Below are 56,900 nucleotides of genomic sequence, written 5' to 3' on the forward strand. Positions count from 1 at the left end.
ATCGGCGTGTTTCCTCTGTTGGAACTTTGTTTCTCTAGCGGTCCCATTGGGCCCCAGCGGGGACAGCACGTCAAGCAGTGCGACGCGGATTCTTTCGCACCTATCCGGTCCCTCGAGAGCATGCTGAAGCCCCGTCACGCGGAGTGTGGTGACGGGGGCGAAGTGCCTGTGCTCGCTGGTCAGCCCGCGGTGCCTGCGGGCCGGAATCCGGCGAGAACAGGGTGGACGAGCCGCTCGATTGCGATGCGGCGGGCGGCCCCGTCTCCCCGCGGCGGCGCGACGGGGCCGGCCACGGCCGGAAAGAACGGTGCGAGGGCGATGTGCGGAAGCAGCAGGAGCAACAGGGAGAGCAGGGCATCGACGTCGGCGTCGGTTCGCAGGTCTCCGGCCGTGACCGCTTCTTGGACGAGCGGGCGCAGTCCGGCGAGGTAGAGGTGCTGGACGGGTTCGAGTACCGCCTGGCGCACGACGGGGTCGATCTCCATGTTGGTGGCAGCGGTCACACCGCGCTCCAGGGGGTGGGTCTCGAAGTAGGAGACCCAGGCGTCCATCGCGTCGATGAGGTAGGCGGTGAAGTCCGGGGTACTGCCGTGCCGGTCGGGGCGGTAACCGTCCAGCCAGGGCCGCATCGCCGCGAAGATGCGCAGGGAGGTCTGCTCGGCGATGTAGGTGAACAGGTCGAGCTTCCCGGCGAAGTACTGGAAGAGGGATCCCTTGGCGACACCGGCCTGGCGGGCTATGACGTTGAGGCTGCCGGTCGAATAGCCGTGGGTGCCGAACTCGTCCATCGCGGCGACCAGGATCCGCTCACGCCGTTCGGGCGGGAGGTGGGTCCAGGTGGTGGTGGGCATGCGGGCTCCCTGACGATGACCGGCGGCCAGGTGACCGCCCGGTCATCGTCGGGTCCGCGCGGACACCGTGTCAACGCGAGGAGTCGCCTCGGGGTGCCTTCAGCGGGCGAGGTAGCGGCCGGCGGGGGCAGCGGTGACGACTCCGTCGCGGTAGGCGATGCGGCCGCCGACGATGGTGACCGTGGGCCATCCGCGGAGTTCCTGCCCTTCGAAGGGGCAGTGGTCCTGTCCGGACAGGAGGAGGTCGGTCGTGACCGTGCGGACCGAGTCCAGGTCGGCGACGACCAGGTCGGCGTCCGATCCCACCATCAAGGAGCCCTTGCCGGTGAGGCCGTAGGCGGCGGCCGGGTTCGCGGAGAGCAGTTCGGCGACGCGGCGCAAGGGCAGTCCGCGCTTGTGGTGGCCTTCGGAGAGCAGGATCGGGTAGAGGAGCGCGGTGCCTCCGAAGCCGGGCAGGGCGGGCCACAGGGCGTCGCCTTTGGATTCCTCCATGCAGCAGGCGTGGTCGGAGGCGATCCAGTCCACGGTTCCGTCGAGGACGCCGTCCCACAGTGCCTCGTTGTCGGCACGGGTGCGGAGGGGCGGGTTCACTTTGGCGCCGAGGCCGCGGCCGGCGGCGTCGAGGCTGTCGTGGTCCAGGCACAGGTGGTGCAGGGTCACCTCGGTGCGCAGGTCCAGGCCGGGTGAGGCGGCGCGGGCGGCGCGGGCTCCGCTGAGGGCCGCGGCACTTGAGAGGTGCAGCAGGTTCACCGGGCAGCCGGTGGCGCGGGCCAGAGCGGCGGCCTCACCGATCGCCACCTCCTCGGTCAGGGGCGGCCGGCCCTCGTGGTAGGCGCGCAGGGTCTGGGGGTCCCCGGAGCGGCGGACCCGGTCGATGAACAGTCGCATGAGCTCCGACTGCTCGCAGTGCAGCGAGAGGGAAACCCGGCCGCGGGGGCGGGCGGCTGCTGCCGCGGCGACCTCCTCCATGAGCTGGTAAAGGTGGCCGAGGTCGTACTCCTCGCCCTCCCCCGTCATCCGGAACCCCTTGGCGTCCCTGGAGTCCGCGGACAGGTTGAACCCCTTGTAGAACATGTAGTACTTGAACGAGCTGACCCCGTGCTTCGCGACGAGCTCGGGTATCTCGCGCACCTGGGCGGTGTCCATGGGGGCGAGGTGGAAGCCGTAGTCGGTGTGGCTGCGGCCTTCGACCGCGGCGAGGACCTGCGGGAAGATCTCGTCGTAGGAGCCCGTCCGGTTGAGGTAGTGCTCTCCCGTGCGGAAGTAGGAGAGGACGCTCGTCGCACCGCCCACCAGGGAGGAACGGGTCTCCTCCTCGGCGTCCTGCTCCAGGGAGCGATAGATGCCCAGATGGAAATGGGCGTCGACGGCGCCGGGGAAGACCATCCGGCCGGAGGCGTCGACGACTTCGGTCGCCTCCGAGGCGTCGATGCGGTCCGCGAGGGCCGCTATCTTGCCGTCGCGCACCGCCAGATCTGCGGTGATCTCGCCGAGGTGGGGCTGGACGAGGGTTCCGTTCTTGATGATCAGGTCGTAACGGGACATGACAGGCCGGGTAGCCGCAGACGGCACCACCCGTACCTCCCTTCCGCATCCGTGGGGTCCAGGGAAACACCGTTTCCCTTTTGCGTGACGGGCGGTCATGCTAGCTTTCCGAAACGGCGTTCCACAAGGAGAAACAGTGACCCATGAAGGTGCGTGAGCCCCGATGGAACCTCCCCTCCCCCGTGCCGCCCCCTCCCCCGCTCCGGGGCCTCTGCACGGAGTGACCGTCCTGGACTGCGCCACCCTGTTCGCGGGGCCGTTGGCCGCGACGGTCCTGGGTGACTACGGCGCGGACGTCATCAAGATCGAGCACCCGGTGCGGCCCGACCCGGCCCGCACCCACGGCCCGTCCAAGGACGGTGAGGGGCTGTGGTGGAAGATGCTCGGCCGCAACAAGCAGGCGGTCACCCTGGATCTGAGCCGGCCCGACGGAGCCGCCCTGATGCTCCGCCTGGTCTCCCAGGCCGATGTCCTGATCGAGAACTTCCGGCCCGGAACCCTCGAACGGTGGGGACTCGGACCGGAGGACCTGCACCGGGTCAACCCCCGACTGGTCGTCGCCCGTGTGACCGGCTTCGGCCAGTACGGGCCCTACGCCCGCAGGCCCGGCTTCGGCACCCTCGCGGAGTCCATGAGCGGCTTCGCGGCCCTGACGGGCGAGCCCGACGGCCCTCCCACGCTGCCGCCCTTCGGACTGGCCGACGGGGTGGCCGCGCTGGTCGCCGCCTCCGCCGTGCAGACCGCGCTCTACCACCGGGACGTGCACGGCGGGCCCGGGCAAGTCGTCGACCTCGCGATCATCGAACCGCTGCTGACGCTCCTGGGCCCGCAGCCCATCGCGTACGACCAGCTCGGCACCGTCCCCGCGCGTACGGGCAACCGGTCGGTGAACAACGCTCCTCGCAACATCTACCCCACTCGGGACGGCGCCTGGGTGGCCGTCAGCACGTCGGCTCAGTCCGTCGCCGAGCGGGTCATGAAGCTCGTCGGACATCCAGAGGTGACCGCCGAACCCTGGTTCTCCGGCGGAGCCGGTCGCGCCGCACACGCCGATCTGCTCGACGCCCAAGTCGGAGCATGGATCTCGGCCCGCGACCGGGACACCGTGATCGCCGCCTTCGAAGAGGCCGAGGCAGCGATCTCCCCCGTGTACGGCATCGCCGACATCTTCGAGGACCCGCAGTACCAAGCCCTGGACTCCCTCACGACGGTGGACGACCCGGTACTCGGCCCGCTCCGCATGCAGAACGTCCTGTTCCGGCTGTCCGCCACACCGGGCGCCATCCGCTGGACCGGCCGCGCACACGGCAGCGATACCCGGGCCGTGTTCGGCGCCAGACTCGGACTGTCGCCGGCGCGGCTCGACGAGCTCGCCACAGAGCACACGATCTGACCCGACCCTCTTGTGGAGACAGCATTGAACAGCGTCCACGGATTCCCCGGACGTCCGGTCTCGCTCGCCGGCGCTCCCGTGATCGACCTGGCCCAGCCGATGCGTCGGGGCATGCCCCAGTCGCCCAACCATCCGCCCTTCCGCATGCTCCTGGAGCGCCGGCACGGCGATCACGTACGCGATGACGGAGGCTCCGCGGCGAACGAGCTCATCGTCACCGGCGGCCACGTCGGCACCCATGTCGATGCCCTCGCCCACGTATCGCAGGCCGGACTGCTGCACGGAAACGTCCCGGCCGACTCGGTCCAGAGCCACGAGGGCTTCTCACGGCACGGCATCGAGGAGTTCCCCCCGTACGTGGGCCGCGCGGTCTTCCTGGACATCGCCGCCGTGCACGGCGTCCCGGCCCTGGCCGCCGGTTACGAGATCACCGTCGACGACCTGGAAAGGGCGCGGGATGCCGCCGGGGTCGACATCGAAGCGGGCGGGGCCGTACTGCTGGGCAGCGGCTGGTCCCGGCACTGGGACGATCCGCGCGTCTTCACGGGACAGGAGGGCGGGGCACCGGGGCCCGGCCCCGCGGCCGGGGCATGGATCGCGGACCACCACGTCCGGGTCGCCGGCGCGGAGACCATCGCCTTCGAACACATCCCACCGGGACGCGGCCACGCCGAACTCCCCGTCCACCGGCTGCTGCTGGTCGAAGCCGGCATCCACATCGTCGAGACGATGCGCCTCACCGAGCTCGCCACCACTCGGCGGCCGGAGTTCCTGCTGGTGCTCGCGCCCCTGCCGCTGGTGGGCGCCACCGGCTCGCCCGTGCGCCCGCTCGCCGTTCTGCCCGACCAGGACGGGACGGTCCCGGCATGAGCCAGAGGTATGCGGCCCGCCTCGCCCGATTCGCGGCGGCGTGCAGGGAGAACGGGATACCACCGGAGATCACGGCGGACGCGACCGCACGGACCCTGGACTGCCTGGGCAACGCCCTGGGGGCGCTCGGTGCGCACACGGGCGAGGTTTCGGGCTCCTCACCCCAGGCAGCGGCGCTGGCCTTGGCCCGTGCTGCCGGCGGCGCCGGCGAGGCGACCGCAGTGGGCAGCGGTCTGCGGATGCCGGCCGACCGGGCCGCTCTTGTCAACGGCACGCTCGCGCACGCTCTCGACTTCGACGACACGCACCTTCCGTCCGTTCTGCACCCCACCGCCGCCGTACTGCCCGCCGCGCTCGCGGCCGCCGAGGCGACGGGGGCCACGGGGGCCTCGCTGCTGACCGCGCTCGCGGTGGGCGGTGAGGTCTGCGTCCGCCTCGGCATGGCCTCCTACGACCCGGCCCTTCGGAACTCCGTGTTCTTCGAGAAGGGTCTGCACGCCACATCCATCTGCGGGACCGTCGGCGCTGCCGTCGCCGCGGGCCTGCTGTACGGACTGAGCACGGCCGAACTGGCGCACGCCATCGGCATAGCCTGCTCCATGGGTGCCGGGGTGCTGGAGGCGAACCGGACCGGTGGCAGCGTCAAGCGTCTGCATTGCGGGTGGGCCGCGCACTCGGGTGTGTGCGCCGCTCAGTTCGCGGCGGGCGGCGTCACCGGACCGCCGACCGTGCTCGAAGGACGCTTCGGTTTCCTGACCGCGTTCCTGGACGATCGATGGACGCCGGGGCCGCTGCTGGCCGGTCTGGAGGAGATGGACGCGGCCTCGAACTGGGAATACGCGCGAACCGTGTTCAAGCCGTACCCCTCCAACCACTTCACCCATCCGGGGATCGACTGCGCGCTGGCCCTGCGCCGGGCCGGGCTCCGGGCCGAGGACGTGGTGAGTGCGCAGCTCGGGGTGGCTGCACCGCCGAGGCGCACCATCGGTGAGCCGTACGCCGACAAGGTGCACCCCCGCACGCCGTACCACGCCAAATTCTCCGGCCCGTACACGGTCGCGGCGGCGCTGCTGTCTGACGTGGAGGGCGACGGTCCGGGCCTGCGGCACGCCGACTTCTCCGCGGGGGCGTTCACCGATCCGCGCCGTACCGCACTGGCGGAGCGCGTGGAGGTGGTGATCGACGCGCAGTGTGACGCGGAGTTCCCCCATGCCTTCAGCGCGGTTCTGCGGGTCACCACCCGTGGCGGGCATGCCATGGAGTCACGAGTCGCCAGCTCTCTGGGCGGCCCCGGGGCGCCGCTGTCGCAGGCTCAACTGGCGGGGAAGTTCCGGCTGAACGCGGAGGCCGTCCTTGGTCCAGCCCGCGCGGCCGGGGTGGTCCAGGCCGTGCGCGCGCTGTGTGCGGCGCCGCGTGGTGCCGCGACCAGGCTGCTGGGCCTGACCCGGATCGGTTAGGCCGTCTCTTTCGGATCTTGCCTGGGGCCGGCCGGGCGGCGCGAGGCGAGAACGCGGCGGGCGGCACGGACGACGGCCTCGTCCACCATGCGTCCGCCGGGTCCGGTGATGACTCCCGAGCCGGCCCGCGTCGCCGCGTCGAAGCGTTCCAGCAGTGCCTGCGCCTCTGCGACCTCCTGCGAGCTGGGGGTGAAGACGTCGTGGACGGTGGCGAGTTGGCCCGGATGGATGCAGGCCCGGGAGCGGTAGCCGAGCCCGCGCAAGGCCCGGGTGGTCCGGGCGAGGGCGTCCAGGTCCGTGAAGTCGGTGCTGACCGGTCCGACCGGCGGCAGCAAGCCGGCGGCAGCCGAGGCGAGGAGGATGCCCGTACGGATGGCGGTCAGGGCCGATCCCGCGGCCGCGCCGTCCGGGTCGGAAGCGTCTGGCGCCGAGATTCCCAGTTCGGCGCACAGATCGGCCTCACCGAGTTGCAGGTGGCGGACCCGGGGCGCCTGGGCGATCTGTCGTGCGTCGAGGACGGCTGCGGCGGTTTCCAACAGTGGCGCGAGAGCGAAGGTGCCAGGGGGGAGGCCATGACGCTCTTCCACGGAGGTCAGCACGGCGTGCTGGGCGGCCACTTCTTCGACACCGGCGCATTTGGCGAGGCAGAAACCGGTCACCACGGGCCCGGCAAGGTGCGCGCTCTCCTCGCGCCCGCGCTCTCCCTCGTTGACGCGGATCCACACGTCCGGCGTCAGGTGCGGACCGCGGGGATCGGCTGCCCGAGCTGCTTTCCTTTCGTCGAGCCAGGACCGCACCAATGCCAGCGCGGCTGCCTTGCCCGATTCGGGGACGGCGTCCTCCAGGTCGACGATCAGGGCATCGGCGCCCCGGGTGACGGCCTTGCGGAGCATCCCGGCGCGGTTGCCCGGAACGTAGAGGTACGAGCGGGGCGCGGCGGCGAAGGGGTGCGCGGTCATGTACGACGCTCCGGTCGGCTGGGGAAACAGTGCGGTGGCAGCGGGAGTCGGGCGGCTCGCCCACCCTAGGAGCCCGGTCTGCCGCGGTCAATGAATACGTTTCCCTGTGGGATCCGTTGTTTCTCCCTGCGCACCTAGCGGAAACGTAGGTTTTACCGGGGTGCACGTTCGGACTCTTGACACGCCGAGTGCCAGGCGGGCTGTATATGGGGACGCAAGCGAAACAAAGTTCCGTACAGGGAAACTCACTGCTCCCTTCGAGAGGAACCCGCCGCTCATGCACCTTCAGCCCGCAAGAACCGCCCGGACCCGGAGCGGTCCAGCGCTCGCCGCCCTGGTGGTGGCGGCAGCCGGCTCGCTGGTCCTCGCCGGCTCGCCCGCCCACGCGGGCAGCGCGCCCGTGACGTACGACTGCGTCTTCAGCTCCTCCCACTCACTGTTCACCACGACCGCCACCCTCACCGCCCCGGCCACCGCGGCCGCCGGTGAGAGTGTGGACGTCAAGCTCAGCCTGGCCAACAAGGGTCCGGCCAACGGCCCCGTCGCGTTGCCCGCCTCAAGCGTCGCCCCCTCGGCCAGGATCCTCGTCTCGGGACAAGCGCCGCTCACCCTCACCGCGCCGGCCTCGAACCCGCCCATCCCCGCCAAGGGCGAGATCCCGATACCCGACCTGACCGGCAAGCTCACCGTCGCGCAACCCGGCACGGTCACGCTGACTCCCGACCAGCTGACCCTCGACATCCCCAGCTACGGTCTGTCCCTCAGCTGCACCCTGCAAGGTACGGCCGTTCCTCTCCACACGATGACCGTCACACCGGCCGCGGGCAGCACCACCGCGGCCGTCACCGGCATCTCGGGCCGTCCGGCGTCCGACACCACCGGAGCCCGCCCCGGCGACGTCCTCACCCTGGCGGGCGCGGGCTGGGACGCCACGGCTCCGATCACCGCGGTCGAGCTGTGCTCCCTGGCCGGCACCGGATGCTCCGGCGCCGACCTCACTCCCGACCTGCGCGTCGGCTCCGACGGGAAACTGGCGGGCACGGTGACGGTCGGCGCCGCGGCCGCGCCCGGGCCACACCGCCTGAAGATCACCCAGGGGTCCACCACCGTTGCCTTCGTGCTCGGCGTCCTGGGCACCCGTACGCTCCAGGTCACGCCCGGCGGCGGCGGACCGGGCACGAGTGCCACCGTCAACGGAGCCAGCTTCGACCCGGGCGATGAGGTCGGCATCGTCACCCTGGACAAGGAGGGCCGGCCGGTTGGCGGGGCGGGACTCACCGCCCCCGTGGACGCGCGGGGCCACTTCACCGCCACGCTCGTACCGGCTGTCGGGGCCGTGAAGATCGTGGCGACGGAGAAGGACGGCGGCGACGCCACCGAGACCCCCTGGGCGGGCAGTGCCAACGGCGGCGGGTCGGACCAGACGCTCAAAGTGGTCGTCAGCGGTGGCGCGCTGACCATGTCGGCCGCGCCCGGCGAAGTGGTCCTCTCCCCGGTCACGGTGGACGGCACCGCGCACGACTCCACGGGAAGCCTGCGCGCCCTGGAGGTCAAGGACTTCCGCGGCACCACCGAGGGATGGTCCCTGGTCGGGGCGGTCACCGATTTCCGCAACTCCGCCGGTGCCGCGCTACCTGCGTCGGCGTTGTCCTGGACCCCGCAGTGCGCGGTCCACCCCGGATCCGCGGCGGCGTCCGTGGTCGTGCCGGGCAGTGCCGGACCGCTCAGCTCGACGACCGCAGCACCGCTGTGCACCCAGACGGCGAGCGCCGACCCCACGTCCGTCACGGGCGGCCACTTCGACGCGGGCGCTGCCTTGAGCCTGCGCGTTCCGGAGATCGTGCAGAGCGGCGAGTACGCGGCCGTGCTGCGCCTGACCCTGTCCTGATCGCGTCCTGTCCCTCCTCCGAGCAGGGTGCCAGGCGGCGAGCTTCCGGGCTTGCCGCCCGGCACCGGCGAGATCGGAACCATGACATCACCACGCAGTGACCGACCGGCCGGGCGGGCTCGCGGAGCAGCCGCCCAGGCGCTGGTGAGAACCGCCTTCCGCGTCGGCGTGGCGGCCTGTCTGACGGCTCTGGCGGCCCTCACGCCGACCACCGCCGCGGCCGCCGCCGCCGCCCCGGCCGGTGGAGCCCCGCCCGGGTCCTGGTCGGTGCAGCCGGCCGGGACCAATGGCCGGCCCGCGTTCGTCATGGATTCCGCGGCCGGATCCGTCATCAAGGACGCCGTACGTGTCAGCAACCTGTCCGACGCCCCGCTCTCCTTCCAGGTGTACGGCTCGGACGGCTACAACACGCCCCGCGACGGCGCTCTCGCGTTTCGCCAGGCCGGTGAGGCCCAGACGGGCCTCGGCAACTGGATCGCCCTCGGCACGAACGCACTCGTCGTTCCGCCGGGCCGCGCAGCGGACATCCCCTTCACGGTGAACGTCCCCGCAGAGGCCACCCCCGGCAGCCACATCGGCGGGATCGTCGCCCTCAACAATGCCGTCGAACAAGCAGGCGACGCCTCCGGGGTCGACGTGGGCATCCAGCGCGCCATAGCGGTCCGCATCCATCTGACGGTCGACGGACCGCTGACACCCGGACTCGCCGTCCGCTCGATCCGTGTGCGTCACCACCCGTCGGGCGTCCCCTTCGCCGCAGCACGCGCCACCCTCACCTACACGGTGGTCAACACCGGCAACACGGCATTGAAGCCCACCGTCTCGCCGAAGATCGAGGGACTGTTCGGCCTGCGGCACAGTGCCTTCCCCGAGCGCACGCTCCCTGTCCTGCTGCCCGGGGAGCGTGCCGAGTTCAGCGCCGACTGGCCTGACGCCCCCGGCCTCGACTATCTGAACGCCACCGTACGCGTCAGCGCCCCCGGCGTTCCCCCGGCCTCCGCGCAGAGCGGCCGGGCCGCCGTCTCCTGGTCCACCCTCGGTACCGTCGGCGCGCTCCTCGCCGTCCTGGTGTTCTCCCTGGGCTGGATTCGCCGGCAGAAGTCCGGACTCGCCGGGGAGATCTCGTGACGGCCCCTTCCGTGCCGGTGGCCCGCCGTGCCGTAGCCGGCTTCCTTTTGCTGGCCGCAGCGGTCCTGCCGCTCGCGGGTGGCTCACTCCCCGCCGCCGCAGCAGCCGGACCGGGCATCACCGTGGAAGTCTCCCGGACGTCCCCCGGTCTGCCGGTCAGAACCGTGGGCGCAGGCTGGTCGCCGGGCACGACGGTCCAGGTCGAGATCTGCGGCGGCGGGGCGCTTCGGGGCAGCGCCGACTGCGACACCCTGCGTGCCGCGGTGGCGCTGGTGGCCGCCGACGGAACGTTCCGTCTGGCCCTCATCGCCGGCGTACCCCCCAGCGCGTGCCCATGCCTTCTGCGTGCGGTGGCCGCGCAGACCGGAGCACGCGCCCAGACCCCGTTGCACGTTTCCGGTGCGGCCGAGACGGCACCTCCGGAAGCGCCCCTCCCGGCGGTCCGGGTCGATGTCGTCCGGGCGGCCCTGTCCGGCGGGCCGCGGTTCGCCGAGCTCTTCGGCGCACCCGCCCGCCGGACCCTGACGGTGACCCTGCGCAACCCCGGTGACCGGGCACTGGGGCGGGCGCCGCTGATCGTCTCCTGGGGGCCGGGCAGCACCGCCGACCTCCCGGTGGGCACACCGCTGACGGCACAACTGCCGGCACACGCGGAACAGACCTACCGCATCCCCGTCCGGCTCCCCGCCGCGGCCTTCGGCCGCTACACCGTCGGCGGCCGCTACGCCTCGGCGGAGTTCTCCGTCAGCACCGACATCTATCCATGGGGGCTGCTGGGCCTGGCCTTCCTCGCAGCCCTGCTCACCGTGTTCACGTTCGCCGTGGCCGTCCGCCGCGGTCTCGACAGCCGCCGCGCCAAGCGGCCCGCACACGTACCCCCGGCATCGCTTCCCGCCTTCGTGGAGACGGGCAGGCTCGCCGGTGTGCTCGCGGCCGGCGCGGCCGATGGCGAGCACCCCGGGCTGGTCAGTCCCCGGGCGCTGGTCCGCGAGTTGTCCGGGAAAGCGCCACTCGTCGACTTTCCCGCGTTGCGGGCGCTCGCCCTCACGCTGCGGCCGTCACCCGTAGGAGATGAGCAATGAAGGCCTTGCCCGCCGTCACCCGCTGGTACCAGGACCTGTACGCGGGTGCGGCTGCCGGGCTGGCCATCGGCGTGTACTTCGTGTCGGCACCGCTACTGGGCGGGCCGGTCGGCATGCCCGGGGAGGCGGTTCGCTACCTCCTGCTGACGGGCCTGCTCCTCGCCGCCCTGGTTGGTGCGGTGCTCCAGCGCCTGCGCCGGCGCCGGGCACGTGTCCACCGTGTCAGGACCTCGGCACGCCATGCGGTGGCGGCCTGTGCGCTGGCCGGAGCCGCCCCGCTGACCGGCTCGCCCGTGGTGTTCACATCCTTGCTGGTCGTGGCCTCACTTCTCGGTGGGGGCGCTCTCGACCTCTACCGGCCGGAGCACGCGTGGCACGCGGCTTGTCTGGCCGGGGCGGGGACGGCCGCGGCGGCGACGGCTCTCTGGGCCCGGAGCCCTCATGTGGCCTGCACCCTGATGTGCGCGTTCGCCGCCCTGCTGCTGCTTCCGGCCTGTCGGGGGGCCACTGCGGACGGTGCCGCCCAGTACATTGCCCCGCTTCGCGGGTCCACGAGTGCGGTGGGCGCGGCCGTGTTCGGTGCGCTGTTCGCCTCGTCGAGCCTTGTGGTCTTCCGGTGGGAGCTCCTCGGCCCTTCAGGCATCCGGCCGCTCGCCTACGCGACGCTCCTCGCGGCGGCGCTGACGTCCGGCCTCGCGGGGGTGGCACGGCGCCGACCGGCCCCGCCTACGGACGGTCGTACTCTGCTCCTCGCGGCCGGGCTCACGGCGGCGGTCGCGGCGGTCGCGGCAGCAGGGCATCCCTGGCAGCTCAGCCTCGCCCTGGCAGCGGTGCTCACCTGCGGGGCCGGCGCGGCCGTGCGGTCCGAATCGGCCGACGTGCACCCGGGCGAGGACACCCGGTCCGGACGCGGTCCCGTCGCCCTGCTGTTCGGCGGGGCGGCCGCGATGACCGCGATCGTCCTGTCCGGCCGGCTCCTGGGCGGCCCGGACACGCTGACGGCCGTGGGCCTGGCCCCTGTCGCGGCGGCCCTCATCCCACTGACCCGCCATCGCCGCGGTCAGCGGACGAAGCCGGACGAGCACGATGATCCAGGCGGCCGCCATGTCGTCGTGACAGCGCGCGGCCTGGCGACGCGCCGAACAGGAGGGGCGCCGGTGCGGCATCTCGACTTCACTCTGGCCGCCGGCGAGGTCACCTATCTCACCGACGTCCTCCCCGGCAGAAGGGCGGGCGCCGTACTGGCGGTCCTCGCCGGCCTGCGCAAGGCCGACAAGGGGACCTGGCGGCTGCGCGGCCACGACGTTTCCCGCGTCAGCGTGCAGGCCCGGTGGGACCTGCGGCTCTCCGCCTTCGTGGACCCGGCCGATGCCACCCGTCCAGGCGTACTGCGTCGCAGGCATCCGGCGGGTTCCGTGTCCGACGCGGTGGCGGCCGCTACGGCTCATGTGGGGCTCGCGCGGACGAAGGAGCTGACGGTCGCCGCTCTGAGGGCCTTTCCGTTCCTCTCCGCCAAGGGACCGGCCCCCTGCGGGGAGCTCGACCCAGACGAGCGCGCTCTGCTGGGACTGGCCCAAACACTCATCGGCCAGCCGGCGCTGCTCCTCCTGGACCTGACCGGACCCGGTTGCGAACAGCTGGCGACGGATCCAGCAGTCACGGCCGTTCTGGACCACATCGCCGAACGGGGAACGACGGTCCTCGTCGCCGTCCCTGCCGCGCAGGCCGTTCCCGAGCTGCGTCACATCGTGCTTCCCGCACCCGGCAGCTCCCGGACAGCCCGCTCGCGACGCAACAGAAGGGCTCTGCCTTGAAGATCTCGACGAAGAGCCGGACCTGCCGCGTGGTCCTGGCGGTAGCCGCAGTACTCACAGTGCACGGATGGAGCCCAGCGGCCTCGGCGGCGCCCGCCGATGCCGCTCCGATCGCGACGGTCCGGGTCTCCGCCACGACCGGGCTCACGGAGGGCCAGCAGATCACGGTCGACGGCACGGGGTTTCACGCCGGCCTGACCTCGGTCGCGGTCGGGCTGTGCAAGAAGGGCTACACGAGCAACAAGGACTGTGATTTGAGCGGCGGAGCACGCCTGGTCACCATCAGTCCCGACGGTTCGCTGCCGCGGGTCACACTCACCGTTCGCACCCGGGTCGCGGATGTCGACTGCCGCACCGCACCGTGCGTGGTCGGTGTCGCGCCGCTGCCCTCCGGAACCCCGCCCACGCTGATCACCGCCAACAGCGTTCAGATAGCGGTGGGTTTCGAAGGCGGGACCGTACAGGGCGAGCCGTCGGGAACCGGACGCGCCGAACCCGCGGCGTCCGCCGTGTCCACCGGCGCCGGGCAGGTTGACGACTGGAGCGGCCCGTCGACCTGGATGTGGTCGCTGTCCCTCGGTGTGGCCGCCCTCGCCCTCGTGATGGGTGTCCGTTCCCCCGTCCAGGGCCGCCGCCGGGGGGCGGCCCTGCACGAAGCCCCGCAAGACACGTCTACTGCCGGAGGAACTCCATGACATCCCTACGAAGAAGCCGGTGCGCGGGCGCGCTCGCCACGGCCGCGGCCCTGGTCGCGATGTCGGCGGCGCCCACGGCGGCCGCCGGGACGCTGACGGTCAGCAAGACGACCGGCCTCACCATGGGTGACAAGGTCACGGTGTCGGCAAAGGGGCTGAGCCCGAACCAGGGATTCGTGCCGATCGGCCTGTGCAAGCCGAAGCCGGCGGGTCCGGCGGACTGCGAAACCTCGCCCGACTCCGCCGTGATCGGAAAGACCGATGCGTCCGGGGTGTGGCACAGCGCCACAGACGGAGCTTCAACCGCCCAGGTCACCGTCAAGAGCACCGCCGGCGGGGCGGACTGCACGGCCAAAGCGGGGAACTGCGTCATCGCGGTGTCCATTTCCGCGACCAAGGAACTGGTGGAAGTACCCTTGTCCATCGCAAGGGGCGGCGCCGTCCCCAGCAGCACGCCTTCCGTCAGCCCGCCTTCCGTCAGCCCGCCTCCCGCCGGCCCGTCACCGTCCGCGGGCGGCTCGGGTTCCACGGCATCCGGGGGCAGCACACCGGGATCGCTGCCTCAGACCGGATCGACCGACGGCCTCCCGGTGGCCGTCCTGCTGGGCGGCACGCTGCTCCTGTTCGGCGGTTGCACGCTGGTGCTGCTGCGTCGCGGCAGACACGAGTAGGCCGCGGACGCTCACCGTCCCGGGCTCTCTCTACGGGGGCTGGATCACCAGCGAGATAGCGGGTCCCTTCAAGGGAATGCTGGGCACGCGTGGATGGTGATCCGGGTACGGTGCATCCGGTTGCGGGACGGGGTCCGAAGCAGGAGTAGAGAGGGGCGGGCGCCGGCGGTGGCCCGTGCCCGCTCGTCCACTCGTGCAGAAGAGTCTTCGAGCTCACCGGGAGCAGGCCGTGGCAGCTTGTGCGACACCGACCTCGGCGCCAGTGCCACGACGCCCGCGCCGATGGGTGAGCGGGTTGACCTTGGTGGCCTTCCTCGCCGTGAGCTACGGCGTCGCCGCCCTGGGGGCATTCGCCTCCGCCGATGCGGGTGAGGTCTACGGGGCACTGGACCGACCCTCTTGGGCTCCTCCTCCCTGGCTCTTCGGACCCGTCTGGACCGTGCTGTACGCCACCATCGGAATCTCGGCCTGGCTGGTCTGGCGTCACGCGGACCAACACCAGGTGCGCGGGGCACTGATGTGGTGGTCGGCCCAGCTCGTGTTCAATCTCGCCTGGACCCCGTTGTTCTTCGCTGCCCGGCAGTACGGTCTCGCCCTCTTGGACATCGTCCTGCTCTTGGCCGCGCTCGGCGCGACCATCGTGCGATTCCGGCGGCTGAGCGTCACGGCGGCGGTCCTGCTCGTCCCCTACCTGGGGTGGGTGGCTTTCGCGACCGCCCTGAACGCGTCCATCTGGCAGCTCAACTCATGAGGCTCGACGAGGACCCCCCGTCATCGCCGGCGGACGTGGTGGTGGGGCTGAGCACGGGGGCCGTGGCGCAGCATCTCGGGGTGGCTGCGACCACGCTTCGTTCGTGGGAGCGGCGCTATGCGATCGGCCCCGCCTTCCGTATCGGGGGCAAGCACCGCCGCTGGCTGCCGGAGGACATCACGCGGCTCGAGGAGATGTGCCGCCTTACGGCTCGGGGCGTTCCGCCCTCGGAAGCCGCCCGCGCCGCGCGGATCTCCGTCGCCGGAGTGTCCAGGGACACCGGTGGTGCGTCGGCCGGGTCGGGGCGGTCTCCGGGAGGCCCCAGCGCGCTGCCCCTGGGCGCGGTCCGTGCCGAATGCCGGGGGCTGGCGCGGGCCGCCGTACGGCTGGACGCCGAGGCGGTGGAGGTCTTGCTGGAGCGGGCCATCGAGGACCACGGCTGTGTGGTGGCCTGGGAGGAGATCATCGCGCCGACCCTGCACGCGGCGGGCCGTAAGTGGGTTTCGTCGGGTGAGCGCTACATCGAAGTCGAGCATCTGCTGTCGTGGCTCGTCTCATCGGCTCTGCGGCGCCCGTATCGGCGACGTCAACCGCCTCGCGAGGGGATCCGTCCGGTCGTTCTGGCATGCGCGCCGGGGGAACTGCACAGCTTGCCGCTGGAAGCCCTGTGGGCGGCTCTGCGAGAACGCGGCCTGCCGGCGAAGATGTTCGGTCCGGCGCTGCCAGTGGGTGCCTTGAGCGAGGTGGTGCGGCGGGTGGGGCCTTTGATGGTGGTGGTGTGGGCCCAGGGGCGGCCCTCGGCCGCGGCGGAATTGGTGAGTGCGGTCGAGGGCGTCGAGTGGGGCGTGCGGGGAGCGAGGTCACGCTCCATGCTGCTGGTGGCGGGGCCCGGTTGGGACTCCGTCCCGCAGGCCGGTTCGAGGCGGCTGACTGGCCTGCGCTCCGGGCTGGACCTCATCGAACAACGTCTCCTGAGCTGATTCCCGGCGGGGTGCCGGGCCGCGAGCCCCGGCTGTCTGTTCGCTCTTGGCTACGGGTCGCCCAGGCGGCGGCAGGCCGACACCACGTCGACCACGTCGGCGTACTTGGAGTCGAGGTCGAAGAGGTTGGCCTCGTGGGGGCCGGTGTCGCGGTCGGCCACCGCGTCGCGGACCACGATGGGCCGCAGCCCGTACTGGAGGGCGTCCAGCGTGGTCGCCCGTACGCAGCCGCTGGTGGAGAACCCGCCGATGACCACTGTGTCCACTCCCAGGACGTTCAGGACGTCGCGCAGCCGGGTTTCGAAGAAGGCGCTCGGGTAGTGCTTGTGGATGACGACTTCGCCCGGTTCCGGTGCGCAGTGCGCCGTGAAGGCGGCGTGGGGATTGCTCGCGCGGAAGGCATCGAGGCTGGGGACCTTGCGGGCGAAGTGCGGGGCGTCGGCGCTCGGTTCGCCGTCGTAGTGGACGGCGGTGAAGATGACGGGGAACTGTGATCGGCGCGCCGCGCGGGCGAGGTGGGCCATGGCGCGCAGGGCGTTCTCCGCGGTGTCGAGGTAGAGGCGGCTGTCGGGGACGGCGTAGGCCTGGACGGGGTCGACGAGGAGGACGGCGGGGTGTTCGCCCCAGCCGATGCGGCAGCCGAATCCGGCAGCCTCGTAGTCATCGGCGAGGGGTGTGCGCACCATGTCAGATCACTCCGTCCGCGGCGAGCTTGTCCCGTTCGGCGGGGGTCAGGCCGAGGAGGTCGCCGTAGACGTCGTCGTTGTGGGCTCCGAGTTCCGGGCCCACCCAGCGAACGCCGCCAGGGGTGGCGGAGAGCTTGGGGACGACGTTCTGCATGGGGATCTCGCCGAAGTCGGGGTGGGGAAGGCGGACGATGGCATTGCGGGCGGCGAAGTGCGGGTCGGTGAGCATGTCCGCGGCGGTGAAGGTCTTGCCGGCGGGGACTCCGGCGGCGTGGAGGGCGCCCAGCAAAGCCTCCGCGTCGAGGCCGGCGGTCCAGGTGGTGATGAGGTCGTCGAGTTCGCTCTGGTGGGAGCCGCGAGCGGTGTGTGTGGCGTACTTCGGATCTTCCGCGAGGTCTGCGCGGTTCATGACCTCGGTGAGGCGGCGGAAGACGGTGTCCTGGTTGGCGGCGATGAGGACGGCGGCCCCGTCGGCGGTCGGGTAGACGTTGCTCGGGGCCACGTTGGGCAGGACGGGGCCGGTTCGTTCGCGCTGGTAGCCGCCGACTTCCCATTCGGGGAGGAGGGATTCCATGTAGGCGAGTACGGCTTCGTAGAGGGCGGAGTCGACGATCTGACCGGTTCCGGTGCGGGTCCGGGCGTGCAGGGCCATGACTGCGCCGTAGGCGGCCATGGTGCCGGCGAGCGCGTCTCCGAGTGAGATGCCGGCGCGGGACGGGGGGCGGTCCGGTTCGCCGGTGATGTGGCGGATGCCTCCCATGGCTTCACCGATGGAACCGAAGCCGGCGCGCGGGGCGTAGGGGCCGTTCTGTCCGTAGCCAGTGACGCGGACCATGACGAGGCCCGGGTTGATGGCGCTGAGCTCGTCGAAGCCGAGGCCCCAGCGTTCGAGGGTTCCGGGGCGGAAGTTCTCGACGAGGACGTCGGCGTGGGCGACCAGGCGGCGGACCAGGTCCTGTCCCTCCTCGCGGCGCAGGTTGCACGTGACGGATTTCTTGTTGCGGGCGACGACGGGCCACCAGAGGGATTTGCCGTACGGACGCTCGCGTCCCCACTGGCGCATGGGGTCGCCGCGTCCGGGGTCTTCGAGCTTGATGACTTCGGCGCCGTGGTCGCCGAGGAGCTGGCCGCAGAAGGGACCGGCAAGCAGGGTGCCGGTCTCGATGACACGGATGTCGGAGAGGGGTCCACTCATGCGGCGAGTGTAAGTTTGGGAAACACTGTTTCGCTAGAGGAATCGGCGCGGCAGAATGCGGGACATGGACAACTCTTTGGCGACAGCAGCGTTCGCCGGACCAGGCATCGTGGAAGTGGCCCCGCGCGACGGGCTGCAGAACGAAGCGCGCACCCTGTCCCCCACCCAGCGCGTGGACCTGATCGACCGGGCCGTGGCCGCCGGCGCGCGGCGCGTGGAGGCCGTGGCCTTCGTGCACCCCCTACGCGTGCCGCAAATGGCCGGTGCGGAGGAGGTGATGAGCCTCCTCAAACGCCCACCGGGGGTCCGCTACAGCGGCCTGGTGCTCAACGCCCGCGGCATGGAACGGGCCTGCGCGAGCGGCGTACACGAGATCAACTACGTCGTGGTGGCCGGCGACTCGTTCTCACGCCGGAACCAAGGCGTGGGCACACGCGAGGCGCTGGCGGCGTGGGAGGGCATCGCCTCCCGCGCCCACGGAGAAGGCATCGGCCGCTCGCTGACCATCGCGGCCGCCTTCGGCTGCCCGTTCGAGGGAGAGACCTCCGAGGCGGCCGTGGCCGAACTGGCCCGGATCGGGGCGGAGACGGGAGCGGAGGAGATCGTCCTCGCCGACACCATCGGGGTCGGCGCCCCCGATGCCGTCACCCGGCTGCTCACGGCGGTCCGCGAGCAGGCACCCGAAGCGGTCCTCCGCTGCCACTTCCACAACACCCGCAACACCGGATACGCGAACGCCGTCGCCGCGGCAGCGGCCGGCGCGGCCTGGCTCGACTCCTCCCTCGGCGGGATCGGCGGCTGCCCCTTCGCGCCCGCCGCGACCGGCAACATCGCGACCGAGGACCTCGTCTACCTGCTGCGCCGCATGGGCCTGGAACCGGGCATCGACCTGGAGTCGGCCGCGGCGGCCGGGACCTGGCTGGGCAGCGTACTCGGCATCGAGGTGCCGGCCCTGCTGGGCCGTGCGGGGCCGTTCCCCGGACCGGCGGGTAGCAGCACGCGAGGGGACGAGTAGCCATGGGCGCACACCCGCACGGATGGTGGATCCTGCTTCACATCGTGCTGTTCGTCTTCTGGCTGGGCGGGGACCTCGGCGTTTACGTCTCCAGCCGGTACGTCCTCAAACCCGGCCTGCCCTTCGCCGCCCGCTCGACGGCCCTGTCCATCATGAGCCTGCTGGACCTGGGACCGAAGGTCTGCCTGGTACTGATCCTTCCGAGCGGCGTCACCCTCATGGCGCTGGAGCCCCACGGGGCTGAGGATCTGCTCAATGGATGGTCGGCCGCGGCGACCTGGCTGTTCGCGGGCGTCTGGCTGTGGCTGACCGTGCGCGACCACCACCAGCCGGGCCGGCACCCCTGGATACGCCGGGCCGACTGGTCGGCACGCGTTCTGCTGACGGCCGCGTTGTGGGGCGCCGGGCTCTACACCTTGCTGGCGGCGCAGCCGTTCGGGGTCGACACGAATCCACGCTGGCTCGGGGGCAAGGTGCTGCTCTACGCGACCGCGATCGCCTGCGGGCTGGGGATCCGGCTCACACTGCGCCCGTTCGGATCCGCCTTCTCGGCGCTCGCTGCTCAGGGCAGCAGTGAGCCGGTCGAGCGGGGGCTGCGCCGGGCCGTGAACGGGTGCGTCCCGTACGTGGCGGGGATCTGGACGTGTGTCCTCGCCGCCGCCGCGCTGGGGGTTCTCAAGCCCGGCGCCGATCTCTGAGCCAGGTCAGGCGACTCCGGGCCAGGTCAGGCGACTCCGGGCCGGTAGCCGAACTCGGCCGAGAGCCGCTCCACGCTGGCCAGCAGGAGCGGGGCGCACTCGGCCAGGCGGGGCTTGAAGCGGGACTGCGGGCCGGCGAGGCTGACCACCGCGATGACGTGACCGTCATGACCGAAGACGGGTGCGGCGAGCGAGGCCGAGCCGCTCTGCCGCTCCCCCACCGACATGGCGTAGCCGCGGCGCTTGGTGGCGGCCAACTCCTTGCGCATGCGCCCGGGGTCGGTGATCGTCCGGTCGGTGACGGCTTCCAGGGGGTGGCGTTCCAGGTACGTGTCGATCTCCGCGTCGGACAGGAAGGCGAGGAACGCCTTGGAGGAGCTCCCCGCGTGCAGGGGCAGCGGGATCCCCAGGGCGACCTCCATGCGCAGTTCCTGCTCCGGGACCACCTGGTCGACGTAGAGCCGGGTGTCACCGCGGCGAATGGAGAGGGTGGCGGTTTCGCCGCATTGAGCGGCGAGCCGGCGCAGTTCCGGCGCCGCGAGGACACGCAGGTCGGTGCGTGCCAGGTAGGCGCGGCCGAGGGAGATGGCGGCGGGGCCCAGTGCGTAGCGGCGCGTGACGGGGTCCGTGATGATCAGATCGCGGTTGCGCAGGGCCGTGAGGATGCGGTGCACGGCGGCCTTGGTGATGCCGAGCTCTTGGGCGATCTCGGTGATGCCGAGATCGGGGCGGCCGCTGCGGCCGAACATCAGCAGCACGTCCATGGCCCGCTCGACGGCGGCGATGGACCTGCTGCTGCTCGTCTCCTCAGTCACCGCAGATGCCCTTCTTCGCAATGGGTTCGAGGCATGCCCCGACATGTCGGAAGCATAACGCCGATTTCCCCATGGGAAACAGTGTGTTCACCAGCGCCGTTCTCGTTGACACCCCAGAGAAGCCATCGTTACGCTGATGGAGACAGTGTTCCACTAGAGGAAACAACGACATACGGGGGTGCGATGACCACAGTCATCGACGAGACGACCTTCCGTCAGGTGCTGTCCCGGTGGCCCAGCGGCGTCGCGATAGTCACCACTGCCGGCGAGGACGGCTGGCACGGGATGACGGCAAGCTCGTTCAGCAGCGTCAGTCTCGCCCCACCCCTCGTCCTGGTCTGTCTGGACCAGCGGATCCGCTCCCACGAACTCCTCCTACGCAACGGCGTCTTCGCCGTCAACGTCCTGGGCCGGGATCACCTCGCCCTGGGACGCAGGTTCGCAGGCATGGAGCCCGGCGTCACCGACCGCTTCGCAGCGGGTGACTGGCTTCCGGGCGCCACGGGCAGCCCCGTACTGACGGACTCGGCCGCCTGGGTCGACTGCCGCGTGCTGCACCGATACCCCGGAGGGGACCACACCATCTTCCTCGGCGAGGTGGTCGCGGCCGGAACCCCGCGGATCACCTCCCCGCTTCTGTTTCACTCGCGCTCCTGGGGACAGCTCGCCGACCCGCTCCCGGACCAGGTGGACCTGGCCGATACCGGCCTGACCGCCGCGGCGGCCTCACCGCGCAGTGCGCGGCTGACCCAGGCACTGAGGCGGGCAGGCATCAGGGTGCGCCTGAGGCCGGTCGGTTCCGAAGGCGCCGAGACCGCGCCGGTGGAGCCCGACGGCCTGCGTTGCACATCGGTCCACGTCAACGACAGCGCCGCCGTGATCGCCGCGGCCGAGGCGGGCTTACCCGCCGTCGAGCTGACCGTCCCGGCGGACGGCCGCGGCGCGGCGGCGGCCGGCGCGGTCCAGACTCTGCGGACAGCGGGGCACCAGGACACCCTCGTGGTCGCCCGGGTCGGCAACGCACTGCACCCGGGGCTGGCCCGGGCCGCCCTGCTGACCGTGCAACGGCTGGCCGCCGCCGGATGCGGCGAAATCGTCCTGGAGGAGCCGGCCGAGGGTCCCGACGAGGCGGACGGCGTCTCGCCCCTGGCGCTGCGCCGTCTGCTCCAGGACGCGGTCCCCGAGGCGGGACCCGTGCCCCTGCGCCTCGCGCTGCGCGACCACCACGGCCTCGGCCTGGTCAACGCATTGACCGGCATGAAGAGCGGGGTCCGGCACTTCGACACCCACCTCGGCGGCCACGGCGGCCTGCTGGCCACCGAAAGACTGGTCCTGCTCTGCTCACGCGTGGGCGTGACCACTCCGGTCGACAGCGCGTCCCTTCGGGCCCTGCGCACCGAACTGGCAGTGCTGCGCCGGCAGCAGCGTGCCGCACCCGTGTCCCGCTCCCCTCAACGGACGGTCTCCTCCCATGCCCCCGAATCCCAGTAAGGAGCCAGCGCCGATGACCACGCACCAGCTCACGGGCGAGCGCCTCGTCGACCGGATGACATCTGCCGAGCGGGCCCGTGCCGAGCGTGTCGAAGCCGTACTTCCGGCCCTTCGCGAGGCGGCCGTCGAGGCCGACGCGAACGCGGCGTTCCCGGTGGGCCACACCGCGTTGCTCCGGGAGGCGGGGCTGCTCGGCCTGGTCGTGCCCGAGCAGTTCGGCGGGCTCGGCGGAGGCCTGCGCGACCTCGCGGCGGCGACCTACGCCATGGGCACGGCCTGCCCCTCCACCGCGCTCGCCTACTTCTTCCACAACACCAGCGCTTCACGTGGCCTGTTGCCCCTGGAAGCCATCGGCGCGGGTCTGTTCACGCCGCAGGAGACCCCGGTCGTCGCGGCCTTCGCCGAGCGCGTGCTCACCACGATGGCGTCGGGCTCCTGGCTCGCGAACTTCGCGAGCGAGTCCGCCAAGAGCTCTGCCGCGAACATCTCCATCGCCACCACCGCCTCGCGCGCCGAGGGAGGCTGGGTCCTTTCCGGTGAGAAGTCCTTCGGCTGCGCGACAGGCGTGGCGGACATCTATCTGGTCACCGCCCGGCTGGAGAAGACCGAAGACGCCGACGGCCTGGCCATGTTCCTCATGGAGCGCGAGGCCGCCGGGGTGACCTCCCGGCCGCCGTGGAACGGGCTCGGCATGCGCGGCAGCGCCAACCACGGCATCCGGCTCGACGAAGTCTTCGTGGCCGACCGCGACGCACTGACCCTTCCCGGGGCCTTCACCCGCATGCTGCAGGTGAGCCGTGGCAGCTTCGTCGGCAACCAGCTCGCGATCGCCGCTGTCTACACCGGTGCGGCGCAGGCAGCGTACGACTACACGCTGGAGCGGCTGACGCGCAAGACCTTCGCCGACACGGGCCGGCCGATCGCTTCCTCGCCCATGCACCAGGTGCTCATCGGGGACATGACGCAGAACCTGGCGACCGCATACCAGTGGCTGCGGCGCCAGCTCGAGCTGGAGACCTCCCAGCCTCCCATCAGGCCGAAGTCCGAAGTGTTCAGCCAGTGGCGACTGGGCAAGGGCGCGGTCACCGAGGCCTGCTTCGCCGTCGCCCTCGGCGCCCTCAAGGCATCCGGCACCTCAGAAGCCCGCATGGACGGAGTCATCGGCCGCACCTTGCGCGACCTCGCCATGGGCCTCGTGATGACCTTCCCCGCCGAGCGGGGTCGCCTGGAGGTGGCGAGGATCGCCACCGAGGCGCAGGAGAACGCGCTGTTCGCGACGTTGGGGGAAGCCCTGTGACTCTCTCGACCGGCTTCCCGGGCGGCCTGCCGGGCAGCCTCCCGGCAACCAGCGACTTCACGGACGGGGTGTGGCGGCGATGTGCGGTTCCCCTCGGCTTCGCATTGGAGGACCCCGACACGGGCGAGGTGGTCCGCCCGGCGTTCGGCAGCGACCCTGAACGTATCGAAGCCGCCCTGGCGGCCGCGTCCGCCCTGCACGGTTCGGGTGCCTGGTGCGACCTGGGGGACGAGGCGCGCGCCCGGGCCCTGGACAGTGCGGCCGGATCGGTCGAACGAGCCGCGGGCGACATCGCGGCGGCGGAGGCCTTCGCGACCGGCGTGCCGCTCTCCCAGACCGCCGCCCTGAGTGCCATTCTCGCCGGGTCCTTCCGGATCGCGGCGGCCCAGTTGCGCGGCGGGCTGCTGCGGCGCACCGTGCCAGGACAAGGCGGCCGCCCCGTCCTGGTCAGACGCGCCGCACTCGGGCCGGCCTTGTGCGTGCTGCCGTACAACGCTCCGGCGCCGATGGCGGCTCACAAAGCGGCCAGTGCACTGGCAGCGGGCTGCCCGGTCATCGTCAAGGCGCCGGAACTCGTACCGTACGGGACCCAGTTGCTGGTGGAGGCCGCCGCGCAGGGGCTGGCCGCGGCGGGGGCACCCCGAGCGGTACTGCAGTTGCTGCACGGGGACGCTTCGACAGGTGCCCTGCTGGTGGCTGACGAGCGTATCCGCGTCGTCTCCTTTACGGGTGGGACCGAGGCCGGCCGGAAGATCGGCGCCGCGTGCGGTCTGGCCCTCAAGCCCGCGCAACTCGAGCTGGGCGGCAACAATCCCCTGCTCGTTTTGCCGGGCTCCGATCCCGAGGCCGCCGGGCGGATGGCCGCCGAACTCCTGACGACGCTCAACGGCCAATGGTGCAGGGCGCTGGGCCGGCTCATCCTGCCGGCGGAACTGGCATCGGACGTTTTGGATGCCACGGGCAGCGCGCTGGCCGCACTGCGGGTCGGCGCGCCGCTGGTCGCGGGAACCGGCTACGGCCCGCTGGCGCACTCGGGCCACCACAGGGCGCTGACGGCGAGCGTACGCGGGTTGACCTCGGCCGGCGCGAAGGCGCACACGTGGACCGAGGTACCGGAGCGTGGCAGCTACTTCGCCCCGCTGCTGATGACCGGAGCCCCCGAGGGCGCGACCCGCCGGGAACTGTTCGGCCCGGTCGCGGCCGTACATACCTACGAGCGGGAGGAGGAGGCACTCCATCTCGCCAATTCCAGCGGCTACGGACTGGAAGGGTACGTGTGCGCCGCCGACCCCCAGGACGGGCTGCGCGTGGCCGCCGGCATCTCTGCCGGCGAGGTGAAGGTGAACGGCTCCTCGGTGATGAGCCTGCACATGGACACGCCCCGACCGGCCTGGGGCCTGTCCGGTCTGGTCGACGAGGGGAGCGCCGAGACACTGCTGCACTTCACGGGCACCCGGGTGACGGGCGTGGAGGCGGGCTTCGCCGCACGGACAGCAGGCGGGCACGGTGAGGGCCGGTGAGCGCCTCTCCGGCTACGAACGTCAACGCGCGGGTCGTCATCGTGGGGGCGGGTCCGGTCGGTCTGACGGCGGCGCTCGTACTGGCCCGCCGGGGCCTGCCCGTGACCGTGCTGGAGGCGGGGTCACAGCTTGCGGCGGAGTCCCGGGCCTCGACCTTCCATCCGCCCACACTGGAGATGCTCGCCGATCTGGGTGTCGGTGACGCGCTCATGGAGCGGGGGCTGGTCGCAGGGTCCTTTCAGTTCCGCGACCGGAACGAGGGGCCCGTGGCGACGCTGGACCTGTCACTTCTGGCCGGGGACACCCGATTCCCCTTTCGGCTCCAGTGCGAGCAGAACAAGCTCACCCCGCTGCTCTTGAACGCGCTCGGGCGCTACCCGGGCACCGAGGTGCGCTTCGGTGCACGCGTGGCCGCGGTGGAGCGGACCTCGCGGGGTGTCCATGCCGTCCTCGGCGACGGAAGCAGGGTGCGGGGGGCATGGCTGGTGGGCGCCGACGGGGCGCATTCGGCCGTACGGCATTCGGTCGGGGCCGAGTTCCACGGGATGACCTATCCGGAGCGGTTCATGGTCGCCTCCTTGAATGAGGACCCCGGGGCCGTTCTGCACGATCTGGCTCCCATCGCCTATGTGCTGGACCCCGACGAGTGGATGGTGCTGCTGCGGACCCCCGACCACTGGCGGGTCCTGCTGCCCACTCCGGAGGGCACGTCCGACGAAGCCGAGCTGCTCCGTCTGCCGCGAAGGCTGCTCGACATCACGAGGGACGTACGGGGACCCGACATCGCTCACGCCAGTGTCTACCGCGTACACCAGAGGGTGGCCGGGACCTTCCGCAGCGGGCGGGTCCTGCTGTGCGGCGACGCCGCACACGTCAACAACCCCCTGGGCGGCATGGGCATGAACAGCGGCATTCACGACGCCGTACTGATGGGCAGCGCTCTGGCGGATCTCATGACGGGCGAGGGGTCCGAGGAAGAGCTGATCGCCTGCGCCGAGGAACGACGCACCTGCGCGCTGCGCTACGTCGGCGCCGAGGCGCACGCGAACTGGGAAAGGCTGCGCACCAGGGACCCGGCGGAGCGAGCCCGACTTCTGGCGGATCTGCGGGCCATGACAGCGGATCCCGTCGCGGCGCGACGGTCCTTGCTGCGCAGCTCGATGATCGATTCGCTGCGTGGCGCGCGGTGGTCTCGGTGACAGGGCCTCTGCCGGGCGGCAGCGGCGCATTCATCACGGTGGACAATCCGGCGTGCACGGCTCGGCCCGTGGGAAGCATCCGCTCGCACACGGCGTCGGACGTGGACGCCGTCGTCGACGCTGCTCACGCCACGGCGCCCGGCTGGTCCGCTACGGCTGTAGCGGACCGGACTTCGGCGCTGGACCGGATTGCCGACGGCCTGGAGTCTTCGGCGGAGGAGCTCGCGATCCTGCTCGCCCGGGAGTCGGGCAAGCCGCTCGCGGACTGCATGGGCGAGGTGGGGTACGCATGCGCCGTGCTGCGCTGGTATGCCGCCGAGGCCCCGCTCCTGCTGTCGCCACGCGCGGTCGACGACGCACGGGGTCGGCTGGAGCGGCGCTACAGGCCGTTCGGGGTCGTCACCGCGCTGACTCCGTGGAACGCCCCGGTGATCCTGACCGCCGTCAAGCTCGCCCCCGCGCTCGCCGCGGGCAACACCGTGGTCGTCAAACCGTCGCCGCTGGCTCCCCTGGCCGTCTCCGCCTTCCTGGACGGCGCGGCTCGTGAGCTCCCCGCGGGTGCGGTAGGGGTGTGCCACGGGGGTGCCGAGGTCGCGTTACGGCTGGCCGGCCACCGGAAGGTGGGGAAGCTGTCGTTCACCGGCGGGGCAGTGGCCGGGCGGGAGGTCGGCGCTGCCGCGGCGGCGGCGCTGACGCCGACCACGATGGAGCTCGGCGGCAACGACGCCGCGGTCCTGCTGGACGATGCCGAAATCGCGGCGGCTGACATGGACCGCCTTGTCATGGCGAGTTTCGCGACGGCCGGTCAGGTGTGCATGGCCGCCAAGCGGGTCTACGTCCCGAGGGCCCGTCTGGAGTCCTTCGTGGAGGAGTACGTGTCCGCGGCCGCGCGGGTGCTGCGGCTGGGTGACCCCTTGGCGGCGGGTACCACCGTGGGTCCGGTGATCTCACGCCAGGCCGCGGACCGCGTGCGCAGTCTGATCGCGGACGCCCAGGAGCGTGGGGGAACCGCCGTCGAGCTGGGGACGGTACAAGCCGGCGCGGATCTGCGGGGTGGGCATTTCGTCCGGCCCACCCTGCTCCTGGGGCTGGGGGACGATGCACCACTGGTGTACGAGGAACAGTTCGGGCCCGTGCTTCCCGTGCTGGTGTACGAGGACGAAGCCGACCTGGTGGAGCGCGTGAATGCCGGACCGTACGGCCTGGCGGCATCCGTGTGGAGCACCGACGAGGAACGGGCCTTCGACCTGGCGGCCCGGCTCGATGCCGGATTCCGTTTCGTCAACACCCACAACCGGACGGGGATGGCGTTGCGGGCCCCCTTCGGCGGGGTCAAACGCAGTGGGCACGGCCGCGAGTACGGGGCCGAGGGGCTGATGGAGTACGTGCAGCCGGTGCTCACGCACGCCCCGGCCGCCTTCCGGGCGGGGGGTGCGGGCATGGCTCCCGGCGCCTATCCGGCCGGCGGTGCGGGGGCCTGAACGTCTCCCGGCTCCAGGTGGTCGACGACGACACGACCGGCGAGCAGCGGTCCCAGCCACGCTGCCAGGTGCCGGTGTTCGGGGTGTCGCTGGTAGGCGGCGAGTTCGCCTGCGTCCGCGTGGCGGGTGGTGAGGACGAGGTCGTAGGACAGGTCCGATCCGGTGATGTCGAGGCCGACCGTCAAAGACCGGATCTGCGGTACGGAGTCACCGAGGCGCCGGAGTCGTTCGGCGGCCTCGGGGGCCTGGCAGGGATCGGTGAATCGCATGACAACAACGTGTACGAGCAAGGCACTTGCTCCTTCCGGTCGCGGATCCTCCCCCTGTCGCGGGAGGGCGCACCGAGTGTATGTTTGGGAAACACTGTTCCGCTAGAGGAACCAATGGGGATCGCTATGGACGAAGCGCGCACGTTCCGTGTCGCGGCTGCCCAGTTCGAAGTGGGCCGGAACCGCAAGGAGAATCTGGCCGCCTGCATCAGGGGGATCGACGCCGCCGCGGAGCAGGGCGCGATTCTCGTGGTCCTGCCGGAGTTCTGCAATCACCTTTCCTGGTACGACGACCGGGACCAGGCCCTGGCCGCCTCCTGCCGGCCGGAGGACGACTTCCTGGCGCCGGTCGCCGAACGCGCCGCCCACCACGGCATCTACGTCAAACTGCACGTCACCCTGGCCTCCGGGCCCCACGACGCGGAACGCATCACCGCAGCGAGCCTGCTCTACGGGCCGGACGGGGCCCTGATAGGAACTGCGGACAAGCAGGTCCTCATGGGCAGCGAGAACGACCACCTGGACCCCGCCACGGAGGCCGGTCCGGTCGTCGACACCCGTCTGGGGCCGGTGGGCCTGTACTCCTGCATGGAAGGGGTCATCCCCGAGGTCACCCGGGGACTCGCTGTGCGCGGGGCCCACCTGCTGCTGAACAGTCTCAACTCCTTCGCCCTGGACGAAGCCTCGCTGCACATCCCGGTGCGCGCCGCGGAGAACCGGGTATGGGTGATCGCGGCCAACAAGGTGGGCCCGCTGCTCCCGGCGGACCGGATCGACGCGATCAGCGCCGCCATGGGAGTGCCGCCCGAGGCACTGGACGGCGCGGGCGAAAGCCAGATCGTCGCCCCTGACGGCACGGTCGTGGCCAAGGGGCCACGGCGCGGGGAGGCTGTGGTGGTCGCCGACATCCGGCCGGCCGCAGCGGCCGACAAACGCCGGATGGACGGCACCGACGCGTTCGCGGTGCGCCGGCCCGCCCTCTACCGGCCGATCGTTTCGCCGCCCGTCCCCGCTCCCGCCTTCGCAGGGATCCGCGCCGAGCGCGTGGAGGCCGCAGTCGTGCGGCCTTCCGGCAGCGGCCGCCCGGCCCTCGACGACGCGGCCAGGCTGGTGCGTTCGGCCGCGGGACGAGGGGCGAGCCTGATCGTGCTACCCGAACTCTTCTGGCACGCGGGCGGCGTCCTCTCCGATCCCCGCCGCGCCACTGAGGACGCCCAGAACGTCCTGCGGGCCCTGCGGACGGCCCTGGAGGGCAGCGCAGCCCACCTCGCCCTCACGCTCCCCCTGCCCGCCGGTCACGCCGGCGTGCTGCTCGACCGCGACGGCCCGGTGCTGACCCAGCACCAGCTGCACGACAGCGTCCGGCACCGCGGCTGGGGTAAGGCGGGCGGGGCCGAAGCCCTGCTCACGCACGACACGCCGTGGGGCCGCGTCGCCGTCGTCCTGGGCGATGACGCCGTCCAGCCGGAGACCTTGCGCCTGGCCGCGCTCATGGGCGTCGACACGGCGGCCGTCTGCCTCGGCGCGACCGAACCCTGGGAGCTGTCCCTCGGCCTGCCGGAGCGGGCCGCGGAGAACCGGATGAACCTGGTGGCCGCCGGCCACACCGGCGGTGCCATCCACGCGCTGCCGGTGGAGTTCGGTCTCTGGCGCTCCCGGCACGCCGTCTTCGACGGGACCATCAGCACGCCCGCCATCACAGCCGCAGGTCCCGGCCTCACCCTCGCTCACGTCCACCCCCGCCAGGCCGAGAACCGGCTGGTCTCCAGGGCCACGGACCTGGTGGACGGCCGTCCCTGGAAACTGGCCGACGCCCTGGTGGCGCCCCGGCCCGGCGCCCCGGAACCCGCACCCCTTGCGCACCCCCACCCCGGTCAGTGAAGGAGCGACGTGCCCGAGACACTCAAAGCCGTACAGGACATGACGGACGAGGCTCCGGTCACCGATGTGACCGAAACCTTCATCCAGTGGCAGGACCTGCTGAACGAGCTCAAGGAGAAGGTCTCCGACCGCTTCGAGCTGCGCCCCGACCCTTCCACCGACGGCTTGAAGTCCTTCGGTGAGGACGGCGGCCCGCGGGGTTCACTGGCCGGCTACACCGGCCCCGAGGTGGACTGGATGATCCACTCGTGGGTCGGCGATCCCGAGCACGGCTTCGTCAACCTCCACCTCACGGTCTGGCTGGGCCCGCACGTCCGGGTCCCGCACCTGGGCCTCGCCCTGCTGTGCTGGCCGGGCGGCTGGTTCTACCTCGATTCCGTCCCCCGCACGAGCCTGGTGGCCGACGGCGAGTACTACGACCGCTACTACGCGCCCGCCGAGGAGGAGTGGCTGGCGGTGCGCGAGGAGTACGAGGACCTGTCCTGGTTCACCAGCCGCACCGGCTTCATCCGGGGCAGCCTCTCCCCCACCGCCTACTGCTATTCCATGCCCCGCGACGAACGCCACGTCGAGCTCGTGCGGCGCCTGATGCACGACCAGGTCGACCGCTGGCTGGGCTGGGTGGACGCGGCCGAGCCGGTGGCGGCCGAGGAGCGGGAGACCCTGGCCGCCTCGGACCTGGCGATCCGCCGCAACATCGTGGAGCGCGACCCGGCCAACGTGATGGCCGTCCGGTACTTCGGCGAGCAGGTCACCGACCGGCTCGTACGGGCGCTGTGGGGCGGCGACCGCAGCCTGCCGAGGCCCTCGTGAACCAGGTCCGCTCCGTGTGGTGGGCCTGCCGGGTCCCCGGCCTCAAAGAGCCCTTCGACACCGCGCACTTGAGGATCTTCTACCCGGCCCGGGCCACCGGCTGCGACACCGAGCGGCTGACCGGCATGGTGGCGGCCGACGCCGGCCGGGGCCCGTTCCCCGTCGTGGTTCTGCTGCCGGGCATCAATGTCCCGGCCGACTCGTACCGCTGGCTGGCCGTCCTGCTGGCAGCCCGGGGATTCGCCACCGTGACGCCCGAGCTCGTCGGTGAACTGTTCGCCGGGAACCACGGGGTGACGCCGGGCATCGACCTCGAGGCGTGCGGTCCGGCCTCGTACGGCACCCGGGCAACGACCCCCCTGATCGGCGCGGTCCTCGGCGCCCTGGCCGAGCTCGCACCGGCCTCCCCTCTCGCGGGGCTCCTCGACACGAGTCGGGTGGTCGTAGGCGGTCACTCGGCCGGCGGAACCGTGGCACTGCAGTCCGCCGCCCATGTGCGCGGTCTGCGCGGCGTGTTCACTTACGGCGCCCACACGCTGGTGGCGACAGCCCTGGGCCATCCGCCGGGTACCGTCCTGCCGGTCGGAGGGGGCGCTCCCGTCCTGCTGATGTCCGGCGAGCACGACGGGGTGATCGCCGCGAGTGCGGACCGCTACGGCCCGCAGGCCGGTGCGGGCGAGGATCCCGTCGCCCGCACCTTCCACGACGCCCTCGCCGACGCGGGGGGCGCGCACGCATGGGTGAAGGTCGCCGCCGCGGGCCACTTCACGATCTGTGATCCCGTGGACCCGACCAGCGCCCGGGGCTTCCTGGAGACGTCACAAGCACCTGCGAGCGACGCCCGCTCCCTCATCGGCGCTCTGGTGGCGGCGTTCTGCACGGCGACGCTCGCGGCGCGTCCGACGCGAGCGGACACCGAGGCGTTCACCGCACTGCTGGCGCCTCCCCATCCCGGGCTGGTCTCCGTCCTACGCCGCTGACCTCAGCCTTCTCTTCTCGAAAGGTCTGGAACCACGAGGTGTCACACCGATGCTGAAGAACTTCTGGTACGCGGTCGAGTTCTCCGACCGGGTGGACCGCAAACCCCTCAAAGCCGTCTGTCTCGGCCAGTCCCTCGTCTTGTACCGCACGGCGGCCGGCCTGCCGGTCGCCCTGTCGGACCTGTGTGCGCACCGAGGTGCCGCGCTGTCCGCCGGCACCGTCAAGGACGACTGCGTGGTGTGTCCCTACCACGGCTGGCGCTTCGACCCCGAGGGGGCGTGCACCACGATTCCCGCCAACCAGCCCGGCCGGGGCATCCCGAAGAAGGCGCGGGTGGACTCCTATCCCGTCCAGGAGCGGTACGGCTTCGTCTGGGTGTTCCTGGGCGACCTCCCCGAGGAGGAACGGCCGCCGATTCCCCACTGGCCCGAGTTCGACGACCTGGTGCAGAACGGCGGCCGGTTCAAGGCGGTGACCGGTGAGTACCTGTGGCACTCCAACTACGAGCGGATCCTGGAGAACGGCTGCGACATAGCCCACACCCCCTTCGTGCACGCGGGCGCTTTCGGCAACCCCGACCGGCCGGAGGTGGAGGAGTACACGGTCGAGCAGCCGGACGAGTGGTCCGCCTTCGCCACCGTGGCCCTCAACCCACCCGCCGCCAAGGGCTTGTGGAGCAAGCTGTACACGGACCGCCGTTCCCAGGGCAAGGACCGGCCGCCGGTGGTGACCACCGCGGGCTGGATGCTGCCCAACCTGATCAAACTGCACGTCCGCCTGCCACTCGGCAACATGATCATCTACGACACCAACATCCCCGTCGACGAGACCACCACTCTTGTGAAATGGGTGGCGCTGCGCGATTTCTTCACCGGTGACTGGGCGGACAAGAACGCCCGCAAGAGAGTCCTCGGGATCTTCGACCAAGACGCACCGGTCGTCGACGGGACCCGCCCCGAACTGCTGCCGGCCGACCTCGGCGCCGAGCTCCACCTGCGCTCCGACATGATCTCCGTCGCCTACCGCCGACGCCGTCAGGAACTCGCCGCGAAGGGATGGGCGGTGAGCGACGCCGACCGCATCATCGGCGACATCCCGGAACGCAGCGCCACCGTGATCGCCTCCCCCGGTCGACGCGCGGTCCCCGAACTCGCCCGGGCATGGGAACAGAAGGCCCAGGGCTTCCACCCCACCGTCGATGGGGCCCAGTCCCCCGCACCGGCACGTGACAAGGAGTAGCCGCATGACGTCCTCTGACCGCCCGCCCGGCGCCTCGAACGGCGGGACGACCCCCGCCGCCAGGCTGTCCCGAACCGTCGTCGATGCCCTGCTCGCCGGGACGGCTCTCGAGGAAAGGGCCACGCCCTGGGCCGTACTGACCACCCCGGCCACCACCGATCCGGTGGGCTCCGTACGGTACTTCCGTAGCGCCGGCGCCGGCCAGCCGGGCGTCGACGCGGTCGTCACCGTCTCCCTGGTCGTGCCGGCCTTCGGCCTCGACAGTCACATGGTCTTCGCGTTCGGTGCCGCGGACTCCCCGCTGCCGCACTTCACCCTGGACTCCGTGCAGGCGGGCGGCGGGTACGCCTTCCACCTGGATCTGGTGCAGCGCGTCGACCTGGCCGTGAGTCCCGCCTACGCGGACCTTGCATACGGGCCGCTGACGGAGCCGTTCGCCCGTGCCTCGGAGATACCCGGGCTCACCCCCGCGGCCATCAGCCCCCGCCAGCGCTCCCTGATGTCGCCTTGGATGCTCGTACACCGCGCCGACGAGGCGGCCCTGCGGGCCATCACCCCGATCGCCGAGGAATACCTCCGGCACTGGCTGGAGCTGGCCCGGGCGTTCCCGGCCGATGCCGCAGGCGAGGCCAAGGAGGGTGATGCCCCCGTCCGCGACGGACGCCTGCGCCGGGCTCTGTTCAGCCGGGAGATCGACCCGGTCTGGTCCCAGGTGGACCGGCTGCTGGGCACGGCCGTCACCGACGGCCTGCGCGGGCTGCTGACCACCGGCAGACTGCCCGACGAGGAGACGGCGGCATGAGCGACGCCTCCGGGCCCGGGCCCAGCGAGTGGCAGCAGCGCATCGCGGGGGAATGGCACGGCCGGCCCTCGCTGTTCGACGCGCAGGGAACCTGGTGCGGGTACGAGGACATCCGCCGCTCTTCGGAGTTCACCGATGAGGGGACGGTGTACCGGATGGACGGCGGCCTCCTGCAGGGTGGCCCGCTCGCCGGCCGTTTCCAGCTCGCCGCACCGTTCGCCTTCGCGGTCACGGACGCCGACGACAACCGTCTCTACAGGGGACCCGACTTCCACGGCAGCGGGCAGCCCTACGGCTCCTTCGTCGACGCCCACTACTACGGGCCCGGCTGGCAAGTGGCCCTCAACACCTGGAACCACGTTCTGCCCGACGGGGTGACCCAGGTCTACTCCTCGGTACTGCACCAGGGCTGGACCGTGATCGGCTGCTTCAACGGCGTGTACGTACACACCACCGACCACGACGACAACGAGACCACCCGCGACCACGTCGCGCGGCACGTCGCGGCCGAAACCGGCGCCGGACCCGTGCCGTGGATCTTGCCCACCAAGCAGGCCGGCCGGTTCACGGGCTCGTGCGAACTGTGGAGCGCCGAGCAGAAGCACCTCGGCGACGTGGAGGTGGAGATCGCCCTGCGGCCCGTGGACCTGCTGCGCACGCGGCACCGCGTCACCTGGCGCGGAGCGGGCCTGGACCGTTCCTTCTCCGTGGAACGGCGGCGCGACGGCACCCGCGAATTCTGGGAGGGGCCGGACGCGTGGGGCAACGCGCAGGCCTTCGGCCGTGCCAACTTCCCGCTGTGGCACTTCACCAGTGGTGACGTACACCGCGTGCGCGGGCGGGAGTTCGTCCTCGATGCCCGCCCCGCGATGGCGGCGGGCGGCCGTCTGGCCGTGACGTACGAGCTGTTCGGCGGGAACGCACTGGCCGCCGTCCTGCACGGCGTACTCGACTGGGAGGCCACGCCATGACCTCGACCGTGGTCATCACCGGCGGCACCCGGGGAATCGGGTACGGGCTGGCCCGCGCGTTCCTCGACCGCGGCTGCCGGGTCGCCCTCTGCGGGCGGGACGCGACAGGCGTCGAGGCCGCTCTCACGAGCCTCGCAGGCGGCTCGAAGGCCATCGGCCACGTGGCGGACGTGACGGACAGGGAGCAGGTTGCCGGGCTGTGGAAGGCGACGGAAGAGGCCTTCGGACCCGCGGACACATGGATCAACAACGCCGGGGCGACCACAGCACGCAAGCCCTTGTGGTGCCTTGACGCACAGCAGGCCGACAGCGTGACGGCGGTCAATCTCCGCGGCGTCGTCAACGGCAGCGCCGTCGCAGCGGAGCACTTCCTGCGTCTGGGCCGCGGTCGGCTGTGGAACATGGAGGGCTTCGGTTCCGACGGCCGGATCATGCCCGGTCTGAGCGTCTACGGCGCGAGCAAACGTGCCGTCAGCTACCTCACCCACGCGCTGGCGGCCGACCTCCGCAAGGAGCAGGACACCCGGACCCACGACGTCCGGGCGCTGCTCCTGTCGCCCGGCATCGTGGTCACAGACCTGCTGCTGCACGACTACACGCCCGCGGAGTACGCGAAGGCGCGGACCGTGCTCAACATCCTGGCCGACCGGGTCGAGACGGTCACACCGTGGCTTGCCGACCGGGTGCTGGCCGACCGCACGGCCAACGGCGGTCGGGTGGCGTGGCTGACGGGCCGCAAAGCGGCCGGGCGGTTCGCCACGGCCGCGCTGCGGAAGCGGTCGGTGCTGCCGGAGGAGCTCCCCGGGGCGCCGGATCGGGAGGGAGCCTCGTGAGCGGAGCCTTGGACTATCCCCTCTCCCTCGCACTCGAGGACTTCGTACCCGTCATCCTGACGGGCATCGGGGCCACCCTGCTGATCGGTCCGTTGCGCGCCCACAGCATGACCGCCGGGCGCACCGCCACGGCGGGAACCGCGCTGGTCCTCCTCGGCGGGCTCTCGAAGGCCACGTGGAAGCTGCTGGTGGCCTTGGACGGCCCGGACCTCCAGGTTCTGAACAAGGCGCTGTTCCCCTGCCTGTCAGCGGGCTTCCTCCTTCTGGCCCACGCGCTCCTGACCCTGCCCGCCGCACGCGAGCGCGAGCCGGAGCCGGTTCGCACGACCCCGCCGCTGTGGGGGTTCGCGGTGGTCTGGGCGGCCACGGGCGCCGCCGGCCTGCTCCTCACCTCGACGGCGCCGAGCATGGTGCTGACCATCGTGGCCGTCACCGTGTGCGCGGTTCGGCTGATCCTGCTGGCCCGCTCGCACGGGGACACTGTGGCCGCGGCCGCGGGCGGGCTGTGGATCACCGGCATGTACGTGCTGGGACCGCTGGCGGCCCGCCCGGATCAGAGCGTGGCGCTCCAGTGGGTGGAGCAGTCCGCGAACACCCTCACGCAGGGAGCGCTGGTCCTGCTCGCATGGCGGCTGACCAAGCACCGGCGCACCACCCGCTCCGCGGAACTCCCCTCCTCTCCCCCCTCCGGCTGATCGGCGGCGTTGTATGACGGACAGTCTCGGCTGGCGCCGCAAGTTCGGCGTCATAGCCCCCAGCACCAACACCATCGTGGAACCCGACTTCTCCCGCATGTCCGTACCGGGCGTCACCTCGCATTTTTCGCGCATCCACATCCGCGATCAGAACATGGACCAGGACTCCGGCATGGAACGGCTCTTGGAGCAGATCCGCGACGAGATCGGCGCGGCCTGCGAGCGCGTGCTGACCTGCGAGCCGGACTACATGGTCATGGGCATGAGCGCGGAGACCTTCTGGGGCGGTGTCGAGGGCAACCGGGCCTTCGTCAAGCAGATCCATGACATCACCGGGCTGCGGGTGGCAACCGGCGCCGAGGCCTGCGAGCGGGCCCTGCGGCTGTTCGGGGCGCGGCGCATCGCCGTGGTGACTCCCTACCAGCCCATCGGCGATGCCAACGTCGAGCGGTTCTTCACGGAGCTCGGCTTCGAGGTAGCCGGCATCAAAGGCCTGCGATGTCCCACGGCCGTTTCCATCGCGCACGTCCCGGAGGCCGAACTCCGGAGCGCGCTGATCGAGCTGGCGGCCCTGCCGGGTGTCGAGGCGATCGTGCAGTGCGGGACGAACCTGTCGATGGTGTCCCTCGCGGACGAAGCCGAGCGGTGGCTCGGGCTGCCGGTGATCGCCATCAACGCCGCGACCTATTGGATGGCCCTGCGTGACAACGGCGTACAGGAACGGCTCTACGGCCACGGCACTCTGCTGCGCGAGCACTGAATGGGGTACTCCATGCCTGCACTGATCCGCCCGGCCATGGCCGTGCTCATCGCACTGTCTCCCCTCTTCGCGGCTTCCCCCACCAGTGCCCAGGTCGCCGTTCCCGCTGCCGCGGCCTTCTCCCCGCACACGGTCGACCCCGACCTGCCGGGCGCCGCCTTCGCCGTCACGGGCAACGTCTCGGGTGACCTCCGCCAGGAGATCGTCGCCACGGGGTTCGGCCGGTTCACTTCCGTTCCGGGAGGCCCACCCGTACCGCCGGCGGCCGGCCAGCTCTCCGTCTACCACCAAAGCGGCCGCAACCTCGACACCTGGTCGAAGCGGCTGGTGTTCGACACCGACGCCGCCATTCCCTTCCCCAACGAACCGGCCCTCTCCGACCTCGACCGCGACGGGGACCGCGACATCGTCGTGCCCGGCGGCTTCTTCCGCTGCACGACCGCGTGCGGCTCCCTCACCTGGTGGGAGCAGCGGCCCGAGCGGTCCTGGAAGCGTCATGACGTCGTAGCGCCGGGCAGCACGCCCTTGTTCTACCACCGCGCCGTCGTCATCGACTTCGACCGCGACGGCCGGCGCGACCTCGTCACGGTCGGTGAGTCCTTCCAGCCCGTCACGAGGATCGAGGGCCAGCCACCGGCCCATGCCTGGATCCAGGTGTTCAGGGGAACGGACGGCCCCGAGCGCTTCAGCGGCGAGCCCATCGACATCGCCGCGGGTGGGGGCGCTCTTCCCGTCGTGGAAGACATCGACTCCGACGGAGACCTGGACCTCGCCTCCCCCCAGTACTTCGAGCCCGGAGCAGGGTACGTCTGGCTGGAGCGCACCGGGGCACCGAACCCGGACCACCCGATGGGCAGCTTCACGCGGCACGTCATCGACACCACCCAGGGCAAGGCCATTGCCCTGCGGCCGGTACGCAACCTCTTCGGTGACGGCCGCACCACATGGGTGGGCTCCAACCACACCAACACCGCGTTCCCTCCCGGCTCGAGCGAGCCCGCCTCGCAGGTGGTCACCTTCTCCGTACCCGATGACCCCCGCTCCCCATGGACGCCGACCGCCGTTTCGAACGGCATCAGCTCACGCGGACGTCCCGGCCAGGCCGCACCGGGCGTGTTCGGCAGTGGGGACATGGACGGGGACCGGGACACCGACCTCCTGGTGTCCGGCGACGGCGATGACCGACTGTTCTGGCTCGAGCAGAAGCCGAACCGCACGTTCGCCACGCATGTCCTCGCGAGCAGGGCCGGGCAGGCGGGAGGAGCCGTGGTGACCGATCTCGACTACCGCTGGCCCTGGCGCAACGAGGCGGTCTTCACCGTCTTCGAGTCGAACAGCGTCAGGCTCTGGACCCGCGACTGACCTCCGTTCCCGCCACCCGATTTGGAAGGCCGACATCGACGTGACCACATCGGACCTCGACCACCTGCTGGCCCGCTCCCGCGCGGCCGCGGCCCCCTGGGGCTCGCTCACCTTCGGCGAGCGGGAGCGCCAGCTGCGCCGCTGGGCCACCGAACTGGTCCGGTCCCGGACGGCCGTCATCGCCACGGTCTGCGAGGAAACGGGCAAGCCCCGGGCCGACGCCGAGCTCGAACTGCTCGTCGGCCTGGAACACTTGAGGTGGACCGCCCGCCACGCCGGCCAGACCCTGCGTGGGCGTCGGGTGTTCCCGGGAATCCTCGCCGCCGAACACCAGGCGCGGGTCGAACGCCGGCCCGTGGGGGTGGTCGGCGTGATCGGCCCGTGGAACTACCCGGTGCTCACCCCGCTGGGCGTACTCGCCGGCGCGCTCGCGGCGGGGAACGCGGCGGTCTTCAAGCCGAGCGAGTACACGACGCAGACGGGGCGGGCGATGGTCGAGGCCTTCGCCCGGGCGAACCCGGGATCCGCGGACGTCCTGCGACTCTTGCCCGGCGGAGCGGAGGCCGGGGAAGCGCTGTGCCGGGGCGGCGTGGACAAGCTGGCATTCACCGGTTCCACGCGGACCGGCCGGGCGGTGATGGCCGCATGCGCGGACACCCTCACACCGGTGGTGTTGGAATGCGGCGGCAACGACGCGCTGCTCGTGGCCGAGGATGCGGACATCGGGGCCGCCGCGCGAGCGGCCGCCTGGGGTGCCTTCTCCAACGCGGGGCAGACCTGCGCCGGAGTGGAGCGCATCTACGTGGCCCGGGCGGTTGGCGAGGAGTTCCTCGCCGCGCTGACGGCGGAGCTGGAGCCGGTGCGCGCCGGTCATCACTACGGCCGCCTCACCACCCCGCGACAGGAGGAGGTGGTGCGCGTCCACGTCGAGGACGCGACGGCCAACGGCGGTCGCTTCCTCATCGGCGGCCCGGAGTCGTTCCGCGGAGCCGGCCTCGTGGATCCCGTCGTGCTGGCCGATGTGCCCGAGGACCGGCCGGCCGTGCGGGAGGAGACCTTCGGGCCGGTCGTGGTGGTCCGGCTCGTGCGGGACCTGGATGAGGCCGTCGCACGAGCCAATGCCGTCCCCCAGGCACTGGGCGCCGCGGTCTTCTCCCGATCCGCGGGCGCGGCGGTCGCCGGGCGGCTGCGGGCGGGCATGGTGTCCGTGAACGGCATGCTCACGTTCGCCGGCGTTCCGGGCCTGCCCTTCGGCGGCAACGGCGCCAGCGGTTTCGGGCGGGTGCACGGGCGGGAGGGGCTGATGGAGTTCACCTCCGCGCAAGCCGTGACCGTACGGCGCGCGGACCTGACGGGCTCGGGCCTGACCCGGCTGCGCTCACCGTGGTGGAAGCCCCTCGTGCTGCGCGCGCTGATCAGGCTGCGGCACGGCTGACTGCCTGGGGACCAAGGTCCCCACCCTGCGGGACCTTGGCGGGGTGCACGACCCGGACAGCCGACGTAGCTTTGGTCGTGCGACAGGAAATCGCCGCCGGCTGGCGGTAGATCCTGCTGTACGCCCCGTCCAGGGGTGGCAAGGGAAAGTACAACCAGCGTCGGCATGCCTGCCCGGGCAGCCTCCGAGACGCGAGGGCGCACCCAGTCGAGCAATCCTGGGTTCCCGGTGCTTCCCCTTGATCTTTTTCAGTGACCGTTCCGGGAACCCCCTATCGGAACGGACATACTCATGTCGGATCTTCAGCGCAACAAGCAGGTCGTTGTCGACTACTACCAGACCGCTTTCGGCGGCGACCCCCAGAAGGCCGTCGACGACCACTTCGGCCCGGTCTACGTGCAGCACAATCCGGATGCCCAGGACGGCCCCGAGGCGTTCATCGGCTTCGTGACGTGGCTGCGCGGCGAGTACCCGGACCTGAAGCTCGACATCAAGCGCATCATCGCCGAAGGCGACCTGGTCGTCACCCACGCCCACCTGGACCTGGAGCCGAACAACCCCGACAATCCCGGTCGCGCGCTGGCGGACTACTTCCGCCTGCAGGACGGAAAGGTCGTCGAGCACTGGGACGTCATTCAGGACGTGCCCAAGTCCGCCGCGAACTCCAACGGCATGTTCTGACACCACCCTGCCGCAGCCCCGCGAAGCGGCGCCGGCCCCGGCAGTGTGCCGGGGCCGGCGCCGCTTCGCGGGGCTCGTGCGGCTGGCTCAGTAGGCCTGCCGCACGGTGACCGCGGGGTCGGCGCCGTCGCCCCAGTAGCGGACGTAGGAGCGGGCGATGCTGTCACCCAGGGCGGCTTTGAGGAAGAGCGCCGACCAGCGGGCGGAGGTGCGGATGCCGTCGACCTGGTCAGTGCTCTGGGCCGAGGGGTCGGGGGCGGCGCCGGGCGGATTCTGGACGCCCGTGATGCCGTAGTGGTTGACCCCGGTCACCGTGACGAGCGCCTTCGGCGTGCCCTTCAGGGCCTCGTACGTGGCCTGCGCGGCGGCGGGGGCGGCGATGCCGTCGGCGGATCCCTGGATCAGGGCGACCGGCACGGTGTTGCTCACCGGGGCGACCGGACCTCCGCCGGGCGGGGCGTTGTTGGTGCCGAAGAAGGCGGCCGCTTTGAGTTCGGCGGGCTTGACGGCCCCCGGCGGCAGGCCGAAGCAGAAGGGCGGGGCGCACTGCCCCTGGACGGTTGCGATGCCTGCGGCGCCGCCGAAGGAGTGGCCCAGGAGCGCGAACGCGGCCGGGTCCAGACGGCCGGCGAGGGGGCTCTCGGCGCGGGCGTTCTCGGTCTTCGACCAGGCGACGGTGGTCAGGCCCTGATCGGCGGAGGCCCACAGGCCGGGGACGCCGAAGACCAAGCGCTGGTGGTTGGGAACGACCACGACGAAGCCGAATGCCGCGACGGTGCGGGCGTAGCCCTCGTAGTGGCTCTTGTCGACGTTGGCTCCTTGCTGGAGCAGGACCACGGGGAGCCGGCTGCCGGTCTCCGGGTAGTAGATGTCGGCGGCGTCGGCTCCGACGGAGGCCGGGTAGGCGAGGGTGGGGACGGGAGTGGGGCTCTGCGGGGTTTCGGCGGCGGCCGGGCCCGCGGCGCCCACGGCGGTGAGCAAGGTGAACCCGAGCAGGCCTGCTGCGATGCCGCGGCCGGTGCTGCGCCGTGCTGGGGAGTGCGTGGCGTGTGCCATCAGTGATCCGATCTTCTTGGCTGTGGTCGGCGTGAGCTGGTGGGTGTTCCGCTTGAGGAAGACGTCTCCCTTTCGGTTGGCCGAGCCGTGCATACGGACGTCAAGGGGCGTGTGGCAGTCGGGCTGATCGGCGGGCGGCCGCCGCGGCGTCGGCTTCGTAGTGGCGGCGGCCGCGGAGGACCACCATGGATCCCACGAACAGAGGCACCAGCACCGTCGCGAAGGCCCAGCGGAGGGACCCGGTCGCATCGGAGGCCAGACCGATGAGCCACGGGCCGAGCGATCCGCCGAGGGTGACCAGAAGCTGGAGGACGGCGAATCCGAGGCCGCGTCGTTCGGCGGCGACGACATCGGCGTTCGCGGCGGTGAGGTTGGCCAGCGCCGCGGCGAAGCCGAAGTTGGCGAGGCCGAAGCACAGGACCTGTGGCGCGAGGACCGGCACCGCGACGGCCCCCGCGAGGGCCACGGTGCCCAGCAGCAGACCGGCGCCGCCGATGGCGATACGGCGACCGGGGCGCGGGCTCCGGTCACGGTCGCCGAGCCAGCTGCCGGTGATGATGCCCGCGACGATGCCGACCAGTCCGGCGCCGCCGGCCACGGCGGCGGCCTCGGCCTCGCCGAGTCCGAAGAACCGGCCGTAGTAGGAGGGCATCCAGTAGAAGAGGCCGCCGAGTCCGAAGAAGAGGATGCTGAGGCCGGTGACGACCGTGCGCAGGGTGCGGATCTGCAGCAGCTCGCGCACCTGGGAGCGCAACGGTTGCGGGGGGACGACGCCGGGTCCCGCTGCCGGGCTCGGCTTCTCGGTGGGTGCGCCGCCGGCCTCGCGCCGGTACCACAGGGTGAGGCGATCGCCGGTACCGCGGGCCGGTTCGCGCAGGGTCAGGACGAGCAGGGCGACGAGGAGTCCGGGTACGGCGACGAGGAAGAAGCTGGTGCGCCAGCCGACGCTCTGCGCGAGGGCGCCTCCGGCGATGACGCCGATGGGGAGGCCGCCGAAGTAGGCCATGCGCTCGTACCCGAAGGCTCGTGTGCGTCCGGGGCCCGGGTAGTAGTCGGCGAGGAGGCTGGAAGCGGGCGGGTTGTAGAGCTGGCCGGCGGCTCCGAGGAACATCCGGACGGTGAAGAGGGCGAGGTAGCTGCCGGCCAGCCCGGTGCCGACGGTCAGCAGCGACCAGACGGCCACGACGGCGGCGACGGTCCAGGTGCGGCCGGCCGTGTCGGCAAGCCGGCCCGCCGGGAGCAGCAGGATCACTGCGGCGAGTGACCCGGCGGTGGCGATGGCGCCGCCGGCCGCGTCGCCGAATCCGAACTCCTCCTGGATGGTGGGCAGGGCGCCGGCGAGGAGGTTGTACTCGATGCGGTCGATGGCCGCGACGAGGGCGATGCAGATGGCGGGCCACCATCCGAACGGGGCGGGTGCGCCGCGTCGGACGGTGACCGGGGGCCGCCCGGGGAAGACGGAGAAGGCTGCCCGCTCCCCGTCGTGTTCGTGGCGGGGGGCGGGTGTGCTCATGGCTCTCCTCCGGGCGGGGCGGGCGGCGGGGGTGGGATCAGGGCTTGGCGGTGTACACGACGCCGGGCAGGTTCTGGGCGGCCGTGCCCCACACCTGGTCCTGGAGGGTGCTGTCGAGGCCGAGCGAGTAGAGCAGGTACGTGGTGGTCACCGAGCGGGTGAGTCGCTGCTGTTCGGCGCGGGTGATGGAGCCGCTGTCGCAGCCGAAGCCGTTGCTGTCGACGAATCCGCAGTGGAATCCGCCGGTGATGACGCGGAGCTGGGTCGGCGCGCGCTTGGCGTCGTACATCTTGCGCTGGTGGTCCGCGACTCCGGCGATGGTGTCCTTGGTTCCGCCGACGTACTGCGCCGGGATGGTGAGCGCGGCGGATGCGGTGATCGCGGAGGGGTTGGTCTCCGCGGCGGCGAGGGTGGAGACGGTCTTGACGGCCGGGTTGCGGGACGCGGCGAGAAGGGCGGCGCCGCCGCCCATGGAGTGGCCGGACAGGGCGTAGCGGCCGGTGTCGACGGTGCCGGCGAAGCGTGAGCCGGCGGTGGCGTTCTGTGCGGTCAGCCAGGTGAGGCCGGCGTTCAGATCGTCGGCGAATCCGGTGTGGCTGGGTGAGAGGCCGCCCTGCGACTTGGGTGTGACCGTGATGAAGCCCCACGAGGCGTAGTGCCGCAGGACCGTCTCGTACTTGGAGATGTCCTGGAAGAAGCCGTGGCCGAACGCAAGGCCGGGATGGAGGCCCTGGGCCACGGGGGCGTTGGCACCGGCGGTGGTGCCGGGGTACCAGACGCGGGCGCTGTAGGAGCGGCCCGAGGCGGAGACGGTCAGGTCGGTGTAGGCGACGGGGTACGCCCCGGGAGCTGCGGGATCGGCCGCGACGGCGGATGCGGGGGCGGGTGCGGCCGCCAGCGCGGTGGGGGCGGTCAGGCTTGCGGCGACGGCCAGGATGATGGCCGGGACGGCGCGCATGAGTGTGCGTAACACGGAGGTGCCCTCCTGTGGGGGTATCGGAGAGAGAAACTCTGTATCCATTGCAGCACATTGGCACGTACACGCCAAGCCCACGCGTGTTTCTCTGTGCGGAACACTGTTCGCACGCCTGGAACTTCTCAGTGCTCAGCGACTGTCGGCTCCGCCACCCGGCAGCGGCGTGGCTCCGCGACGAGTCCGGTGGGCCGATGTCAACGGCCGGTCCCGGCGCGCGCGTACAGGGCCTCGACCCTGTCGGCGTACTGGCTGGTGACGGCGGCCCGGCGGACTTTGAGGGTCACGGTGAGTTCGAGTCCGCCGGGGGTCCATTCCTCGGCGATCACCTCGTGGGCCCGGATCCGTTCCGGGCTTGAGAGGCGGGTGTTGGCCTCGGCGACGGCTTCGGCGAGGGCGGCGGCGAGATCGGGAGCGTGGGTCTTCCAGGGTGCGGCTGAGGTGATGCCGGCCCTCCGGGCCCAAGCGGTGACGGCCTCGCGGTCGGGGACGAGGAGGGCGACGTTGAAGGGGCGGGCGTCGCCGACGACGACGGCGTGCGCGATCAGGGGCGAAGCCTCCTTGAGGACCCCCTCGATGCGGGCCGGGGCCATGTTCTTGCCGCCCGTGCTGATGATGAGGTCCTTCTTGCGGTCGACGATCCGGACGTCGCCGGCGGCGTCGATGGTGGCGAGGTCTCCGGTGTGCAGCCAGCCTTCCGCGTCGATGGTCCGTGCGGTGAGTTCGGGCTCGCCGCGGTAGCCGCGCATCAGGAAGGGGGCGCGCACGAGGAGCTCCCCGTCGCCGGCGATGCTGATCTCGGCGCCGGGGACGGGGCGGCCCACGGTGCCCGCCCGCGGACTGCCTGACGGGGCGATCAGCGCGATCCCGCTGAGTTCGGACATGCCCCAGGCGTCGGTGAGGGGCAGGCCGAGGGCGTGGAAGAAGTCCTGGAGTCCTTCGGGTGCCGGTGCGGCCCCGGTGATGCAGATGCGGGCGCGGTCGAGCCCGAGGCGGCGGCGCAGTTCACCGAGGATGCCGTCGGCCGCTTCGAGGTCCGCGCGCTCGGGACCGGTGAGGGGTTCGTCCGCCCAGCGGCGCGGGGCGAGACGCCGGCCGGTGGTGAGGGCGTTTTCGACGAGGGTGCGAAGCCCTGGGTCGGTGTCGGCGAGCGCGCTCTCCAGGCCGGTGCGCAGGCGCTGCCAGAGGGAGGGTACGGCGCCGAAAAGCGTGGGGCGCACCGTGGTGAGGGTTTCGGCGAGCCGGGACAGGTCGTCCAGGCAGGTCAACCGGGTGCCGCAGACGAGGTGGGTGTAGTGCGAGCCCCACCGGTCGGCGATGTGCGCTGAGGGGAGGAAGGATATGTGGCTGTCCTGTGCGGTGACCTCCAGTACGCGCTGGGTTCCCGCCAGTTGGGCCATCATCGCGCGGTGGGTGATCTCTACGGCCTTGGGACGGCCTGTGGTGCCGGAGGTGTGGATCAAGGTGATCAGGTCGTCCGGACCTACCTCGCGGGTGGCGGCGGCGAGGTCGAGGGGGACGGGGGCTGCCGACTCGGCCTCGGCGAGGGAGAGGACGCCCTCCTCGGCCGGGCCTTCCGGAGCGTCCACAGCCACCAGGTGGCGGACGGCCGTGCCGGCGCGGGCTGCGCGCAGCACCGGGAGGAAGCGGCGTTCGGTGACGACGATACGCGTGCCCGTACTGGCCAGCAGGTCGCGTATCTGGTCGGCGGGGAGGCTGTTGTAGAGGGAGTACGGAACGGCCCCCAGGTGGAGGGCGGCGCAGTCGGACACGTGGAACTCGGGCCGGTTGGTGAGCATGAGGGCGACCGGCTCGCCGCGGTCGACGCCGAGGTGCTCCAGCGCGGCGGCGACGGAGGCGACACGGTCCGCGTATTGGGCCCAGGTCAGTGCGGGGCCTTCGGGGGTCAGCAGTGCGGGTTCATGGGGCCGGGCGGCCACGGTCCGCTGGAAGGCCTCGCAGAGGGTGGCTGGCGGATCGGGCGGGGGCGTCATGAGGACTCCTCAACAGGGGACGGGACTGCCGGGGCGGCACCGGGCTCAGCGTTCGGGGGTGGGCGCGGCTCGGGCGGGGTTGCCGAAGGTGAGGCGGAAGTCGTGCAGGGTGAGGCTGAGCAGTGGTTGCCCGTGTGCCGGGAGTCGCAGGGCGCTGTCGGGCGGGAAGTGCCAGGAAGCCTTGGCCAGGCTCGCCGCGCTGCGGCTGCGCACGGGGCTGGTCTTGAGGTGTCCGCCGAGTTGCTGCGTGATGCGGTAGGAGACCGGCCACCGTCCCGGGAGTCTGGTTCGGGAGTGGAAGGACGCGGTGGCCAGGGTCGCGTCCTCGGTCCTGGCCGTGGCCTGCAGGCCCTTGCCCCTGCTGATGTCGCCGCTGATGTCGAATGCGGCCAGCTCTTTCGGGATGCCCCACAGTTCGCGCCCTCCCGCCTTGGACGGGGGGCTGTCGACCCAGATGTCGGTGATGGTGACCCGGGGTCGCAGACCGTCGCGGACCAGGACGGCGGCCAGGACTTCGTTGTAGTGGAGGACGCTGTCGTTCTCGTAGCGGACCCAGGCGGCGCCCATGAGGGCGCGGCCGGCGAGGGTGACGGGGCGGACTCCGTCGGGCAGGGGCGGCAGTTCGCGGCGGGGTACGAGCCACAGGGAGAGGTACATCTGTCCGGCGAGGTGCCAGGGCTCAGGCGGGTAGGTCGGCATCGGGGTCCTGTCTGGAGGCGGGCAGGGGGTCGAGGCGCAGGGCCGCGGGGGCGTGTGCGGGGACCGCGGGGTGTCGGGGTGGTACGGGATCCACCCGGCGGTAGGGGGCCCCGGGACGGGGTCTCGGGTCGGTTTCGGAGCGGTTGGGCCAGAGCGCGGTGGCCCGTTCGGCGAGGGCCGTGATGGTCAGGGACGGGTTGACTCCCAGGTTGGCCGAGACGGTGGAGCCGTCGATGACGTGGAGTCCGGGGTGGCCGTGGACCCGGTGGTAGGGGTCGACGACTCCGTGTGCGGCCTCGTCGGAGACGGTGCAGCCGCCGATGAGGTGGCCGGTGGCGGGCACGTCGAGGAGATCGCCCCAAGTGCCGCAGGCCAGAGCGTCGTTCTGACGGGCGGCGGTGCGGGCCAGGTGATGGCCGGCCGGTATCCAGGTGGGGCTGGGCGCGCCCTCACCGGGCCCGCTCGTCAGGCGGGTACCGAGGAGGCCGCGGCGCAGGCGGGTGGTGACGGAGTTGTCGGCCGACTGCATGACCAGGAGGACGACCGATTGTTCGGCCCACCGGCGTGGGCGGTGCAGCGCGGGCAGGTCGCGTGCGTTCGCGGCCATCGCGGCGAGGCCGGCGAGGAGCCGGTGGCGGCCGGGTACGGGGTCGGTGAGGATTGCTCCGAGCAGGGCGAGGAGGTTGCTGCCGGGGCCGTACCGGACGGGTTCGACGTGGGTGGTGTCGTCGAGGTGAACGGAGGAGGTGATCGCCACTCCGTGGGTGAAGTCGGCGTCGGGGTCCTTGGAACGGACGGCGAGGATCGCCTCGGAGTTCGTCCGGGTGAGGTGGCCGAGGCGTGGTGAGAGCCCGGGCAGCGCGCCGGTGGCGCGAAGCTGGTGGAGCAGGCGCTGCGTGCCCAGGGCTCCGGCGGCGAAGACGACGTGGTGGGCGCTGGTGGTGCGACGGTCGCGGCGCAGGAGGCGTCCGGTGCGGACGGAGGTGACCGTCCAGCCCGAGCCGTTGCGGCGGACGTCGGTGACGGTGCGTTCGGCCGCGACGGTGGCGCCGGCGGCTTCGGCGAGGCCGAGGTAGTTCTTGGGGAGGGTGTTCTTGGCGTTGTGGCGGCATCCCGTCATGCATGCGCCGCAGTGCAGGCACCCTGCTCGCGCGGGTCCGGCGCCTCCGAAGTAGGGGTCGGGCACGGTCGTTCCGGGTGCGGTGCCCGGTGGTGCGAAGTGCACGCCGACGGGGACCGTTCGGAAGGTGTGCTCGCGGCCCATGGCCCGGGCCGCGTCCTTGAGCACGCGGTCCGAGGCGGTGAAGCGGGGGTTGGGCGTGACGCCGAGCATACGGCGGGCCTGGTCGTAGTACGGGGCCAGTTCGGTGCGCCAGTCGGTGATGGACGACCACCGGGTGCCTTCGTAGAAGGCCTGAGGCGGATCGTAGAGCGTGTTGGCGTAGCCGAGTGATCCACCGCCGACTCCTGCTCCGGTCAGGACGAGGATCCTGCCGAGCAGGGTCATCCGAAGGATGCCGCGGCATCCGAGTGCCGGGGCGAAGAGGTAGTCGCGGATGCGCCATGACGTTCGGGGGAAGTCGGTGTCGGCGAAGCGGCGCCCGGATTCGAGGACGGCCACCCGGTAGCCCTTCTCGGTGAGACGCAGCGCGGTGACGCTGCCTCCGAACCCGGAGCCGATGACGACCACGTCGGCCTCCGCGGGAGGAGGCTGCGGGGTGCCTTGATCGGGCGCGGTGTCCTGGGGTGGTGAAGTGGTGGGCATCTCGACTCCCGCACTGCGACCCGTGACGGTCGCACCGCAGCGGGCGACCTCGGATCCGCGGTGTGACCGGGCGGTCATGTGACCGCCCGGTCATGGTGCTGCGGGCCATCCGCTCCTGTCAATGAAGCTGACCGCACGAGACCGTGCCGCCCTCAAGCCAACTGCGCCCGGGTGCGCGGTGCTTGACAACCATTGCGGCGCGATCGAGCCTATGACCGCCCGGTCATGTGACCGGGCGGTCATAACGGAGGTCCGGATGGAACGCGTCTGTGTGATCGGAGCCGGCTCATCCGGCATAGCCGCCTGCCAGGTACTCGCCGCCCGCAAGATCCCCTTCGACTGCTACGAGACCGGCTCCGAGGTGGGGGGCAACTGGCGCTACGAGAACGACAACGGCATGTCGTCGGCCTACCGCTCCCTGCACATCAACACGTCCCGGCAGGTCATGGAGTACGCCTGCTTCCCCATGTCGGAGGCCTACCCCGTCTATCCCAGCCACGTCCACATCGCCCGCTATTTCGACGCCTTCGTCGACCACTTCGCGCTACGGCCCTCGATCGCGTTCCGCACCGAGGTGACCGGGGTCGCGAAGACACCGGCGGGACGGTGGGAGGTCACCGCCCGCAAGCGCGATGGCGGCTCCACGACCACCACCACCTACGACGCCGTGCTCGTCGCCAACGGCCACCACTGGAAGCCCCGGATGCCGGAGCCCGCCCTGCCCGGAGCGGACTCCTTCGACGGCATCCAGATGCACTCCCACCACTACCGCACACCCGATCCGTTCGCCGGCGCCCGCGTCATGGTCCTCGGCATCGGCAACTCCGCCTGCGACATCGCGGTGGAGACCTCCCGCGTCTCCGCCCGGACCTTCCTGACCATGCGCCGCGGGGCTCACATCCTGCCCAAGTTCCTCTTCGGGATCCCGACCGACCACCTCACCGGGTCCTGGCTCGCTCGGGCCCCTCTGGCGGTCCAGGCCCGCGGTCTCGCCCTGCTGCTCCGGCTCAGCCGCGGCCGCCTCTCCTCGTACGGGCTGCCCGAACCGCATCACGGGGTGCTCAGCGCCCACCCCACGATCTCCGACGAGCTGCTCTCCCGTCTCGGCCACGGCGACATCTCCATCACACCGATGATCACCGCCCTCGACGGGGGCGCCGCGGTCCTCGAAGACGGCACCCGGCAGGACATCGACGCCGTCATCTACTGCACGGGGTACGAGATCTCCTTCCCCTTCCTTTCGAAAGACCTGATCGACCCCTCCGACAACGCGGTGAGCCTCTATCACCGGGTCGTCTCCCCCAGCCACCGCGGCTTGTACTTCATCGGACTGGTCCAGCCGCTCGGCGCGATCATGCCGCTGGCGGAAGCCCAGTCCCACTGGGTGGCCGACCTGATCGAAGGACGGTGCGCGCTGCCCTCGCAGGCTTCCATGCACCGCGAGATCACCGCCTACCGCACCCGCACCGCGCGCCGGTACGTCGCCTCCACCCGCCACACCATCCAGGTCGACGCCCGCAGCCACCTTCAGGAGCTCCGCGCCGAACGTCTGCGCACGGCCGTGCCCCGCCACCAGACCTCGCTGACACCTGGGGTCCGTTGACGGCACTCTTCACCGCACGTCAGCAGACCAGCCCCGCACAGCGATCCGACTGGAGCATGCAGCATGACCAACACCGTGGGCAGCCGTGCCGTCTTCGGAGTCGTCGTTCCGAGCACCAACACAGTGGTCGAGCACGACTACTGGAGCGCGCGGATCCCCGGCGTCGCCTACCGGGCCGGCTCCATGCACATCCCCCACCCGGCCATGGCCGACGACCGGGACTTCGAGGCGCTGCTCACGCAGATCAGGGCCTCCATCGACACCGCCGTCCGCGATGTCCTGACCGCTCAACCGGACAGGATGGTCATGGGGATGTCGGCGGAAACGTTCTGGGGCGGGGTCGCCGGGAACGCGGCTTTCGAGCGCCGGCTGCGAGAGCGCACCGGCCTCCCGGTCACCACGGGCGCGAGCTCCTGCCGGGCCGCGCTGAACGCGCTGGGATGCCGGCGCATCGCGGTCTTCTCCCCCTATCAGCCGGTCGCCGACCGCGAGGTGAGCAGGTTCTTCAGCGAGTCCGGGTTCGATGTGGCAGCCGTTTCAGGGCTGCGCTGCCCGACCGCGACCGACATCGCCCGGGTGGGTCCCGATCGCATCCGTCAGGAGGTCTCGGCTCTGGACGCGCCCCCGGTCGAGGCCATCGTGCAGGTGGGGACGAACCTCTCCTTCGTCTCTCAAGCCGCGGCCCTGGAGGCGGAAATCGGCAAACCGGTCGTCGCGATCAACGCGGCCACTCTGTGGCACGCCCTGCGCGAGCACGGCATCACCGACCGCATCTCCGGTGCGGGCACCCTGCTCAGGGACTTCTGACCGCGGCCGCCGCCCGGTGGAACTGCGACCGGGCCGGTCCGTGGACGCGAGAGCTGACCTTTCGCCGAGGGCCGCCCTCGCGCCTCACAAACGGGTGTGGCTGCCGGTCGTCATCACCCGGCGGCACGATGCGGCACGAGGCGGCTACGAGGCCTCGCTCCGCTCGATGGCGGTCACATCCGGGTCCTGCCGGCGGGCCAGGGTGCTGGGCCACCAGCTGCGCGGGCCGATGTCGAGAACCAGCGCGGGCACCAGGAGGGACCGTACGACAAGGGTGTCGAGGAGGACGCCGAAGGCGACGATGAAGGCGATCTGGACGAGGAAGGCCAGAGGGATGACCATGAGGGCCGCGAAAGTCGCCGCCAGGACCACGCCCGCCGAGGTGATGACACCGCCGGTCGTGGTCAAACCGCGCAGCACTCCCTGACGGACGCCGTGGACGAGCGACTCCTCACGGACGCGGGACATCAGGAAGATGTTGTAGTCGACGCCGAGCGCCACCAGGAAGACGAACCCGTACAGGGGAACCGAGGCATCCGTGCCGCTGAAGCCCAAGAGGTGCTGGAAGACCAGCGCGGAAACGCCCAGTGTGGCGAGGAAGTTGAGGGCGACGGTGGCCACGAGCAGGAGGGGGACCAGCAGGGCGCGCAGGAGCAGGATGAGGATGAGCAGGATGATGCCGAGGACGATCGGGACGATGACCATCCGGTCGCGGGCCGCGGTCCGTTCGGTGTCGTACTTCTGGGCGGTGTAGCCGCCCACAATGGCGTCGGCCCCCGGTACGGCGTGCAGGCGCGTACGCAGATCCGCGACCGTCCTCTTCGCCGCGTCGCTGTCGGCGGCGGCCGCGAGGGTGGCGTCGATGCGGACCCGGCCGTCGACCACCAGCGGCTCGTCACCGGGCCGGCCCGAAACCGTGACGGGTGTCGCCCCGGCGACGCCGTCCGCCTTCAGGGCGGCCGCCTGCACCTCAGCTGCCTTCGCCGAATCCGCGATGATCACTGCGGGCTGGCCCGATCCGCCAGGGAAGTGCCGGCTGAGAGCCTGCTGGGCGGCGACAGAGGGCGCGTCCTTGACGAAGATCTCCTCCAGGGGAACGCCCTTGGACGACAGGGTCGGGGCGAATCCGGCCAGAACGAGCAGGAGCAGCGCCGTTGAAGCCCAGACCCGGCGCGGTGCCCGATCGATGACGGCCGCCACGCGGCGCCACACCGTATGCCCCTCGCCCCCGGCATCGCCGGGCTTGGGGGTGGCCGGCCAGAAGGCGGCGCGGCCGAGGAGTACCAGTACGGCCGGCAGGAAGGTAAGGGTGCTCAGGACGGAACAGACGATGCCGATGGCGCCGACCGGGCCGAGAGCCTTGTTGTTGGTCAGGTCGCTGGCGAGCAGGGCGAGCAGGCCCAGGGCAACGGTGGCCGCACTGGCGGTGATCGCTCCAGCCGAACGCCGGACGGCGGCGATCACTGCGGCCATCCGGTCGTCGCGTGCGGCGAGTTCCTCCCTGAACCGCGCCGCCAGCAGCAGCGCGTAGTCGGTCGCCGCACCGATGACCAGAATGGACAGGATCCCCTGGACCTGGCCATCGACCCGCACGACGCCTCGATCGGCAAGCCAGTAGACGAGCGCGCAGGCAAGCCCCAGAGCGAACACCGCACTGATGATGATCATCAGCGGCAGGAGCAGGCTGCGATAGACCAACAACAGAATCAGGAGCACGGCGCCAAGCGCCACACCGACCAGCAGTCCGTCGATTCCGGCGAAGGCGTCCGCAAGATCGGCCTGCGTGGCCGCCGGTCCCGCGATCTGCACGCTCAGCCCCGGTACCTCACCGGCGGACGAGCGCACCTCCTCCAGGACGGCAGGGAGGTCATCGCCCAGATCCGGGGCAACCGGCACGACGGCTTGTAGCGCCAGGCCGTCGTCAGAGAGCAACGCGGGCGACGGCGGTCCGGTGACACCAGTACGCCCGGCCACCGCGGCCACCGCCCCGGTCGCTTCCTGCTGCTGCACGGCAGTGACCCGCCCCCCGTCGGAGGACTGCCAGACGACGATGGCGGGCACCGACTCGGAGCGTTCGAAGGCCTTGCGCGCCTCCAGGACCTTGGTGGACTCGGCGCTCTGCGGCAGGAAGGCCGCCTGGTCGTTGGTGGCGACTTCGCCGAGCTTCCCGGCGTACGGGCCGAGGCCGGCGCCGATGCCCAGCCACGCCACCAGCAGTACCAACGGCACCAGCCATCGAACCCACCGCGATGCGCTTCTCACTGCGACCCCTCAGCAATCTCATCAATCAAGTATCTCAATCGTTGAGAGATTACATGGTGGAATCGCGGCCTCCACCGACAGCCCTCCCGCCCCACGTCCGTACAACGACCCGCTCCGGCGGAAAGGCCCGCGTGCACGTCCTTCCGCGCGGCCCGCCCCTTCGTCTGCGGCAAGTGCCGGCAGGGGGGTGGAGTGGTCAGTACAGACCCATCCGGCGGGCGGTGTCCTCTCCGTGCTGCATTCGCCGGCGGGCGCCTTCACCGAGGGCGGTGAGCACGCCGGCGACGACGGTCTCGATGATGGCGAGGGTCGGGACGAGGCTGTCGTAGGGGGAGGGTGCGGCCACCTGGCTCGGCAGGACCACCTGTGCGTGGGCGGCCGCGGGTGAAAGCCATACGTCGGTGAACAGGATGACCTTGCCGCCCTGTTCCTGGACGAGTTCGGCCAGGGAGACCTTGTCCGGCTCGTAGCGCCGGTAGTCGAACAGTACGAAGACGTCACGCCGGTTCACCGCTGCGAGCTGCGCGGTCCGTTCGACGTCCCGGTCCGGCAGGAACCGGACGTCGTCGCGCACCTGCATGAGGTGCAGGCCGAGGTACTGGGCGAACAGGTTCGTGAACCGTCCGCCGGCCAGGGTGATGCGGCGTTTGCCGTCGGATAGCAAGCCGATCGCGTGTTCGAGATCGTGCGGGGGCAGTTCGGCGAGGGTCTGGGCCACTGCGGCGCTGAAGACGTTGCTGCCGCGCTGGAGGAGGGAAAGGTCCTCGACTCCGTCCTGGCTGCGGCCGTAGTCGGTGGCCTCGTAGAGGGAGAGGGGGGAGGCGTTGCGTTCGTCGAGCTCTGCGCGGAGTGCGGCCTGGAAGTCGGGGAAGCCGCGGTAGCCGAGCCGGTTGATGAAGCGCAGGACGGTGGGCGTGCTGACGGCGGCGCGTTCCGCGAGGACGGCCATGGTCTCGAAACCGGCCGCGGGGTAGCCGGCGAGCAGCACGCGTGCGACTTTGCGTTCGGCGGGGCTGGCGTCGCCCAGCTTGAGGCGGATCTCGTCGGCGAGCGTGCCAGGGGCCATGCGCTGGGTCTTCCTTCGTATGCGTAGGTGCTTCGGGAGCTTGGGGTGCTTGGGGTGCTTGGGCGGTCGAGGTCGAGGTCGAGCCTACTGTCGATCGTGAGCGGTGAGGCCGGCCGGAACCCCCGGGTTCCGGCCGGCCCCGTCGCCCGGAGCGCGTCAGGGCAGAGTCACTCCGGAGCGACGGCTATCCGCAGGCCGGTGACGGTGTGCGCGGTGGCGCCGTCGCTGGTCCAGGCGGTGAATCCGGGTTGCTTGGTGAAGGTGACGGTGAATCGGGGGCCGCTCTCGAATGTGGCGGCCGTGGTGGTGCGCCGGGTGCTCGCGGCCAGGGCGCGGGCGGTGTTCAGGAAGGAGTAGGGGACGCCGGCGGGGTTGGCCGGGGAGTAGAAGACGTCCGAGTTGGCGGGTATCGGTGAGGCTGTCAGCGGGATCAGGGGCCGCTTGCCGTCGGCGGGCAGGATCTGCCAGCGGTTCGGGTCATAGCGGTCTCCGTTGGAGAGGTAGGTGTAGCGGGCGCCGGTCAGGGCCCATCCGGACCGTGGGTTCTTGTCGGTTCGGGCTTGCCGGAGGTCGAGGATGGCGACGCCTTGCGGGCCCAGGACGCGCAGTCGCTCGCGGGGGGTGCTGGGATCGTCGACGACGAGCGCGGTGTTCTCCTCCAACGCGTACACGCGGTCGTGTCCCGTGTCGGCGGCGAGTCGCAGGGCTCTGCCTTCGCGTCCGTTCGTACCGGTGTGGGTGTCGATCAGTCCGGAGCGGAGGAAACCGAAGCCGCCTTCGGGGAGGTAGCCGAGCCGGGACGGGTCATCGAAGTAGCCCGGGCTGCTGCCGTCGCGCAGTCCTTCGTAGGAGTCGCCTCCGGTGACCATGTCGGCCCCGGCTGCGATCTGCGCCCCGGCGCTGGATCCGGATACGACGGCCCCGGCGGCGAGCTTCGCCCGGATGGCGGCGAGCACCTTGGAGTCGGTGTGGGCGGAGCCGTGGAGCAGGGTGGTGACGTAGCGGTACTGGTCACCGCCGCCGAAGAAGAAGCCGGTCATGGAGTCGACCTGTCGCACGACCTCGTCGGAGTCGGCATTGGCGATGTGGTCGAGGTCGATGGGGATCCATTGGGCGTCGGCGGCACCGTGCTGCTTGAAGAGTCCGGCGTAGTAGGCGCCGTTGCAGGCGGAGTTGCTGCAGTTCTCGGGGTCGCCCGCGTCAGGGTCCTGGCTGGCGGGGACGGAGGCGGCGGTGAGGACACCGATGCGGGCTTTCGATCCGCCCGCACGCTTGATGATCTCGCCGTAGACCTGCGCGTTGTCGGCCTTCAGGCCGCCGCCGATCAGGACGAGCGAGCCGCCGCCGTTGGCTGACGAGGCCATGTGGGCCTGGGCGGCCGGGGCGAGGGTGAGGCCGAGAAGGAGAGCGGTGCTGCCCGCCAGTGCGGTACGGCGGGCTCCGGTCGGGACGCGCATGGGGGATGCCTCCTGTGGGTGGGGTCGGGTGGTGGCCGGGACCGCGGCGGCGGGTGACCGCCGCGGTCCCGGCGCGGACCGGCAGCCCGGGGCGTGGTGGGAGGGGCTGCCGGGGCCGGGTCCCGTACCGGGCAATGGCGCGATCAAACCGGTACGGGACGTCCTTGGGGGTGTCAGCCGGCGCGGCCGTCGCCGAGGTCGGCGACGAGGGAAGCCAGGAGGGCGACGCGGGCCGGGACGGTCGAGGTGTCCAGCCACTCCTCCGGTGTGTGGTCGGCGCCGCCCACTGGGCCGAGACCGTCCAGGGTGGGCACGCCGAGACCCGCGATGAAGTTGGCGTCCCCGACGCCGCCGGTCGCCGCGCCGTGCAGGCTGATGCCCAAGCCCGCGGCAATGCGTCTGGCCCGGTCGAACATGCGGCGTGAGGCGGGTGTGTCCTCCATGGGCGGGCACAGGTCAAGCTGCTCGACCGTCGCCGTGGTACCGGTCACGGCCGGCCGTGCGGCTGCGGACTCGATCGCACGGTGGGCCGCGGCCAGTCCGGCGGCCGTGGCCGAGCGCACCTCGACGCGCAGCTCGGCTTCCGGACAGACGATGTTGGTGCGGCTGCCGGCCCGTACGACACCGACGTTGACGGTGACGTCGTCCCAGTGGCCGTTGAGGGACTGCAGGGCCACGACCAGGTGGGCGGCGGTCAGAGCCGCGTTCGCTCCGCGCTCCGGCTCGATGCCGGCGTGCGCTGCCCGGCCGGTGACGCTCACCCGGAAGTCGGCGACACCTTTGCGGGCGATGACCAGGTCGCCGTTCTCCCGGGCACACTCCAGGGCCAGGGCGAAGTGGACTCCACGGGCTGCCGCTTCGGTCACCGGGCGGCTCGCCGGTGAGCCGATCTCCTCGTCCGGGGTGGCGAGGAAGACGAGCTCGGCGTACTGCCCGGCCCGAGTCTCCTCCAGGATCTCCAGAGCGGTGATACCGGCCAGCAGGCCGGCCTTGTCATCGCTGACACCGGGGCCGCGCGCCGTGTGGCCGTCGAGGTGAAAGGGCCTGGCCGCCGCGGTTCCGTCGTCGAAGACGGTGTCGAGGTGCGCGACGAGCAGGAGGCGGCGTCCGCCCTGCTCGACCGGAAGGCCGCCCAGTTTCCGGGCGAGGATCACATCTCCGACAGGGTGCCCGTGGGGAGGGTCGGGCGCCAGGCGCTCGACGTCGAATCCGAGCCTCAGCAGCCGGTTCTGGGTCCAGTCCGCCATCTGGTTCACGCCGGCGGGGCTGTAGGAGCCCGAGTCGATGGCAACCAGGCCGGCGAGGTCGGACAGGTAGCCTTCCAGGCGCGCTTCGGCATACGGAATCAGCTCGTTGGTGTGCAGCTGCTCCCGTGAGGGGGCCGTCACAGAACCTTCGAGAGGAACGCACGGGTGCGTTCCTGCCGGGGTTCGACGAGGACCTGGCGCGGGTCACCGGATTCGACGACGACGCCGTCGTCCATGAAGACGGCGGTGTCACCG

General features: G+C 71.4%; 50 protein-coding genes (1 of these 50 running past the window's edge). 32 read left to right on the plus strand and 18 right to left on the minus strand.

What is annotated here, in order from left to right:
* Positions 1–179: 179 nt before the first annotated feature.
* Together ACIQV3_RS27645 and ACIQV3_RS27650 are read right to left on the minus strand one after the other, a co-directional pair.
* On the minus strand, positions 180–851 hold the full coding sequence (locus ACIQV3_RS27645) for a TetR/AcrR family transcriptional regulator (RefSeq protein ID WP_403716400.1): 672 nt from the start codon (positions 849–851) through the stop codon (positions 180–182).
* A 99-nt stretch (positions 852–950) separates the two neighbouring features.
* Entirely contained in the window at positions 951–2,396 is a 1,446-nt protein-coding gene (locus ACIQV3_RS27650; protein ID WP_403716402.1) for a dihydroorotase family protein, read from the minus strand.
* Positions 2,397–2,559: 163 nt separating this feature from the next.
* Between ACIQV3_RS27650 and ACIQV3_RS27655 the strand changes: the two genes are divergently transcribed.
* From ACIQV3_RS27655 to ACIQV3_RS27665, 3 genes are read left to right on the plus strand one after another with little or no spacing between them, the layout of a single operon-like run.
* Positions 2,560–3,789, plus strand: coding sequence for a CaiB/BaiF CoA transferase family protein (locus ACIQV3_RS27655; protein WP_403716405.1), 1,230 nt, complete (start codon positions 2,560–2,562; stop codon positions 3,787–3,789).
* Between the two features lie 24 nt (positions 3,790–3,813).
* A complete protein-coding gene (locus tag ACIQV3_RS27660; protein ID WP_403716407.1) occupies positions 3,814–4,659 on the plus strand; it encodes a cyclase family protein in 846 nt (281 codons plus the stop codon).
* Positions 4,656–6,116: an MmgE/PrpD family protein gene (locus ACIQV3_RS27665; RefSeq protein WP_403716410.1), complete on the plus strand. Its 1,461-nt coding sequence runs from the start codon at positions 4,656–4,658 to the stop codon at positions 6,114–6,116. The genes ACIQV3_RS27660 and ACIQV3_RS27665 overlap by 4 nt, the downstream gene beginning before the upstream one ends.
* Here ACIQV3_RS27665 and ACIQV3_RS27670 read toward each other — a convergent pair.
* Entirely contained in the window at positions 6,113–7,075 is a 963-nt protein-coding gene (locus ACIQV3_RS27670) for an HpcH/HpaI aldolase/citrate lyase family protein (RefSeq protein WP_403716412.1), read from the minus strand. The two genes, ACIQV3_RS27665 and ACIQV3_RS27670, sit on opposite strands and share 4 nt — an antisense overlap.
* Before the next feature lie 277 nt (positions 7,076–7,352).
* Between ACIQV3_RS27670 and ACIQV3_RS27675 the strand changes: the two genes are divergently transcribed.
* The 8 genes from ACIQV3_RS27675 (at position 7,353) to ACIQV3_RS27710 (ending at position 16,084) form a co-directional block, all read left to right on the plus strand.
* Positions 7,353–8,963 (plus strand): hypothetical protein, encoded by a 1,611-nt coding sequence (locus ACIQV3_RS27675; RefSeq protein ID WP_403716414.1) that lies wholly within the window; start codon positions 7,353–7,355, stop codon positions 8,961–8,963.
* A gap of 144 nt (positions 8,964–9,107) precedes the next feature.
* Complete coding sequence (locus tag ACIQV3_RS27680; RefSeq protein ID WP_403716416.1) at positions 9,108–10,091, plus strand: DUF916 domain-containing protein; 984 nt, start codon at positions 9,108–9,110, stop codon at positions 10,089–10,091.
* Positions 10,088–11,173 carry a hypothetical protein gene (locus ACIQV3_RS27685; protein ID WP_403716418.1) on the plus strand — a complete coding sequence of 362 codons (1,086 nt, stop codon included), beginning with the start codon at positions 10,088–10,090 and terminating at the stop codon, positions 11,171–11,173. Before ACIQV3_RS27680 ends, ACIQV3_RS27685 begins: the two co-directional genes overlap by 4 nt.
* Positions 11,170–12,987 (plus strand): hypothetical protein, encoded by a 1,818-nt coding sequence (locus ACIQV3_RS27690; RefSeq protein ID WP_403716420.1) that lies wholly within the window; start codon positions 11,170–11,172, stop codon positions 12,985–12,987. Before ACIQV3_RS27685 ends, ACIQV3_RS27690 begins: the two co-directional genes overlap by 4 nt.
* The gene (locus ACIQV3_RS27695; protein WP_403716421.1) at positions 12,984–13,682 is read left to right on the plus strand and encodes a neocarzinostatin apoprotein domain-containing protein; all 699 of its coding nucleotides are present in this window, start codon (positions 12,984–12,986) and stop codon (positions 13,680–13,682) included. The genes ACIQV3_RS27690 and ACIQV3_RS27695 overlap by 4 nt, the downstream gene beginning before the upstream one ends.
* On the plus strand, positions 13,679–14,353 hold the full coding sequence (locus ACIQV3_RS27700; RefSeq protein WP_403716423.1) for a neocarzinostatin apoprotein domain-containing protein: 675 nt from the start codon (positions 13,679–13,681) through the stop codon (positions 14,351–14,353). The genes ACIQV3_RS27695 and ACIQV3_RS27700 overlap by 4 nt, the downstream gene beginning before the upstream one ends.
* Before the next feature lie 304 nt (positions 14,354–14,657).
* Entirely contained in the window at positions 14,658–15,104 is a 447-nt protein-coding gene (locus ACIQV3_RS27705; protein WP_403716557.1) for a TspO/MBR family protein, read from the plus strand.
* The gene (locus tag ACIQV3_RS27710) at positions 15,101–16,084 is read left to right on the plus strand and encodes a MerR family transcriptional regulator (protein ID WP_403716425.1); all 984 of its coding nucleotides are present in this window, start codon (positions 15,101–15,103) and stop codon (positions 16,082–16,084) included. Before ACIQV3_RS27705 ends, ACIQV3_RS27710 begins: the two co-directional genes overlap by 4 nt.
* A 50-nt stretch (positions 16,085–16,134) precedes the next feature.
* Here the strand turns inward: ACIQV3_RS27710 and ACIQV3_RS27715 are convergent, their stop codons facing one another.
* Together ACIQV3_RS27715 and ACIQV3_RS27720 are read right to left on the minus strand one after the other, a co-directional pair.
* Positions 16,135–16,770, minus strand: a complete 636-nt coding sequence (locus ACIQV3_RS27715) for an isochorismatase family protein (protein ID WP_403716426.1) — start codon at positions 16,768–16,770, stop codon at positions 16,135–16,137.
* A 1-nt stretch (position 16,771) separates the two neighbouring features.
* Positions 16,772–17,965: a CaiB/BaiF CoA transferase family protein gene (locus ACIQV3_RS27720; protein ID WP_403716428.1), complete on the minus strand. Its 1,194-nt coding sequence runs from the start codon at positions 17,963–17,965 to the stop codon at positions 16,772–16,774.
* 64 nt (positions 17,966–18,029) lie between these two features.
* On the opposite strand from ACIQV3_RS27720, the gene ACIQV3_RS27725 reads away from it, so the two are divergent.
* Together ACIQV3_RS27725 and ACIQV3_RS27730 are read left to right on the plus strand one after the other, a co-directional pair.
* On the plus strand, positions 18,030–18,980 hold the full coding sequence (locus tag ACIQV3_RS27725; RefSeq protein WP_403716430.1) for a hydroxymethylglutaryl-CoA lyase: 951 nt from the start codon (positions 18,030–18,032) through the stop codon (positions 18,978–18,980).
* Positions 18,981–18,982: 2 nt separating this feature from the next.
* A complete protein-coding gene (locus ACIQV3_RS27730; protein ID WP_403716432.1) occupies positions 18,983–19,678 on the plus strand; it encodes a hypothetical protein in 696 nt (231 codons plus the stop codon).
* Between the two features lie 26 nt (positions 19,679–19,704).
* On the opposite strand, the gene ACIQV3_RS27735 is transcribed toward ACIQV3_RS27730, so the two are convergent.
* Positions 19,705–20,493, minus strand: a complete 789-nt coding sequence (locus ACIQV3_RS27735; protein ID WP_403716435.1) for an IclR family transcriptional regulator — start codon at positions 20,491–20,493, stop codon at positions 19,705–19,707.
* 183 nt (positions 20,494–20,676) lie between these two features.
* Between ACIQV3_RS27735 and ACIQV3_RS27740 the strand changes: the two genes are divergently transcribed.
* Genes ACIQV3_RS27740 through ACIQV3_RS27760 form a run of 5 tightly spaced genes read left to right on the plus strand, consistent with a single transcriptional unit; the run spans position 20,677 to position 27,481 of the window.
* Positions 20,677–21,984, plus strand: a complete 1,308-nt coding sequence (locus tag ACIQV3_RS27740) for a flavin reductase (RefSeq protein ID WP_403716437.1) — start codon at positions 20,677–20,679, stop codon at positions 21,982–21,984.
* A 13-nt stretch (positions 21,985–21,997) separates the two neighbouring features.
* A complete protein-coding gene (locus ACIQV3_RS27745; RefSeq protein ID WP_403716439.1) occupies positions 21,998–23,281 on the plus strand; it encodes an acyl-CoA dehydrogenase family protein in 1,284 nt (427 codons plus the stop codon).
* Positions 23,278–24,801 carry an aldehyde dehydrogenase family protein gene (locus ACIQV3_RS27750; RefSeq protein WP_403716441.1) on the plus strand — a complete coding sequence of 508 codons (1,524 nt, stop codon included), beginning with the start codon at positions 23,278–23,280 and terminating at the stop codon, positions 24,799–24,801. The genes ACIQV3_RS27745 and ACIQV3_RS27750 overlap by 4 nt, the downstream gene beginning before the upstream one ends.
* The gene (locus ACIQV3_RS27755; protein WP_403716443.1) at positions 24,798–26,000 is read left to right on the plus strand and encodes an FAD-dependent oxidoreductase; all 1,203 of its coding nucleotides are present in this window, start codon (positions 24,798–24,800) and stop codon (positions 25,998–26,000) included. Before ACIQV3_RS27750 ends, ACIQV3_RS27755 begins: the two co-directional genes overlap by 4 nt.
* A gap of 38 nt (positions 26,001–26,038) precedes the next feature.
* Positions 26,039–27,481: an aldehyde dehydrogenase family protein gene (locus ACIQV3_RS27760; RefSeq protein WP_403716559.1), complete on the plus strand. Its 1,443-nt coding sequence runs from the start codon at positions 26,039–26,041 to the stop codon at positions 27,479–27,481.
* On the opposite strand, the gene ACIQV3_RS27765 is transcribed toward ACIQV3_RS27760, so the two are convergent.
* Entirely contained in the window at positions 27,454–27,771 is a 318-nt protein-coding gene (locus ACIQV3_RS27765) for a Dabb family protein (protein ID WP_403716445.1), read from the minus strand. The two genes, ACIQV3_RS27760 and ACIQV3_RS27765, sit on opposite strands and share 28 nt — an antisense overlap.
* Before the next feature lie 105 nt (positions 27,772–27,876).
* On the opposite strand from ACIQV3_RS27765, the gene ACIQV3_RS27770 reads away from it, so the two are divergent.
* The 12 genes from ACIQV3_RS27770 (at position 27,877) to ACIQV3_RS27825 (ending at position 40,203) form a co-directional block, all read left to right on the plus strand.
* Complete coding sequence (locus ACIQV3_RS27770) at positions 27,877–29,631, plus strand: nitrilase-related carbon-nitrogen hydrolase (protein ID WP_403716447.1); 1,755 nt, start codon at positions 27,877–27,879, stop codon at positions 29,629–29,631.
* Between the two features lie 9 nt (positions 29,632–29,640).
* Positions 29,641–30,444: a hypothetical protein gene (locus tag ACIQV3_RS27775; protein WP_403716449.1), complete on the plus strand. Its 804-nt coding sequence runs from the start codon at positions 29,641–29,643 to the stop codon at positions 30,442–30,444.
* A complete protein-coding gene (locus ACIQV3_RS27780; protein ID WP_403716451.1) occupies positions 30,441–31,424 on the plus strand; it encodes a hypothetical protein in 984 nt (327 codons plus the stop codon). Before ACIQV3_RS27775 ends, ACIQV3_RS27780 begins: the two co-directional genes overlap by 4 nt.
* A 49-nt stretch (positions 31,425–31,473) precedes the next feature.
* On the plus strand, positions 31,474–32,664 hold the full coding sequence (locus ACIQV3_RS27785) for a Rieske 2Fe-2S domain-containing protein (protein ID WP_403716453.1): 1,191 nt from the start codon (positions 31,474–31,476) through the stop codon (positions 32,662–32,664).
* A gap of 4 nt (positions 32,665–32,668) precedes the next feature.
* Positions 32,669–33,466, plus strand: a complete 798-nt coding sequence (locus tag ACIQV3_RS27790; protein WP_403716455.1) for a hypothetical protein — start codon at positions 32,669–32,671, stop codon at positions 33,464–33,466.
* Entirely contained in the window at positions 33,463–34,437 is a 975-nt protein-coding gene (locus ACIQV3_RS27795; protein WP_403716457.1) for a hypothetical protein, read from the plus strand. Before ACIQV3_RS27790 ends, ACIQV3_RS27795 begins: the two co-directional genes overlap by 4 nt.
* Positions 34,434–35,270 carry an SDR family NAD(P)-dependent oxidoreductase gene (locus ACIQV3_RS27800; RefSeq protein WP_403716459.1) on the plus strand — a complete coding sequence of 279 codons (837 nt, stop codon included), beginning with the start codon at positions 34,434–34,436 and terminating at the stop codon, positions 35,268–35,270. The genes ACIQV3_RS27795 and ACIQV3_RS27800 overlap by 4 nt, the downstream gene beginning before the upstream one ends.
* On the plus strand, positions 35,267–35,965 hold the full coding sequence (locus ACIQV3_RS27805; RefSeq protein WP_403716461.1) for a hypothetical protein: 699 nt from the start codon (positions 35,267–35,269) through the stop codon (positions 35,963–35,965). The genes ACIQV3_RS27800 and ACIQV3_RS27805 overlap by 4 nt, the downstream gene beginning before the upstream one ends.
* 13 nt (positions 35,966–35,978) lie before the next feature.
* The gene (locus tag ACIQV3_RS27810; protein ID WP_403716463.1) at positions 35,979–36,725 is read left to right on the plus strand and encodes an arylmalonate decarboxylase; all 747 of its coding nucleotides are present in this window, start codon (positions 35,979–35,981) and stop codon (positions 36,723–36,725) included.
* 12 nt (positions 36,726–36,737) lie between these two features.
* Complete coding sequence (locus ACIQV3_RS27815; protein ID WP_403716465.1) at positions 36,738–38,087, plus strand: FG-GAP repeat domain-containing protein; 1,350 nt, start codon at positions 36,738–36,740, stop codon at positions 38,085–38,087.
* Positions 38,088–38,127: 40 nt separating this feature from the next.
* On the plus strand, positions 38,128–39,522 hold the full coding sequence (locus tag ACIQV3_RS27820) for an aldehyde dehydrogenase family protein (protein WP_403716467.1): 1,395 nt from the start codon (positions 38,128–38,130) through the stop codon (positions 39,520–39,522).
* 291 nt (positions 39,523–39,813) lie between these two features.
* Positions 39,814–40,203, plus strand: coding sequence for an ester cyclase (locus ACIQV3_RS27825; RefSeq protein ID WP_403716470.1), 390 nt, complete (start codon positions 39,814–39,816; stop codon positions 40,201–40,203).
* A gap of 87 nt (positions 40,204–40,290) precedes the next feature.
* On the opposite strand, the gene ACIQV3_RS27830 is transcribed toward ACIQV3_RS27825, so the two are convergent.
* The 6 genes from ACIQV3_RS27830 to ACIQV3_RS27855 form a co-directional block, all read right to left on the minus strand.
* Complete coding sequence (locus ACIQV3_RS27830) at positions 40,291–41,259, minus strand: hypothetical protein (RefSeq protein WP_403716472.1); 969 nt, start codon at positions 41,257–41,259, stop codon at positions 40,291–40,293.
* 100 nt (positions 41,260–41,359) lie between these two features.
* The gene (locus ACIQV3_RS27835) at positions 41,360–42,772 is read right to left on the minus strand and encodes an MFS transporter (RefSeq protein ID WP_403716475.1); all 1,413 of its coding nucleotides are present in this window, start codon (positions 42,770–42,772) and stop codon (positions 41,360–41,362) included.
* A 37-nt stretch (positions 42,773–42,809) separates the two neighbouring features.
* Entirely contained in the window at positions 42,810–43,745 is a 936-nt protein-coding gene (locus ACIQV3_RS27840; RefSeq protein WP_403716477.1) for an alpha/beta hydrolase family protein, read from the minus strand.
* A 197-nt stretch (positions 43,746–43,942) separates the two neighbouring features.
* Positions 43,943–45,739, minus strand: a complete 1,797-nt coding sequence (locus ACIQV3_RS27845; RefSeq protein WP_403716479.1) for an AMP-dependent synthetase/ligase — start codon at positions 45,737–45,739, stop codon at positions 43,943–43,945.
* A gap of 45 nt (positions 45,740–45,784) precedes the next feature.
* Complete coding sequence (locus ACIQV3_RS27850; protein WP_403716482.1) at positions 45,785–46,438, minus strand: acetoacetate decarboxylase family protein; 654 nt, start codon at positions 46,436–46,438, stop codon at positions 45,785–45,787.
* Positions 46,419–48,203: an FAD-dependent oxidoreductase gene (locus ACIQV3_RS27855; RefSeq protein WP_403716484.1), complete on the minus strand. Its 1,785-nt coding sequence runs from the start codon at positions 48,201–48,203 to the stop codon at positions 46,419–46,421. Before ACIQV3_RS27855 ends, ACIQV3_RS27850 begins: the two co-directional genes overlap by 20 nt.
* 256 nt (positions 48,204–48,459) lie before the next feature.
* On the opposite strand from ACIQV3_RS27855, the gene ACIQV3_RS27860 reads away from it, so the two are divergent.
* Both ACIQV3_RS27860 and ACIQV3_RS27865 read left to right on the plus strand, forming a co-directional pair.
* The gene (locus tag ACIQV3_RS27860) at positions 48,460–49,806 is read left to right on the plus strand and encodes an NAD(P)-binding domain-containing protein (protein WP_403716486.1); all 1,347 of its coding nucleotides are present in this window, start codon (positions 48,460–48,462) and stop codon (positions 49,804–49,806) included.
* Between the two features lie 63 nt (positions 49,807–49,869).
* Positions 49,870–50,613 carry a hypothetical protein gene (locus tag ACIQV3_RS27865; protein ID WP_403716489.1) on the plus strand — a complete coding sequence of 248 codons (744 nt, stop codon included), beginning with the start codon at positions 49,870–49,872 and terminating at the stop codon, positions 50,611–50,613.
* A 144-nt stretch (positions 50,614–50,757) separates the two neighbouring features.
* Here ACIQV3_RS27865 and ACIQV3_RS27870 read toward each other — a convergent pair whose 3' ends face one another.
* The 5 genes from ACIQV3_RS27870 to ACIQV3_RS27890 form a co-directional block, all read right to left on the minus strand.
* A complete protein-coding gene (locus tag ACIQV3_RS27870; RefSeq protein ID WP_403716491.1) occupies positions 50,758–52,875 on the minus strand; it encodes an MMPL family transporter in 2,118 nt (705 codons plus the stop codon).
* Between the two features lie 196 nt (positions 52,876–53,071).
* Positions 53,072–53,941 carry a MurR/RpiR family transcriptional regulator gene (locus ACIQV3_RS27875; RefSeq protein ID WP_403716493.1) on the minus strand — a complete coding sequence of 290 codons (870 nt, stop codon included), beginning with the start codon at positions 53,939–53,941 and terminating at the stop codon, positions 53,072–53,074.
* Positions 53,942–54,108: 167 nt separating this feature from the next.
* Complete coding sequence (locus ACIQV3_RS27880; protein WP_403716495.1) at positions 54,109–55,398, minus strand: cyanophycinase; 1,290 nt, start codon at positions 55,396–55,398, stop codon at positions 54,109–54,111.
* Between the two features lie 173 nt (positions 55,399–55,571).
* Complete coding sequence (locus ACIQV3_RS27885; RefSeq protein ID WP_403716497.1) at positions 55,572–56,786, minus strand: M20 family metallopeptidase; 1,215 nt, start codon at positions 56,784–56,786, stop codon at positions 55,572–55,574.
* Positions 56,783–56,900: the 3' end of an amino acid ABC transporter ATP-binding protein gene (locus ACIQV3_RS27890; RefSeq protein ID WP_403716561.1), read on the minus strand. Its footprint extends 635 nt past the window's final position; only the last 118 of its 753 coding nucleotides appear in the window; the start codon falls outside the window, past its right edge; it ends in the stop codon at positions 56,783–56,785. Before ACIQV3_RS27890 ends, ACIQV3_RS27885 begins: the two co-directional genes overlap by 4 nt.

The sequence above is a fragment of the Streptomyces sp. NPDC099050 genome (assembly GCF_044759865.1).
In the GTDB taxonomy this organism is placed as follows: domain Bacteria; phylum Actinomycetota; class Actinomycetes; order Streptomycetales; family Streptomycetaceae; genus Streptomyces.

What these genes read in the sequence shown, in the direction of transcription:
- ACIQV3_RS27800 (WP_403716459.1), top strand. Translation starts at nt 34,434, where the DNA reads ATGACCTCGACCGTGGTCATCACCGGCGGCACCCGGGGAATCGGGTAC.
- ACIQV3_RS27865 (WP_403716489.1), top strand. Translation starts at nt 49,870, where the DNA reads ATGACCAACACCGTGGGCAGCCGTGCCGTCTTCGGAGTCGTCGTTCCG.
- ACIQV3_RS27725 (WP_403716430.1), top strand. Translation starts at nt 18,030, where the DNA reads ATGGACAACTCTTTGGCGACAGCAGCGTTCGCCGGACCAGGCATCGTG.
- ACIQV3_RS27795 (WP_403716457.1), top strand. Translation starts at nt 33,463, where the DNA reads ATGAGCGACGCCTCCGGGCCCGGGCCCAGCGAGTGGCAGCAGCGCATC.
- ACIQV3_RS27850 (WP_403716482.1), bottom strand. Translation starts at nt 46,438, where the DNA reads ATGCCGACCTACCCGCCTGAGCCCTGGCACCTCGCCGGACAGATGTAC.
- ACIQV3_RS27700 (WP_403716423.1), top strand. Translation starts at nt 13,679, where the DNA reads ATGACATCCCTACGAAGAAGCCGGTGCGCGGGCGCGCTCGCCACGGCC.
- ACIQV3_RS27845 (WP_403716479.1), bottom strand. Translation starts at nt 45,739, where the DNA reads ATGACGCCCCCGCCCGATCCGCCAGCCACCCTCTGCGAGGCCTTCCAG.
- ACIQV3_RS27675 (WP_403716414.1), top strand. Translation starts at nt 7,353, where the DNA reads ATGCACCTTCAGCCCGCAAGAACCGCCCGGACCCGGAGCGGTCCAGCG.
- ACIQV3_RS27665 (WP_403716410.1), top strand. Translation starts at nt 4,656, where the DNA reads ATGAGCCAGAGGTATGCGGCCCGCCTCGCCCGATTCGCGGCGGCGTGC.
- ACIQV3_RS27860 (WP_403716486.1), top strand. Translation starts at nt 48,460, where the DNA reads ATGGAACGCGTCTGTGTGATCGGAGCCGGCTCATCCGGCATAGCCGCC.
- ACIQV3_RS27745 (WP_403716439.1), top strand. Translation starts at nt 21,998, where the DNA reads ATGACCACGCACCAGCTCACGGGCGAGCGCCTCGTCGACCGGATGACA.
- ACIQV3_RS27875 (WP_403716493.1), bottom strand. Translation starts at nt 53,941, where the DNA reads ATGGCCCCTGGCACGCTCGCCGACGAGATCCGCCTCAAGCTGGGCGAC.
- ACIQV3_RS27650 (WP_403716402.1), bottom strand. Translation starts at nt 2,396, where the DNA reads ATGTCCCGTTACGACCTGATCATCAAGAACGGAACCCTCGTCCAGCCC.
- ACIQV3_RS27785 (WP_403716453.1), top strand. Translation starts at nt 31,474, where the DNA reads ATGCTGAAGAACTTCTGGTACGCGGTCGAGTTCTCCGACCGGGTGGAC.
- ACIQV3_RS27670 (WP_403716412.1), bottom strand. Translation starts at nt 7,075, where the DNA reads ATGACCGCGCACCCCTTCGCCGCCGCGCCCCGCTCGTACCTCTACGTT.
- ACIQV3_RS27655 (WP_403716405.1), top strand. Translation starts at nt 2,560, where the DNA reads ATGGAACCTCCCCTCCCCCGTGCCGCCCCCTCCCCCGCTCCGGGGCCT.
- ACIQV3_RS27740 (WP_403716437.1), top strand. Translation starts at nt 20,677, where the DNA reads ATGACCACAGTCATCGACGAGACGACCTTCCGTCAGGTGCTGTCCCGG.
- ACIQV3_RS27835 (WP_403716475.1), bottom strand. Translation starts at nt 42,772, where the DNA reads ATGAGCACACCCGCCCCCCGCCACGAACACGACGGGGAGCGGGCAGCC.
- ACIQV3_RS27715 (WP_403716426.1), bottom strand. Translation starts at nt 16,770, where the DNA reads ATGGTGCGCACACCCCTCGCCGATGACTACGAGGCTGCCGGATTCGGC.
- ACIQV3_RS27645 (WP_403716400.1), bottom strand. Translation starts at nt 851, where the DNA reads ATGCCCACCACCACCTGGACCCACCTCCCGCCCGAACGGCGTGAGCGG.
- ACIQV3_RS27710 (WP_403716425.1), top strand. Translation starts at nt 15,101, where the DNA reads ATGAGGCTCGACGAGGACCCCCCGTCATCGCCGGCGGACGTGGTGGTG.
- ACIQV3_RS27730 (WP_403716432.1), top strand. Translation starts at nt 18,983, where the DNA reads ATGGGCGCACACCCGCACGGATGGTGGATCCTGCTTCACATCGTGCTG.
- ACIQV3_RS27790 (WP_403716455.1), top strand. Translation starts at nt 32,669, where the DNA reads ATGACGTCCTCTGACCGCCCGCCCGGCGCCTCGAACGGCGGGACGACC.
- ACIQV3_RS27690 (WP_403716420.1), top strand. Translation starts at nt 11,170, where the DNA reads ATGAAGGCCTTGCCCGCCGTCACCCGCTGGTACCAGGACCTGTACGCG.
- ACIQV3_RS27815 (WP_403716465.1), top strand. Translation starts at nt 36,738, where the DNA reads ATGCCTGCACTGATCCGCCCGGCCATGGCCGTGCTCATCGCACTGTCT.
- ACIQV3_RS27825 (WP_403716470.1), top strand. Translation starts at nt 39,814, where the DNA reads ATGTCGGATCTTCAGCGCAACAAGCAGGTCGTTGTCGACTACTACCAG.
- ACIQV3_RS27720 (WP_403716428.1), bottom strand. Translation starts at nt 17,965, where the DNA reads ATGAGTGGACCCCTCTCCGACATCCGTGTCATCGAGACCGGCACCCTG.
- ACIQV3_RS27810 (WP_403716463.1), top strand. Translation starts at nt 35,979, where the DNA reads ATGACGGACAGTCTCGGCTGGCGCCGCAAGTTCGGCGTCATAGCCCCC.
- ACIQV3_RS27830 (WP_403716472.1), bottom strand. Translation starts at nt 41,259, where the DNA reads ATGGCACACGCCACGCACTCCCCAGCACGGCGCAGCACCGGCCGCGGC.
- ACIQV3_RS27855 (WP_403716484.1), bottom strand. Translation starts at nt 48,203, where the DNA reads ATGCCCACCACTTCACCACCCCAGGACACCGCGCCCGATCAAGGCACC.
- ACIQV3_RS27770 (WP_403716447.1), top strand. Translation starts at nt 27,877, where the DNA reads ATGGACGAAGCGCGCACGTTCCGTGTCGCGGCTGCCCAGTTCGAAGTG.
- ACIQV3_RS27880 (WP_403716495.1), bottom strand. Translation starts at nt 55,398, where the DNA reads ATGCGCGTCCCGACCGGAGCCCGCCGTACCGCACTGGCGGGCAGCACC.